Source organism: Brachybacterium sp. YJGR34 (assembly GCF_003347015.1).
Classification (GTDB): Bacteria; Actinomycetota; Actinomycetes; order Actinomycetales; family Dermabacteraceae; genus Brachybacterium.
Window position 1 is genome coordinate 110461 of sequence record NZ_PNFB01000003.1, and the last position, 53936, is coordinate 164396.

Sequence of the window (53936 nt, forward strand, 5' to 3'; positions counted from 1 at the left end):
GAGACCCTCGCCCTCAGCGCCCGCCGGCTCGGTGCCCTGGCCGCCGAGCACCCCGACCTCCGGGTCCTCACCGAGAACTGGAAGTCACTGCTGGTCGACGCGGCCTCGACCCTCTCGCTGCTCGAGCGGACCGACGGTGCCATCGGCCTCCTCGTCGACACCGGGAACTGGACCGGCGAGGACAAGTACGAGCAGCTCGCGCAGGTCGCCGGCCGCGCCGAGTGCTCCCAGGTCAAGGCCCGGGAGTCCGCCCCCGGCGTGCTCGACGCCGAGGACCTGGTGCGCGCGCTGACCGTGCTCCGCGACGAGGGGTACGCCGGGCGGATCTCCTACGTCTACGCCGGCACGGACGATGACGAATGGGGCCGGCTGGACCAGATGCACGAGATCGCGGGCGCCGTCATCCGCTGAGCCCGGTACGGGGCCGACGGGCGCGCGCCCCTCACCACTCCTCGTGCTCGCGTGAGTCCCAGGCCTTGTCCTCGCCCCGGTCCAGACTCGCCAGCAGGGTGCGGTCCTCCTCGTCGAGCCGGACGGCGGAGAGACCGAGGTTCTGACGCTGGCGATCCGGATGCGAGGACTTGGGGATCACCACGATCCCGCGATCCACGGCCCAGCGCAGCGCGACCTGCGCGACGGTGGCGCCGTGCTTCGCCGCGACCGTGCGGATCGCGAACTGCTCCGGGAGCCCGTCCCGGGTGCCCAGCGGACCCCAGGCCTGGGTGAGGATGCCGCGCTCGCGGTGGAAGGCGTCGGGCTCCTGGCGGGGCAGGGCGGGGGAGAGCTGGATCTGGTTGATCTCCGGCCATTGGCCGGTCGCGTCGTGGAGCTCCTGCAGCTGCTCGGGTCGGAAGTTCGAGACGCCCGCATGGGCGACGAGACCCTCCTCCCGGAGCTCCAGCAGGGTGCGCCAGGTGTCGATCGCGAGGCCGCGGGAGGGGTTGGGCCAGTGGATGAGTGCGATCCCCACCGAGGGGAGCCCCAGGCGGCGCAGGGACTCGAGGATCCCGGTGCGGGCGGCCCGGCGGCCGTGATCGCCACCGGCCACCTTGGTGGTCACGAGCACCTCGGCAGGGTCCACACCGCTGCGGCGCAGCCCCTCGCCGACGGCTGCCTCGTTCCCGTACTGGGCGGCGGTGTCGAGCAGCCGGTATCCCGTGCGCAGGGCGGAGGCGATGACATCCGCGCCGGCAGGGCCCTGGGAGCCGCCAGTGCCGAAGCCGATCAGCGGGATGCTGGAGCCGTCGGCGAAGGTGGTGGTGGGGGTGGTCATCGTGAGGGACCTCCTGGTCGGTGCTGTGCGGGCGTGCGACCTGCCTCACACTACGCGGCGCCGCGTCCGGTGAGCGCGGGGGCTCTCGCCCTGCCGGGCGCGGAAGCGGTGCGAGAAGTGCAGCGGGTCGGCGAAGCCCGCACGACGGGCGACCTCCGCGACGGGGTCGCCGGTCATCTCGAGCAGCCGGGCGGCGAGCTCCATCCGCTGCGCCTCGACGTACCGGGCCGGGGACGTCCCCACCTGAGCGGTGAACAGGTGCGAGAACCGTGACGGGGAGAGGTGGGCGATCTCGGCGAGAGCCGCGACCGGCAGCGCCTCGTCCAGATGGGCGTCGATGTGCTCCATCACCCGCAGCACCCGCTCATCGAGGCGGTGCCGGCGCGGGTTCTGCGCGTCGATCCACAGCAGCGCCGCCTCGACCCCGTTGAGGGCCAGCAGCTCCGGACGGCCGACGGGCAGACGCGAGGCGCGGGCCGCCTCCCGCAGGTGGCGACGCACCCGCTCGGCCACCTCGGGATCCAGCGCGATCCGGCCCAGGCCCGGCAGCGGCTGCGGCCAGTCCAGGAGCGCCAGCCAGGGCGCGGGAGGGTGGACGTGCGCGTGCAGCAGGTGCCAGTGCCCGGCGGCGGGGTCGGTCCCGTAGTCGTGGAGCGTCCCCGGTGCCAGCAGCACCGCCTCGCCCGGCGCGGTGAGCAGGTGCTGCCCGTCGGCCCCGTGGAGCAGCCCGCCCCCGGCGACCGTGAGCAGCAGCAGCCAGTCGTCGGTGCCGCGGGAGCGGCGGACGCGATAGCAGGCATCCTGTGCAAGCTCTCCGGCCAGCACCCTGCCGAACTGCGGGGCGGGCATCTCCGTGGGCGGCACCTGAGTGGGCATAGCAGGATCCTCCATGTCCGCGACGACGGGGCGCATTCCCTCCCATGATCCCCCAGACCACACTCGAGGTCATGACCACCACGCGCAGCGCTCCCACCGACCACCCCGATCCCGCCGGTGTCCCCGGGCTCGAGATCCTCGACGCCGCCGTGCTCGACGCGGACCGTCTGACCGAGGCCTACACCCGCAGCGGCGCGGTGCACCTGCGCGGCGTCCTCGATGCCGAGGAGGTCGCCGAGCTCCGCGAGACCTTCACCGCGCACATCGAGTCGGGCGGCGCCGGCGGCGCCGTCGACGAGACCCCGGAGGGCGATCCGCTGCACGCCCACCCGCGGATGATCCAGCCCCACCGCGGCGAGCACGCACCCGGCCGCCTGGCGCGTCGGTGGATGCTCGAGGACCGCATCATGGGCCGGGTGGCCGGCGCCGTGGGCCCCGTGTGGGCGGCGCAGTCGATGTTCTACTTCAAGCCGCCCGGCGCCCGCGGCCAGGCCATGCACCAGGACAATCTCTTCCTGCAGTCCCATCCGGAGACCTGCATCGCCGCCTGGATCGCGGTGGACGACTGCGACGGGGAGAACGGCGGTCTGGGCGTCGTGCCCGGCACCCACCGCTACGAGATCACCTGCCCGGAGGACGCTGATCCGGCCGAGTCGTTCACCTCGGTCGCCGTGCGGATCCCCGAGCACCTGCGGGTCGAGCAGACGAAGATGGCCGCGGGGGACATGCTGATCTTCCACGGCAGCCTGGTCCACGGCTCACAGCCCAACACCAGCACCGATCGGTTCCGGCGCTCGCTGATCTTCCACTACGTCCCCGAGGGCGGGACGGAGGTCGCCGCCCTGTACCAGCCGCTGCTGGACGCGGCGGGCCGCGAGATCCGCATCGACGTCTCCGAGGGCGGCGGCGCCTGCGGCGAGGGCTGGACCCCGAGCAACCACTGAGCCGGCGGCCTCCCGGCCCGACGGGCGGGCCGGGAGCGGGAGGTCACTTCACCGCGCCCTGGGTGAGGCCGGAGATCACCCACCGCTGGGTGAACAGGTACACGATGATCGCCGGGGCCATGGCCATGAGGTAGCTGGCGAAGGCGATGTTGTAGCTGTTGTTGAACTGCGACTGGAACATGTTCTGCAGCACCGGCAGGGTCTGGAACGTGGGGTCGGAGATGATGAGGCTGGGCATCATGAAGTCGTTCCACGACTGCAGGAACGCGAAGATGCCGACGGTCGCGGCCATCGGCCCCAGCAGCGGGAAGATGAGCCGCCAGAACACCTGCCAGGTGGAGGCGCCGTCGATCCGCATGGACTCCTCGAGCGAGATCGGGATGGAGCGCAGGAAGGCGGAGAACAGCATCGTGTTGAACGCGAGGGCGAACACGATGTGGAGGATCGCGACGCCGATGGGATTGTCCAGCCCCAGGATGCCGGTGAGCTGCACCTGCGGCAGCGCCACCACGGGGAACGGGATGAACATCGCCGCCAGCAAGTAGAAGAAGGACCAGCGGAACAGGCGACGATCCCAGTTGCGCACGATCGCGTAGGCGGCCAGCGAGGAGATGATGATCTCCCCGGTCACGGCGACGATCGTGATGAAGCTGGACATCGCGAGGCTGCGGGGGAAGGCCGTCAGCTCCCAGGCCTGGACGAAGCCGGTGACGGAGAGGGGGTCGGGCAGGGCGAAGGCCTCGCCCTCGACGGCCTGGGCGTCGGTCTTGAAGGCCATGTTGACGGTGACGAACAGGGGGATCAGCACGGCCAGGGAGCAGACGACGAGGATCACCGTGGCGGGGATGTTGGGCCGTTCTTTGCCGATCCTCGAGCGCCGGCGGCGGGTCGGGGTGGTGGGCTGCGTGGGTGTGGTCGTGGTGCTCATGATCCGAACGTCGCCTTCCCGCGCGTGAGGCGCAGCTGCACCAGCGCGATGATGATGCTGATGATGAAGAAGACCGCGGCGTTGGCCATCTGGTAGCCGTAGTCGCCGCCGTCGAAGCCCTTGAAGATCGACATGGCGACCGTGCGGGTCGCGGTGCCGGGGCCGCCGTCGGTCAGGCCCACGACGATGTCGTAGGCGTTGAGGTAGTTCTTGAAGCCGAGGATCGTGTTGATCACGATGTAGCCGCTCACTAGCGGCAGCGTGATGTGCCAGAGGCGGCCCACGGCGCTGGTGCCGTCGATCGAGGCCGCTTCGTACAGCTCCTCGGGGACGGTGACCAGGCCGGCGACGTAGATCAGCATCGCCCCGGGGATCGTCGACCAGGCGGTGACGATGACGATCCCGAGCCAGGCCAGGTTCTCGTTGGCCAGGATCGAGGTGGAGAGCACGTCGATGCCCAGCGCCTGCCCGATGACGGGCAGGGAGTTGGAGAACAGGAACTTGAAGACGAAGGCGATGATGATGCCGGAGATGACCATCGGGATCACGTAGATGGTGCGCAGCGCGGTCTGGAGCCGGATCCGGGAGGTGAGCCCGAGCGCGAGCGCGAAGGCGATGAGGTTCGCGGCGATCACCGTCACCAGCGAGAAGCCGAGCGTGAAGGTGTAGGCGCTGACGATGCCCTCGTCGCGGAACACCGCGATGTAGTTGCGCAGGCCGATGAAGTCCCAGTCGCCGAAGCCGATCGAGTTGGTCAGCGAGTAGAGGAATCCGAGGACCGCCGGGAGCGTGATGGCCAGCGAGAACAGGATGAGGGCCGGGAAGAGGAAGAGGTAGTAGATCGGGTCGGTGCGGCGCCGGGTGGACCGGACCGCGGGGGCGGTGACGGCGTCGCTGCCGGTCGCCCTGTCCAGGTCAGGGGGCGTGGTCTGTGCCATGGGAGTGGTCCTTGAGCGTTGGCGGTGAGGTCAGGAGCGGAACGCGAGGCGCGCCCAGTCGGAATCCAGGCGCGCGAGCATCGTCTCCGGGTCCGCCCCGTAGACGATCGACTGCAGGTAGTTCTCCCAGGGGATCGTCAGGGGGATGAACTGCGAGGGGCCGTGCGTGACCATCCCCTTGTCGTAGAACTCCTGCATCGGGGCGATGCGCGGGTCCTTGGCGGGCGGGGCGTCCTTCGTCGTGCCGAGGGCGAGGAGCGCCTCGTTGTACGGGTTCTGGACCTCGGGCGTCATGAAGAAGGAGAGCAGCTCCCGCGCGGCCTCGTGCTGATCGGCCGCCTCCGGGATCCACAGCGCGAGGTCGACGCCGATGCGGATCTTGCGATCGTCCGGATCCTCGGTCACGGGCAGCGGGAAGGTGGACAGCTCCTGGTCGGACTCGGCCTTCTCCGCCTCGGCGAGCGCCCACGGTCCCTGGAGGAGCATCGCCGCCTCGCCGCGGGCGATGGCGGTGTTGCCGTCGCCGTAGGCGCGGGAGGAGGCATCGGCCTGGTGGTAGGGGAGCAGCTCGAGCATCCGCTGGATCGGCTCGAGCATCGTGGTCTGGAAGGAGACCTCGGAATCGGGGCCGACGTCCTCGCCGATCTCGTTCATCCGGTCGTAGAACGACCGCACGTCGATCATGCCGCCCACCACGTAGTCGAACAGCCCCTGATTGATCGTCCAGGGATCGGCGAAGGTGCCGTAGATCGGCGTGACGTCCGCGGCCTGCAGCGTCTCGCAGACCTCGATGAACTCGCTCCAGGTCTCGGGGACCTCGAGGCCGTGCTCCTCGAAGATCCCGACGTTGTAGATGACCGCCGCACCCGCGACGGAGAACGGGATCACGGAGGTGCGGCCCTCGTAGGTGGGGTACCAGGCGGCGAGGTCCATGACGTCCGGGCGGATCATGTCCGCCTCCGGCATGTCCGCGAGGTCGGTGAGGGCGCCGCGCTCCATGAAGCGCGCCATCTCCAGGTTGTAGTTCTGGCAGGCGATGTCGGGCGGGTTCTGGCGCACGAAGCTCGCGGAGAGGTTCGTGGCGATGTCGTGGGTGACGTCGATGTCGGGATGATCGGTGCCGAAGTCCCCGAGGAGGCCGGCGAAGTACTGGATCGCCTCCCGCTTGGACTGGTAGAAGGTCACCGGCGTGGCGCCGGCGGCGCTGCAGCCGGACAGGCCCGTGGCGAGGGCACCGCCTGCGGCGAGCGCTCCACCGGCGGTGAACAGGCCGCGCCTGCTCAGCTGCAGGCCGGGCGGAGGGGATGGGGGCATCGTCGACTCCTTCGTCGTGGTCGTCTCGCGGTGAGCTCGGCGGTCAGTGGTGTGCCGCGCTGCATGGTCGATTCGTATCGATGTCTCATCGATGGCGGATGAGGATCGTGCCGGATGGCGACGGCGGGAGCGTCGGTGCTCCGTGCCGTCACCCGGGTCCTGTCCCCGGGTGGCCGCGAGAGTACAGGGCGAAGGTGACCGATGCCACTTCCGAGGACGGTCGGCGCGTCCCGGTCAGACCTCGGGGCGCAGCTCGAGGTCCCAGGCGACCACGGCGCTCTGGCCGGACCTCGCGGCATCCGCCGCCTCCCGCGCCCAGGGATGCAGCTCCCAGATGTTCGGCGGGCCCGGAGTGAGCGGCTCCGCGTCCTGATCCGGCGGTACGGTCACCTCCGGGCGCAGCACCTCCTCGCACGCCCGGACCACGTATCCCTGGACCAGCGCGGCGCGCAGATAGTCGCCGAGACCGTGGTGGTAGCCCGCGATGTGGCCCACCCGACCGTCGGGCGCCGTCTTGACCAGCGGGTACCGGGACGAGCCGAGGAAGTGGGTGCGGGTGTCGAGCACGAGGAGGTGCCCGCCGGGGCGCATCACGCGGGCGGCCTCGGCGAAGAACGGCGCGAGGTCCGGCAGGTGGGTCAGTGCCAGGCTGCACACCACGTGGTCGACCGAGCGATCCTCCAGCGGCAGCTCGGTGAGGTCCCCGTTCGCGAAGCGCACCCCGGGCACGGCGCGGCGGGCGCGGCGCAGCATCTGCTCGGAGGCGTCGACGCCGATCACCTCGTGCCCCCGCGAGAGCAGCTGTGCGGAGACGGCGCCCGTGCCGCAGGCGGCGTCGAGCACACGCCCCGGCGCCAGCCGGTCGAGCATCGGGGCCAGCAGGTCGTCGCGCAGCGGGAAGCAGCCGTTGTCCTCGCCGTCGTAGCTCCCGGCCCAGCCGTCGTAGCCGTCGGCGACCGGAAGCGGCGGGACGTCCACGCCGGGGCCCAGCTCCTCGGCCCGCTCCAGCAGGTCCCGGATCTCCGCGATCCGCGCCTCGGAGAAGGCGCGATCGTGCTCGCCGGCGAAGGCGCGCATCAGGGCGACGCCCTCGAGGCCGAGGAGGTAGGCCAGCGGGTGCTGATGGATGACGCGGTCGGTGGTCGGCTCGGACATGCCGCCATTGTTCGAGCTGGCGCCCTCCGGCGCCACCGGATATCCGGCCGGGACCCAGGGCCGGCCACCGCTGATCGATAGGCTCGTCGCACACGCGGCGCGATCCGCCGCGGCGAGAAGGAGGACGGATCATGCTGCTCGAGCGCATCTACGACGAGGATCTCTCGCAGGCCAGCTACCTGGTGGCCTGTCAGAGCTCCGGCGAGGCGCTGGTGGTCGACCCGCGGCGCGACATCCAGGTCTATCTCGACCTCGCCGCCCGCCACGGGCTGCGGATCGTCGCCGTTACCGAGACCCATCTGCATGCCGACTTCCTCTCCGGCACGCGGGAGCTGGCCGCCGCCACCGGTGCCACCGCGTACGTCTCCGGCGAGGGCGGAGAGGACTGGCAGTACGACTACGCGGCGGAGCGACTGCACGACGGGGACCGGATCGTGCTCGGGAAGGTCACCGTCACCGCCCGGCACACCCCCGGCCACACCCCCGAGCACCTCACCTTCCTGCTCACCGACGGCGCCGTCGCGGACGAGCCCGGCTACGCGCTCACCGGCGACTTCGTCTTCGCCGGCGACCTGGGCCGCCCGGACCTGCTCGACGAGGCCGTGGGCATGCAGGACACCCGCTTCGCCGGCGCGCGGCAGCTGTTCGCCTCGCTGCGCGAGGTGTTCCTCGCCCTGCCTGATCACGTGCAGGTCTTCCCCGGTCACGGCGCCGGCTCCCCGTGCGGGCGGGCCCTCGGCGCCCTGCCCTCCACCTCTGTCGGCTACGAGCGGCGCTTCGCGTGGTGGGCGCCGGCGCTCGCGGACGGCGACGAGGAGCGCTTCGTCGCCGAGCTGCTGGACGGGCAGCCCGACGCCCACGGCTACTTCGCCCGGATGAAGCAGCAGAACCAGGCCGGCCCCGTACTGCTGGGCGAGCTCCCTCCGCTGCGCGCACTCACCCCCGAGGTGCTCGCGCAGGGGCTCGAGGACGGCACGCTGGCCCTCATCGACACGCGGCCGGTGGCCGAGGTCCATGCCGGGACGGTGCCCGGAGCGCTGAGCACGCCTGCTCCCGGCGCGGTGGCCTCCCACCTCGCCTGGTGCGTGGATCCCGCGCGCGAGACCGCACAGCTCGTGATCCTCGCCGCGGACGAGGCGAGCGCCGCCGCGTACCGCGACCACGCCGTGCGCGTCGGCGTCGACGGCATCAGCGGATACCTCAGCTCCCTGGACTCCCTGCCGCTCGCACCGCCCGCCACCGTCGCCCCGGCAGAGCTCGAGCAGCTGCGCGCCGACGCCTCCACCGCGCTGCTGCTGGACGTGCGCAACCGCAGCGAGCACGCTGCGGGCACCATCCCCGGCGCCGCGCACCTCTCCGCCGGCAGGGTGCTGTTCCGCCGCGACCAGCTGCCGCCCCCCGAGGCAGGACGGATCATCGCCTTCTGCCAGTCCGGGCTGCGCAGCGGCGTCGCCGCGTCCGCGCTGCGCCGCGCCGGGTACGACGTCGTGGAGCTCGAGGGCAGCTACGCCGGCTGGTCCCGCTGGCGGGATGTGCAGGGGGAGCCCGCGCCGGCGTGAGGCGGCGGGGCGTCTCTCAGCCCTCCGGGTACCGGGGTGCAGCCGCCTGGAGCGGGAGCGCGAATCGCTCGATGATCGTGGACGCGGACTGCTCGGGCGAGCTGTGATCGGTCTCGATCTCGAGATCGACCGGGGGCTGCTCGACGGGCGCATCGGAGCCCCGCAGCCGCCGGAGCGTCTCGAGGTCCTGGAGCTTGTGGAACTCCGCTCGGTCGGGGTGCCCGATTCGGCGCTCCTGCTCCGTGGTGCCCACCGCGAGGCGGACGAAGTGCACGGTGCCGCCCTGGTCCTCGACCACCTCGCGGGCCCGCGTGGGGAAGCCCGCGCCCACGGTCGCCTCGGGGGCGAAGGTGAAGACGAGCGAGCGTCCGGAGCGTGCCGCCTCGGTGAAGACCTGCAGCCAGAACTGCTCGCGCAGGCGGATGAAGGGCTCGCTCCCGAAGGGGAACACGGTGGTGAGCGTGTCGACGACCAGGTGATTGTGGAAGACCGGATAGCCGACCCTCGAGGACAGAGCCCGTGCGGTGGTCAGCTTCCCCGCCGCCGGTGGGCCGTGCAGGAAGAGCAGTCGCATGGAGCCAGCGTGGCCGCCGCCGGGCCAGGGCGCAACGGGATATCCCTCCATCACCAGGTGCTCCTGGTGCTGGCCGGCGCTACTCTGGCAGCTCCCCCGGGTCAATCAGGAGAGGTCGACGACCAGATGGCCGAACAGACGTGGCACACCCGCCCCGAGACCACCGCGGACGCCCCGGCGATCCGCGAGATCCTGCTGGGCGCCTTCCTCACGGCCGAGGAGGCGAATCTCGTCGATGCGCTGCGTGAGGACGCCTCCTGGATCGATGGCCTCTCGCTCGTGGCCGTCGCCGAGGACGACACCGTGGCGGGGCAGGCACTGCTGACCCGCTGTCACATCGGCCAGACCCCGGCGCTGTGCCTCGCCCCGTGCGCGGTGCTGCCCTCCCACCAGCGCTCCGGTGCCGGCTCGGCGGCGATCCGCGCCGCGCTCGCGGCGGCGCAGGAGCAGGGCGAGGCATTCGTGGTGGTGCTCGGTCATCCGGAGTACTACCCGCGGTTCGGTTTCGACCGGGCCTCCGCCCACGGGATCTCGCTGAGCATCGAGGTGCCCGACGAGGCGCTCATGGCCCTGTCCCTGGATCCGGCGCGGCCGCTGCCTTCCGGCGTGGTCCGCTATGCCGCGCCGTTCGGGATCTGACCGGACGCGGCAGGTGCGGCCTCGAGGAACTTGAGGGGCCGCGGCCGTCGGCGGCCGGATCAGTGCTCGGCGGCGGGGACCGTCTCCGGCATCCACAGGAATTGCACGCGCTCCATGACCGGCTGTCGCTGGGTGTTCTGGAACGCCGCGACGGACCATCGGCCGTCCTCGTGCACGAGCGTGTAGGTCTGGATCTTCGTCGGTGTGCCGGGCTGCTCGCCCTCGTAGGTGTCGCCGCGGACGGTGAGCACGACGACATCGCTGGTCACGAACTCCATGGCGAGATAGGAGTGGTGCAGCCGGGTCTCGCCCAGGACTCCGTCGAACAGGGCGGCATGACTGTCGACGATGTCCTGGCGGCCCACGTAGTGGGTGCCGGCGAACGTCGTGTAGGTCGCCCCGGCGGTGAAGGCAGACCCGTACGCGGCGGCATCGTGCGCGGCCCAGGCGTCGACGAGCCCGTCGACGACGCCGCACACCTCCGCGACGGCGTCGGGATCGGCCGAGGCGCCGCTGACGGGAGCATCGGCGCAGCGAGCGACCCCGGCCTCCGTGACGCTGCTGGTCGCGCGCAGGAACAGGTAACCGCCCGCGCCCACCAGGACGAGTGCTGCGATGACGGCGAGCACGGCCCGTCGCAGACGGCGGCGGCGGGAAGCGCGTCTCCCGGTGGCGGACTCTCCGGTGGTGGGACGAGGCGGCGCAGAGGGGGCAGTCATGGTGTCCTCCGAGGGAGCATGAGACACTGTGTGCATGGCCGCAACTATTGCATGACTGCAACGAAGGAGCAATATGGATCTGTCGACGACCTATCGCCGGTACCTCGCGGCCGTCGTGCGCTTCCACCTGGTGGGCGCCGATGTCGCCGGGATCGGGGTCACGGACTACCAGGCCGCGAGCCTGCTCGACGCGGAGGGTCCGCTGACCTCCGGTGAGCTCGGCCGTCTGCTGCGGCTCTCGCCCAGTGCGACCACCCGTGCCGTCGACCGGCTGATCGCCGCGGGCATCGCCGAGCGCACCGCCGATCCGTCGGACCGCCGCCGAACGCTGGTCCGGCACACGGGGCATATGCCCGATGGCCTGCTCGAGTTCTTCGAGAGTGCGCGCGAGCCGATCGGGGCGGCCATCGCCGGGCTGAGCGACACGCAGCGAGAGGGCCTGGAGGCCTACCTCCTGGCGGCGACCGAGGCGTACGGGGAGGCCGTCAAGCCAGAGTGATCGGCCGCCCGCTGATCGCGGGGTCGGCGTGTGGGGCGGAATCACGGCCAGCATGTGCACACGAAGGTCCTCGATCGAGCCGTCCTGTGCACATTCTGGCTCTACTTTCTGGCGGTCGCTCAGGTCATCGCCGACGTGAGGCGGGGGTTCGGGGGTGAGGCTGTCCGGGTCGGGCCGGAACGGCCTCCCGGGTGTGTGACGAGCTGTGGCCGCCCACCCCTTGAGGAATACCCCTGGGGGGTATACGTTGACGGGGAAGGACAGCATCCCGGAGGAGAGGACCACCATGAGTCACCAGTCCCCGGCGCCCCCGCCGACCGACCACGCAGAGCATCACGGCCCGGCGGACCACGCGCGTCACGCCGACCACACCGACCACACCGGCCACACCGGCCACGGCGCGCAGGGCGAGCACGGCGGCCATGGCGAGCACAGCGGCCACGGCGATCATGTCGCCCAGTTCCGCCGCCTGTTCTGGATCATGCTGGTCCTGGCGGTGCCCGTCGTCGGCCTGAACAGCATGTTCGCCCACCTGCTGGGCTACCACCTGCCCGAAGCGCCCTGGGTCGCCTGGGTCTCCCCGCTGCTCGGCACCGTCATGTACGCCTGGGGCGGCAAGCCCTTCCTCACCGGTGCCGTCTCCGAGATCCGCGCCCGGCGGCCCGGGATGATGCTGCTCATCGGCCTCGGGATCACCGTCGCCTTCCTCGCCTCCTGGGGAGCGAGCCTCGGCGTGCTCGACGCCCAGCTCGAGGTGTGGTGGGAGCTCGCGCTGCTGGTGGTGATCATGCTGCTGGGCCACTGGATCGAGATGCGCTCCCTGGCCCGGACCTCCTCCGCCCTGGACTCCCTCGCCGCTCTGCTGCCCGATCGCGCTGAGCGGCTCGAGGGGGAGCGGATCGTCGAGGTCGACCCCTCTGAGCTCGCCGTGGGCGACCTCGTGATCGTGCGCCCCGGCGCCGCCGTCCCGGCCGACGGCGCGATCGTCGACGGCGCGGCGAGCATGGACGAATCGATGGTCACCGGGGAGTCCGCGACCGTGCGTCGCGAGCGCGGCGACCAGGTGGTCGCCGGGACCGTCGCCACCGACTCCGGCCTCCGGATCGAGGTCAGCGCGGTGGGTGAGGAGACCACGCTGGCGGGCATCGGCCGGCTCGTCGAGGAGGCGCAGAGCTCCAGCTCCCACGCCCAGCGCCTCGCGGACCGGGCCGCGGGCTGGCTGTTCTGGTTCGCCCTCGGTGCCGCGCTGCTGTCCGCGACGATCTGGCTGCTGGTCGGCGTCCCGGACCAGGCCGTCCTGCGCGCCATCTCCGTCCTGGTCATCGCCTGCCCTCACGCCCTGGGCCTCGCGATCCCGCTGGTCGTGTCGCTCGCCACCGAGCGGGCCGCGCGCGGCGGCGTGCTGATCACGGACCGCCTGGCGCTCGAGTCGATGCGCACCGTGGACACCGTCCTGTTCGACAAGACCGGCACCCTCACGGCGGGCGAGCCGGCCCTGACCGCCATCGCCCCCGCCGCGGGCCACGACGAGAAGGAGATCCTCGCCCTCGCCGCCGCGGTCGAGGCGCCCAGCGAGCACCCTCTGGCCCGTGCGATCCACGGCGCGGCCGGGGAGCGGGAGCTGCCGGTCCCCGGCGCGGAGGACTTCACCTCCTCCCCGGCCGTCGGCGTGCGCGCCGTGGTGGACGGCGCCGTGATCGAGGTGGGCGGACCCGCCCTGCTGGAGCAGCACGGCGCGTCCGAGCTGCCCGACGTCGACGCCTGGCGCGCCGAGGGCGCGATCATCCTCCACGTCCTCTCCGACGGCGAGGTGCTCGGTGCGCTGCGCCTGAGCGATGCGATCCGGCCCGAGTCCCGCGAGGCGGTCGACGCCCTGCATGCGATCGGCGCCCAGGTCGTCATGATCACCGGCGACGCGCAGGCGGTGGCCGAGTCCGTCGGCCGCGAGCTCGGCATCGACCGAGTCGTGGCCGGGGTGCGCCCCGAGGGCAAGGCCGCCGCGGTCGCGGCGCTGCAGGAGGAGGGGCGGACGGTCGCGATGGTCGGCGACGGCGTCAACGACGCTCCGGCACTCGCCCAGGCCGACGTCGGCCTCGCGATCGGCGCCGGCACCGACGTCGCCATCGGCTCCGCCGGCGTGGTCCTGGCCTCTTCCGACCCGCGCTCTGTGCTCTCGGTCCACGAGCTCTCCCGCGCCGCCTACCGCAAGATGCGCCAGAACCTCTGGTGGGCCGCCGGGTACAACCTGCTCGCGGTGCCGCTCGCGGCGGGTCTCCTCGCCCCCATCGGCTTCGTGCTCCCGATGAGCGTGGGAGCGCTGCTGATGTCCGCCTCGACCGTCGTCGTCGCGCTCAACGCGCAGCTCCTGCGCGGGCTCGACCTGCGACCGGAGGCGAGCGCCGCCCGAGTGCTGGGCCGGGACGGAGGGTCGTGAAGGACGCCGCGCCGACGTAGCCGGGAAAGCCGTGGCGCGTCGACGGGACGGCGCATACGGTCGGCTCATGACGGCGACGACGCCCGCGGGCTTCCCGACTCGCCTCCCCGAGGTGCATGTCGACCTCCTCGAGGAGTGCACCTCGCAGGTCGTGACCTGCGACGAGCTCCAATGGTGGTTCGTGATCCCCCGGGTCGGGGAGGCCACGGCGGCGGCGTGGTACGACCGAGCCACCGCCGAGCTCACCGCGGTGCGGCGGACGCGACGGCCCGCCTCCGCGGTGAAGGGCGCCGCCGGCGACGTGCTGATCGAGATCGAGGAGTCGACCTACGCCCCCGAGGACTGGCGCGGGGTGGGTCGGAGGGACATCCGGTTCACGGCCCGCCTCGGCCCGCATCGAGCTGAGTTCCTCAGCGTGGAGCAGGCCGGCATACGCACCGATGTCTCCGCACCCGACTTCGCAGCGAACTGGTGCGACTCTCTGGGACGGACGATCCGCGAGAGCGGGCGAGTGGTGACCGAGGGCCCGCGCACCGTCGTGACGGTCGCGGAGGAAGGGGCCCGTGTGGACCTCGTCGACCTCACGGTCGACGGCGTGACGCGCCGCTGTGTACGCGTCCTCGACATCGCGCCCGGCGCCATGCCGAGCGAGTTCGGTCAGGCGATCATCGACCTGGAGACCGGCAGGACCCTCGCCTACTGGCAGTACCGGCCGGAGACCTGGGACGACGACGCGCCGACCTGGCTCGCCGAGCATCCAGGCGTGGACCTGACCATTGACGGCGTCCGGTACCAGCGCAGGAACTGCACCGGCCGGGACGAGATCGCCCTGACGGACCACGCGTTGGCACTCCGCTGAGGAGGCCGCCTCCCCGGACCCGCCTCAGCCGCGCTGGAGACGGCCGCGGACCACCGTCGCGTACAGCACCGACATCCCCGCCACGAAGCCGAGACCCACCGCCAGAGCGGTGTGGTACTCGCTCTCCCACACCATGATCCCGAAGGTGAACAGGATGAAGGCGATCGCGAACAGCTGCCCGCAGGGCCACAGCGGCACCGGGAACTCCAGCGCCGCGCGCTCCTGCCGCGTCATGCCACGGCGGGAGGCGACCTGGGCCAGCAGGATCATCAGCCACACGAAGATCGTCGCGAAGGTCGCGAGCGAGGCGACGATCGTGAAGACCTCGTCCGGCAGCGCGTAGTTCAGGACCACGCCGATCACCAGGACGCCCAGCAGGGCGAGCGTGGTCACCACCGGCACGCCGCGCACGGTGTGCGCCATCGCCCTCGGCGCGAGCCGCTCCCGGGCCATGCCGGCGACCACCCGTCGGGCGCCGAAGAGGTCCGCGTTGATGGCCGACAGCGCCGCGGTGATCACCACGATGTTCAGCAGCGCCGCCGCCCAGTTCACCCCGAGGGTGGTGAAGATCTGGACGAACGGGGACTCCTCACCGGTGATGAGGTGCCAGGGGGTCAGCAGCAGGATGATGCCGATCGCGAGCACGTAGAACAGCAGGATCCGCACCGGGACCGTGTTCACGGCGCGGGGGATCGCCCGGGCGGGGTCCTCCGCCTCGGTGCCGGCCACGCCGATGATCTCGGTCCCGCCGAAGGCGAAGAGCACCAGGACGAACGCACTGATCATGCCCTCCACGCCGTGGGGGAAGAAGCCGCCGTCGGCGGTGAGGTTCGCCAGGCCCGTCGGCTCCGTGCTGTCGCCCAGGCCGAACACGAGGATCGCCGCGCCGCCGGCGATCATCGCGATCACCGCGCCCACCTTGATGATCGTGAAGACGAACTCGAGCTCGCCGAACCAGCGCACGCTGGCCAGGTTCGCCGCGCCGACGATCAGCAGCGTCACCGCCACCCAGATCCACTGGGCGGTGTCGGGGAACCAGAAGCGCATGTAGATCGCGATCGCGGTGAGGTCCGCGAGGCACACGATGAGCATCTCGAAGGCGAACATCCACCCGGTGATGTACCCGGCCCAGCGGCCCAGGAAGCGGCGGGTGTACTCGGCGAAGGAGCCCGAGATCGGCATCCGCACCGCCATCTCGCCGAGCGCTCGCAGCATGAAGTACACGACCGCACCGCCGAGCAGGTACACCAGCAGCACGGAGGGGCCCGCCGCCTGGATCGCCCCCGCCGAGCCGTAGAACAGCCCCGTCCCGATCGCGGAGCCGAGGGCGATGAAGTGGATGTGCCGTGCTGTCAGTCCGCGACGCCGCGAGGCGGTCGTGCGGGCAGGGGGCGGCGTGGTGGTGGTGCTCATCGAGGGGGAGTGCTCCGAGGTACTGAGGACGGGAGGCGCCGATCGCGCCCCGTTCACGGTACGACCGCGCCGGGGCCGACAGGACGTGTGTCCGGCCACGTCCGGCGCGAGCCGACGACCGTCAGAGCGCCGGGCGGACCGCTTCGGGAGCGGAGGAGGCCCTCGCTCCCGGGCGGGTCACGGCGCGCCAGGCGAGGATCGCGCCGACGGCGCCCAGCAGGGCGAGCCCGCCCAGGACGGCGGATGCCGTGGCCATCCCCGCCCTGGCGCCGACCAGGCCGGCGCTGAGATAGGTGAGGATGAAACAGGCGTGGGAGAGCGAGAAGTCCGCGGCGAACAGGGCGGGCCGATCGGCCGCGGGGGCATTGCGGCGGATCACCCGGCCCGAGGGCGTGAGCACCATCGAGATCGCGGTGCCGAGCAGGAACCACAGCAGCGCCACGGCCACCAGCGCGGGGGCGCGATCCAAGGATGCAAGGGCCAGCCCGCCGCCCAGCAGCAGCGCGGGGATCAGGAACGTCCCGGTGATCATGACCCCGCGGTCGGGGCGATGGTCGAGGTAGCGGGGAAGAGCGAGGGCCACGACCATCTCGCCCAGCCCGCTCGCGGCCAGGAGCAGCGGGATCGATGCCTCGTCGAGCCCCAGGCGCTCCCCGGCGAGCACGGCGGTGTTGACGATGATCATCGCCGTCGCGCAGGCCACCGCGAGATACATGCCCAGCAGCCCCCGCAGCTGCGCGATCCCGACGTACAGGCGCATCCCGCGGGTGAGGCGGTCGAGGAAGCCCGTGGTGCGGGTGTCAGCCCGCTGTGGCAGACGCGTGCTGAGCACGAGCGCCGCGGAGAGCAGGAACCCGGCCACCGTGCCGAGGAACAGGTTGCTCGCGCTGAGCACGAGCAGCAATGACGCGGCGAGCATCGGGCTGATCACGGACTCGAGGTTGTAGGCGAGGCGGGAGAGCGAGAGCGCCCGGGTGTACTCCCGCTCCTCGGTGAGCACGTCCGGGAGGATCGACTGGAAGGTGGGGGTGAAGGTCGCCGAGGCCGCCTGCAGCACGAAGATCAGCACGTAGATCTGCCAGGCCTCGGTGACGAACGGCAGGCTCAGGGCGACGCCCGCCCGCACCAGGTCCGCGGCCACGAGCACGCCGCGCCGCGACAGCCCGGCGGTCAGCGCCGCCATCACGGGGGAGACGATCACGTACGCGAGCATCTTCACCGTCAGCGCGATGCCCAGCACCCGGCCACCCTGGTCCCCGGCCAGCTCGTAGGCGAACAGCCCCAGGCCGACGGTCAGCAGACCCGTCCCCAGCAGCGCCACGATTTGCGCGGCGAACAGGTGCCGGTAGGTGGCGTTGGCGAGCACCTCACGCATGAGGGTCGCCGGGTCGGTGGTGGGCGGGGGAGCCGCCGAGGGTGTGCTGGGCCTGGAAGATCGCATCGGCCACCAGCTGACGGGCGTGCTCGTCGACGAGGCGGTAGTAGGCCTTGGTGCCCTCGTGGCGCGGGGTGACGATCCGCGCCATGCGCAGCTTCGCGAGGTGCTGGGAGACCGCGGCCTGGGAGCGCCCGGTCAGCTCGACCAGCTCCCCGACGGTCCGCTCGGTGTCGCGCAGCGCCAGGATGATCCGCACCCGCGTGGGGTCCGCGAGCATCGCGAACACCTCCACCGCCAGCTCCACGTACTCGCTGTCCGGGGTCAGCCCACAGGCCTGGGTGTTCTCGTTCATGCGCACACACTAATATAAGGGAGTGTGCATACTCAAGGAGCGGGTGGATCCTCCGGAATCGGGCCCGAGATCGTCAGGTTCCCGAGCGGTCGAACTCGATCACGGTGCCGCTCCCGACGGCCTCCATGCTCGACGTGACCAGCTGCTGCGCCAGAGGACTGAGCTGCGCGCGCCGCTGGGACCCGTCTAGCCATGCGACCTGGCGCAGTTCGTCGGGAGGGATACGGAGATCGGCCGTCGTCGAAGCCCCGAGGGATGCCTCGTAGACGAAGGCGAGTGCGCCGTGCGGGTCCTCCGCGGCCGGGCGGAGGTGCCCGACCGCCAGCAGCCTGCCCAGATGGATCGCGATCCCCAGCTCCTCGTGGCATTCGCGCACGCAGGCGTCCGACGGCGACTCGCCGGCCTCGACCGAACCACCCGGCAGATGCCATGTCTCCTTGTAGACAGGGTCGACGCAGAGGACCTGGTCGTGACCGTCGTGGAAGAGCGCGCTGGTGATCACCCGCTTGCGGGGCAGTGTCGCCAGGAACTCCGCAGGGGGCAGCTTCCGGCTCACTGCGGGTCCCCGCTCGCCCCGGTGACGGACGCGTCCGGGAGATGTCGCCGCAGGTCCTCGTCCAGGTCGTCCATGAGCTGGTGGTACGCCGCATTCAGGTCGATCTCGTACTCGTCGGCGAGCACGAGGAGTGACCACAGGCAGTCGGCGAGCTCGTGCGCGAGGGCGTCCTCGAGATCGGCGCGGGGCCGGACCTCGGCCTTACCCAGCACGAGCTTCGCCAGGTCACCGACGTCCCCGACGAAACCCAGCATCACCTCCTCGGTCGACCATGGCCGCCGTGAGCGGGACACGTCGACGTCCGCGAAGAGCGACCTGACCTGCCTGGCTCGTGCGGTCATGTCCGGGATCGACATGGTGGGACTCCTTCGTCCGGAGGCGATCGGCGCTCGCCGATGGCGTCCCGGCGAGCGTAGCGGGCCGGCGTCGTAGATGCTGGGGCCATGGACCAGGCTGTCATCGTCGACCACGACTCCGCCACCGCGCCGGCCGGGCCGCTGCTCACGCTGTTCCACGGCGCCCCGGGGTCAGGGAAGACCACGCTGGCCCGCCGGCTCGAGGCCGAGGGAGTCGGCGTCCGGCTCTGCACCGACGACTGGCAGGACGCGCTGGGCCTCGATCTCGCCGACGAGATCCTCCACGAGCGCCTGCAGGCCCTCCTGTATCGCCACGCGCTGACCCTGCTCGAGCGCGGCGTCGACGTGATCCTCGAGGACGGGCTCTGGATGGAGGTCGAGCGTCGCCGCGTCTTCGCCGACGCGCGCGAGCGCGGTGCCCGCATCCACTGGCACGTCTTCGAGGTCCCCGCCCAGGAGCTGCACCGGCGGCTGGTGGCGCGCAATGCCGCCGGGGACACCGGGGCGGTGCCGATCCCGCGGGCGGAGTTGGAGCGGATCCTCGGCCTCATCGAGCCGCCCACACTCCAGGAGCGGTCCTCCGTCGACGCCCTGACGGTGCATCGCTGAGCCTCAGTCCTCCCGCATCCGTGCCCGCAGGACGTCGAACTCGCAGCCCGGCGCATCGGGGTCGAAGCCGTGCTCGAGCAGCCAGCGCGCGACCGTGAGGCTGCGCAGCGACCACCAGCCGCGGATGATCTCGCGATCCGCGCCCTCCCCGTAGCCGGCCAGCAGATCCTCCAGGCGCTCCTCGTGCCCGAGCGTGAGGGTGGCGAGGTCGGACTGGGCATCGCCCGCGGCGCCCTCGGACCAGTCGATGATGCCGGTGACGGCGTCGTCCTCGACGAAGACGTGCGCGATCTGCAGGTCGCCGTGGACGAAGCGCGGCGCCCAGGGTCGCAGCGCGGCCTCGGCGATCTCGCGATTGCGGTGGACGATCTCCGCGGGCAGCGCCTGATTCTCCAGCAGCCAGGCGCACTCGCGGTCGAGCTCCTCCCGCACCTCGTCGAGCGCGGGGCCCGTCCACGGCGGCGGCGGTGCGTCGTGGAGTCGGCGGATCGCCGCTCCGGTCGCGGCCCACGCCGCGGGCGAGGTCGAGGCGGTCCCGCCGAGCGTCCCGAGCGGCGTGCCGGGCACGGCGGTGAGAGCCAGGACGTGCGGCTTCTGCCAGAGCACGGCCGGGGTGGGCACGGGAGCCAGGCCGATCACCTGCGCCTCGCGCTCGACGCGGCCCGCCTCGCCGTCCACCTTCAGGAACGTCTCGCCCACGCGCATCGTGGTGCGCTCGCGGTGGGCGACCACGATCTCGATCTCGTCCATGGGCTCATGCTGGCAGAGAGGTGCGGAGACGACGCCTTCATTCGGCGCCGGCGCGGGCCCGGTGACCTCCCAGCACCTGGTCGATCACGTCGGCAGCCCGGGATGCGCCACCGGCGGCGGCGCACTCCTCGCGCATCCGTGCGAGCCGGCGATACACCTCGGGGGCCGCCGCCACGGCGTCCACGGCAGTCCACAGGGACTCGGCGTCGAGGCCCTCGGGGCGGAGGGAACGGCCGAGCCCGAGCTCCTCGATCCGATCCGCGTTCGCTCGCTGCTCGGCCATCTGTGGGACGGCGACCATCGGCACCAGGTGGTCGATGCTCTCCATCGTGCTGCCCATCCCGGCGTGCGTGACGAACGCGCGGGCATGCCGGAGAACCGCGAGCTGCGGCACCCGGGAATGGACCTCCACGTTGCCCGGGACCGGTCCGATGCTCTCCGGGTCGACCTCGTCGCCGACGGCGAGCACCACGTGCCACGGGCGGTCCGCGGCCGAGGACGCCACCATCCGATAGAAGTCGGGCCGCGAGGTGTAGGCGGTCCCCAGCGAGACCAGCAGCACCGGCAGGTCGTCCTCGGGAGGTGTCCAGTCCGCCTGGAACGTTCGCTCGGTGAGGGCCGGTCCCACGAAATGCCAGCCCGTGAAGGAGTCGCCGGCGTACTGGAAGGCGCGCGGGATGGTGACCAGCCGGGCCGCGGCCAGCTCGCCCCGCATGAACCCGCCGATGTCGCGGATGCCCTGTCCACGGAGATAGCGACCGATGCGCAGCATCTGCCACAGGAACCGCGGACTCAGCGGATTGATCTTCGTGTACTCGTTCATCGACCAGTGCTCGTTGCCGACGAAGTTGGGCCACGTCTCGACCGCCGGCACCGCCCAGTGATGAGCCAGGATCCTCCCCCACCAGGCGAGCGTGCCGTCGTGCAGCACGAGGTCCGGCGGTGGGGTCCCCAGGAGCTGGGCCACCATGGCCTCCGTCTCGTCCAGCAGCAGGCCCATGGCTCGGATCAGCTCACGACCGTGCATCTGCGGCGGGCCGCCGTCGATCCGCTCCCAGGTGGAGACGACCGGTTCGAACCGGGCGCCGGTCTCGACGATGCGGTCCGCGAACATCTGCGGAGCCCAGTAGGTCACCTCGTGCCCGCGGCGGACCAGTTCCGTCACGATGCCGAGGGTCGGGTTGATGTGCCCGGCGCCCAGCGGACCGTACGCGTGGATGGTGGCCATGGCAGCGATGGTAGGCGAGTGGCCGCGAGCCGCATGCCGCCCGACGCCGCTTCAGCTGCGGCGGTCTCCGCCGTCGGCAGGACGGGCGGAGATCGACTGCACGCGCACCGTGACCTCCCAGGGCCGTTCCGGGCCCGGGGTCGCGTCGGAGTCGTCCAGCGCGTCCTGCACGGCGGTCTGGAGGGCTTCGACGATGTCGCGGACGGGGGCCACGGGCGCCAGCGCCACCTCGATGACGACGGTCCGCGCCGCGGCGTCGACGTGGAGCCCGTAGCGGTCGCGGGAGGTGCTGTCGCGGCGCAGCCGGGCGTCGAGGGCCCGGAGCGTGGTGGTGATCCCGGGTTCGACGCCCTGCACGCCGGGAACGGCGTGGACGACGGCCAGGAGGTCGGCGGCGGTGGTCTCAGTGCTCATGGATGTCCTCGATGTGGATGTCCACCACGGTGGAGTCCAGCCCCACCTGGTCGCGGCAGGCGGAGGTCACCGCGGCCCGGACGTCGTCGGCGAGCTGCAGCAGGTCGGACGAGGTGGCCGGGGCGGAGATCCGGCACCTGATCCGTGCGGGCGTGCCGCGGGTGCGCAGGCCGTTCTCGCCGGGTTCGTGCTCGACGGTGGTGCGCAGGGCGATCACCCCGGGGACGGAGTCCACGGCGCGGCGCACGAGGGTGCGCAGCGCCAGCTCGGAGAGCGTGTAGGGGCCGGCCGCGGTGGGAGGCATTTGCACCTGTGCGCCGTGGCGCACGTCCGCTCGGACGGACTCCTTGATGGTGGACAGGGCGGTCGCCGAGAGCTGCACGGAGTGGTCGCCCTGCTCTTCGAGGGACGTCCATTCGTCGTGGACGGAGCGGATCAGCTCGAGATAGCGCTGTGTGGCGGCGTCGTCGGAGTCGTGCATCGTGTTCACCTCCATTCCTTCATGCGGTCGAGGATGTGGCCCCGCGCGCGGGCGATGCGGCCGCGGACGGTGGATTCGGTGGCGTCGACGACCCGGGCGATCTCCTGGTAGCTCATGCCGTCGATCTCCCGCAGCACCCAGCAGGCGCGCTGGTCCTCGTCGATGGACTGCAGGATCGTCGCGAGCGCCTCCATCTGGGCGTTCGCGAGGGTGGACTGCTCGGGATGGCCGGCATTGCGGCCGGTGACGCCGCCGACGCTGTTCCCCGGAACGGCACGGTCGAGGTCCTCGTGCTCGGCGGCGCTGGTGCCGCGGCGGGCGGCGCGGCGCAGGACCCCGATCGCGGCGCGATGGGTGATCTGGGAGACCCAGCTGCGGAAGGCCGACGGGTCCGCCAGCAGGTGCACACGCTTCCAGGCCAGCACCAGGGATTCCTGGACGACGTCCTCGGCGTCCATGCGGTCGTGCAGCACGAGGTAGGCGATGCGGAACAGGCGTCCCTGGTGGCGGTCCACGAGCGCCTCGAAGGCGCCGACGTCCCCGTCCTGCGCGCGCAGGACGAGGGCGCGGTCCTCGTCGTCGGGGAGGCCGGGCATCAGACCAGCGCCGTCTCGGCCGGAGCGGCGGTGCTGTGCTCTCCCACCCGTGCCGTCCGCGGGGCGCGAGCGGAACTCAGACGGACCAGGAGGTCCACGCGGACGGGGGCGGTGCCCAGCACCGTGGTGACGTCGTCGATCAGGCGGCGGCGCACGGTCTCGGCGACCCAGCCCGTCTCGGACTCCTCGGACACGGACACCGTGGACTGGATCCACGGCTCCGCGGCGCCGCCGCCCAGCCGGAGGGAGGCGTCGGTGACGCCAGGGATGGCTCCGAGGGCATCGGACAGAGCCCGCTCGAGCACCCCCGGGGCGATCGATCCAAGCAGGTGATCGTCCCGGTCGGTGACCCGGACGCTCTCGCGCGGCGGTGCCGTGGGGATCTGGGCGATCAGCAGGAGGATCCCGCCGACGGTGACCAGCAGCGATGCCGCCACGGCGGTGGGCAGGAGCCAGCTGCTGTGGGCGGCTGCGATGTCCGCGGGCCGGGAGTCCCCGTGCGGGAGGACCGGGTCCCCGGCCGGCCAGAGGTCCAGCACGGGGGTCGCGGCGGAGGCGACCCAGGCGGCGGCGAGCATCATCAGCAGCCCGCTGAGGACCAGGACGGTGCGGTTGCGGCGTCCGGACACGGTGCGCATGGCAGTTCCTCTCGGATCGGAAGCGGGTCAGCGGAGGTGCGCGGTGCGCACACGGGGCCGCAGGGGCGTGGACGGGCGCAGCGAGGCGAGGGCCGCCTCGGCCTCCGCGCGGGTGCGGCGAGCGACCGTGGCGGTGTCCTCGAGCGGGGTGCGGACCAGGACGTCGACACGTCGACGCCGCACGGAGACCCGGGCGTCGCGGACGCCGTCGACGTGCTCGATGCGACGCTGCACGCGGTGCGCCAGGTCACGGCGGGACACGGCGGTCTGGCCGGGGACGTCGTCGGCCAGGATCGCGCGGCGGCCGGGATCGCCGGGGGCGATCCCGCTGAGCGCGAGCAGCAGGCCGAGCAGCCCGAGGAGCCCGGCGCCGATCAGGATGGGCGTGCTGTCGAGCCGGGTGGCGCCGACGGCCGAGACCGCCTCCGCGGCCGCGGCGGGCCATGCCCCGTCGAGCAGGAAGGAGCCGAACAGCCACAGGCCGGTCCCTCCGGCGGCGATGGCCAGGAGGGCCAGGACCGCGGCAGGGACGCTTCGCGCCGGGCGGCGCGCCAGGCGGGCGGGAGCGGTGCTCATCGCAGCACCCTCCGTCCCGTGGTGGTGGCGTGCAGCCAGGACACGGTGACCTCGAGCCGGCCCACCGTGAGGCCCGTCAGCTCCTCGACGCGGGCGGTGACGTGCTCGCGGAGTCCCGCCAGGGCGGGAGCGAGCGCCACCGGGAAGACGAGTCCCACGTCCAGGCGCAGCACCGCCGTGGCGCCGAAGACGTCGGCCTCCACGGACGGTCGGGCCTCGAAGTCCCGTCGGGCGCCGACGCCGAGGACGCCACCGGCATCGGAGCCGATGCCGGGGACCTCGAACGCCGCCTGCTCCGCGATGCGGGCGACGACCTGCGACGGGACGGAGGTGGCGCCCCGGAAGGTCGTGCCCGGGGAGGTCCGGTCATCAGTGACGGACATGCTCAGCTCCTCCAGCGGTCGGTCACGCCTCGGATCTCGATGCGGCCCTCGAGCGTCAGCCCGATGGCCAGCCCGAGGACGCCGAAGACGAGGACCAGGAAGAACTGGCCGAAGCTGCCGAACGCCAGCACGGCGCCCAGGACGAGGCCGACCAGCAGCGCGATATGGGATGTCTTCATGAGTACTCCTCGGTCGAGGGGGCCGGGGGCGAGCGCCGAGGCTCGCCCCCCGACCCGCCGGATCACTGCAGGTCCGTGTCGCGCGAGGCGGCGGCGGGGGCCTCGTCGTCCTGGGGGAGGTGGACGTCGACGACGTTGACGTTCACCTCGAGGACCTCCAGGCCGGTGGTCCCCTCGACCTGGTCGATGACGTTGCGGCGGATGGCGTTGCCGACCTCGACGATGGAGGCGCCGTACTCGACGACGACGGTCACGTCGATCGCGGTCTGGGTCTCGCCCTTCTCGACGCTGATGCCGCCGGCGACATTGGTCTGGGAGTTCGGGATCCGCTCGGTCACCGCGGAGAACGCGCGCCGGGCGGCGCTGCCCATGTCATGGACGCCCGGCACCTCACGGGCGGCCATGCCGGCGATCTTCGCGACCACGGTGTCCTCGAGGGTGGTGATGCCCTCCGTGGTCTGCAGCGGGCCGCGCAGCACCCGCTCGTTCTGCTCGTCCTGCCGCTTCTCGCGGCGACCCTCCTGCTTGGCGGCCTCGCGCTCCTGCTGGGAACCGGTCTGGGGAATCGAAGCGTTCGACATGGCAACTCCTTGATCGCTGCGCCAGCGTCGTGCTGGCGTCGACGTGCGATGGACACAGTGAGGACGCCGCGTCGGGCGGAATCCTCACTCTCTCACGGAGTGAGCTGCATCACAGCTGCATGGAGGTGTCGGCGCCTCTACGGTGGGCCGATGGACACCCCAACACCCGGACTCGTGCCGACGCTCGCGCCGGCCTCCGACGCCGATCACGACCTGCTGGCGCGCCTTCTCCAGCTGTATCTGCACGACCTCTCCCCGCACACGGGGGACGACGTCGACGAGCGCGGGGCCTTCCACTACGCCTGGCTGGAGGCGTACCGCCAGGAGGCGGGGCGTCACGCCGTCCTCCTCCGTGTGGAGGGCCGTCCGGCCGGTTTCGCCCTGATCCGGAGCGGGGAGGTGACGCAGATGGCCGAGTTCTTCGTGCTCGGGAAGTACCGCGGCGCCGGCGTGGGGTCCCGGGCCGCGCAGGAGCTGTTCGCCGCCTTCCCCGGCGCCTGGTCCGTCAGCCAGCTCGCCACGAACACCGAGGCCACGGCCTTCTGGCGACGAACGATCCCCGTCCCCTACGAGGAGCACGTCCACGCCGACGGGAGCGTCGAGCAGCGGTTCACGATCGAGGCCGGCACGGGCGCGGGGTGAGCCGGCGCCGGTGCGTGGCAACCCGCGCGCACCCGTGGCATTCGACCGCCTGACGTCGCATGATGGAGCGATGAGCGAGCAGACAGCGACGACGCCGACCATCGACCCGATCCCCGAGGGTCTCGCCGAACGCGCCGCGCTCCTGGGCGGTCCGGAGGGCACCCTCGACCAGGAGCAGATCACCGGCTTCGTCACCGAGCAGCTCGCCGGGGCGGACCTCGACGGCAAGAGCGTCTGCCTCATCATCCCCGACGGCACCCGCTCCGTCCCGCTGCCGCGGGTGCTGCCCGCGATCCACGCGGCGCTCGCCGGCCGCGCCGCCTCCGTGACCGTGCTCATCGCGCTGGGCACCCACGCGGCGATGAGCGGGGAGGCGATCGATGCGCTGCTGGGCTCCACCGAGCACGGCGCGCAGGCCACCTACCCCGGCTGGGAGATCGTCAACCACGCCTGGGACGATCCGGAACAGATCGCGGACCTCGGCGAGATCCCCGCCGAGCGGATCACCGAGCTGACCGGGGGCCTGCTGCGCGACGTGCCGATGCGCGTGCAGATCAACCGCCTGTGCGTCGAGAGCGACGTGAACCTCGTCGTCGGCCCCGTGTTCCCGCACGAGGTGGTCGGCTTCTCCGGCGGCAACAAGTACTTCTTCCCCGGCTGCTCCGTGCACGACGTCATCGACATCTCCCACTGGGTGGGCGCGCTCATCACCGCCAGCCGCATCATCGGCACCCTCGGCATCACCCCGGTGCGACAGCTCATCGACGCCGCGACCGAGCTCATCGACGCTCAGAAGCTCTGCTTCACCATGGACGTCGCCGCCGGCGGGCAGGACCTCGGCGCCATCGCCTTCGGTGATCCCCAGGCGGCGTGGGCGGCGATGGCGAAGATCTCCGCACTCACCCACATCACGTACGTCGACAAGCCCTACCAGAGGATCGTGGCGCTCGTGCCGGAGATGTACGAGGACATCTGGACCGGCGCGAAGGGCTTCTACAAGTCCGAGCCGGTCTGCGCCGACGGCGGCGAGGTCATCCTCTACGCCCCGCACATCACCGAGGTCGCCGCGATGCACCCCGGTCTGCGCGACATCGGGTACCACAACATCGAGTACTTCACGAAGCAGTGGGACCGCTTCCAGGACCACCCCTGGGGCGAGCTCGCGCATTCCACGCACGTCACGGGCCTGGGCACCTACGACCCCGAGACCGGCGAGGAGCGTCAGCGCGTGCGCCGCTCCTTCGCCACCTCGATCCCGCCCGAGGTGTGCGCGGAGTACAACGTGCCCTACGTCGATCCCGCGAGCCTCGACCTCGAGGCGCTGCGTCAGGACCCGGACACCCTGGTCATCGACCACGCGGGTGAGGTGCTCTTCCGACTCGCCGAGGAGCGTCAGGCCCTGTGAGCGCACCCTCCCGCACCGCCCCGAACCTCTTCCACCCCGCCGCGGAGGTCCCCGCGTCCGCGGCGATGACCCCGGAGCGCCTGGCGGGGGAGCCCCTCGCTCTCGCCGAGGACGTCGCCGAGCAGCTGCAGGGCGTGGGCCGGCTCGGCGTCGCCTACTCCGGGGGCGTGGACTCCGCGACCCTGCTCGCCCTCGCCGTGCGCGCCCTCGGCGCCGGGAACGTGGTGGCCCTGCTGGGCGTCTCCCCGTCGCTCGCCCGCCGCGAGCGGCGCCTCGCCCACCGGGTCGCCGCCGTGATCGGCGCGGAGGTGATCGAGGTCCGCACCCTCGAGGGCGAGAACCCCGACTACCAGAAGAACGACGCGGCCCGCTGCTTCCACTGCAAGGACGAGCTGTTCACGCGCATCGACGACGAGATCGTCGGCGAGCACTTTCTCGACGCCGTCGCCTACGGCGAGAACGCCGACGACGCCACCCGGCACGACCGCCCCGGCGCCGGCGCCGCGACCCGGCACCGGGTGCTGCGCCCCCTCTCCACCGCCGGCATCACGAAGGCGCAGGTCCGCGAGATCGCCCGCGCGCTCTCCCTGCCGGTCGCGGACAAGCCCGCCGCCCCCTGCCTCGCCTCCCGGGTGCCCTTCGGGCAGGAGGTCACCCCGGAGAAGCTGCGCCAGATCGACGACCTCGAGGACGCCGTCTTCGAGCAGGGCTTCAGCGACTGCCGGGTGCGCCACCACGGGAACGTCGGCCGCATCGAGCTACCCACCGAGGAGCTGCCCCGCGCCCTGGAGCCGGAGGTCCGCACCGCCCTGCTCACGGCCGGCAAGGAGGCGGGCTTCGCGCACGTCACCCTCGACCTCGACGGCATCCGCTCGGGGCTGTTCTCCCTGCAGGTGGTCTCCTCCGGAGTGGGCGGGCATGGCTGAGGGTCCTGCGGCCGACGGGCGGATCGACGGCTTCCTCGACCTCGACCTGGACCGCGGCCACCGCCGCGGCGCCCCCGAGGCGGTGCTGTGCGACGCGAAGACCGTCCCGCAGGTGGCCGCGATCGCCGAGGAGTACGCGCGCCTGCACGCCGCCGGCCGCGAGGACCTGGGACCGGTGCTGTTCACCCGCGCCGACGAGCAGCGGGCCCAGGCCGTCCTCGCCGCCCTGCCGGAGGCGCACCACGATCCCGACGCCCGGCTCCTGGCCTGGCCCGCCGAACCGCCGCCGGCCACGGGCGGGCTGGTGATCGTCGCCTGCGCCGGCACCAGCGACCTGCCCGTGGCCCGGGAGGCCGAGCTCACCGCCCGCTACCTGGGTCGCCCCACCGCCCTGCTCGCCGATATCGGCATCGCCGGGCTCCACCGCCTGCAGCGGCGCCTGCCCGAGCTGCGCGAGGCCGCCTGCGTGGTGGTCGCCGCCGGCATGGACGGCGCCCTGCCCACGGTGGTCGCCGGGCAGATCAGCGCACCGGTGGTGGCGCTGCCCACCTCCGTCGGCTACGGCGTCGCGAGCGGCGGCGTCACCGCAGCGCTGACCATGCTCTCCGCCTGCGCCCCGGGCATCGGCGTGGTCAACATCGACAACGGCTACGGCGCCGGCCACCTCGCCGCGCAGATCGCCCGCTGGGCGCCGCCCCGCTGAGCACCCCGATGGACTCGAGGGAGGTTCCCGCCGTGTTCGACCGCGACCGTGCCGTCGAGATCTTCACTCGCGTGCGCGCCCTGCCGTATGCGACCGATGCCGCGTACGACGCGCCGGGCCTGCGGGAGCGAGGCCGCGGCAACTGCGTGGCGAAGGCGGAGCTGCTGGCGGAGGAGCTGCGCGGCATCGGGATGACCGTGCGGCTGGTGTCCTGGGAGTAAGAGCTCCCGCGCCTGGTGGAGGCGCAGGCGCACCTGCGATTCACGACGGACGTGCACACTGCGCCCCAGGCGCTCCTCGGCGACGACTGGGTCCTGGTCGACGCCACCCACGATCCGCCCCTCGCGCGGCTCGGGCTGCCGGTGGGGACCTGGGACGGGACGCAGGGGACACGGCCGGCTTACGACGTGATCGGCGAGGTCGTCGCCCTTGACGACCCGCGCGCCGAGGAGCGCCTCGCGCAGAGCCGGTCCCGCATCGCCGGGCAGGTCGAGGCGACGGACCCCGAGGCGGTTCAGGCCTACCTCCGGGACCTCAATGCACTGCTGGAGAGCGTGCGGAGCGAAGGAGCCGCGTCCGTGTGATCGGCACGGCGGCACGCCGTCACCGCAGGGGGCGGCCTCCGCGGAGCATCCCGCGCAGCAGGTCCGTCTCGCCCTCGTCGCCGCGGCGGTCCAGCGCGGTGCGCAGCGCCTTCGTCGCCGCCTCGTGCTCGCCGAGCCGCGAGAGCATCTCGCCGCGGATCACGTGGAAGGGTCGGTGCTCGGCGAGCTCCTCCCCGAGCCCGTCGAGCTGCGCGAGGGCCTCACCCGGGCCGTGCGCCTCGCCGAGGGCGACGATCCGGCCCAGCCGCACGATGGCCGTCGGCCAGTGCGCCAGCAGCGCGTCGTAGAGCGCGACCACCTCCTCCCAGTCGACGTCCTCGTGCCGTGCGGGCGCCGCGACGGCCGCCGCGATCGCGCCCTGCAGCAGGTAGGGGCCGCGTGCGCCACGAGCCAGCGCGTCCAGCACGAGGGCGTCGGCCCGCTCGACGAGCTCGCGGTCCCAGGCGGCGCGGTCCTGCTGGGCGAGGGCGACGGGGCGGCCGTGCCGATCGCGGCGGGTGGCGGTGCGGGAACGCAGCAGCATCGCCTGCGCGAGCAGGCCCTGGGTCTCGGTGTGCGCGGGCCGCAGCGCGGCGAGCAGCTCGAGGATCCGCGAGGCGGCGCGCAGAACGTCGCCGTCGGCATCCCGTTCGCCCGTGGCCAGCAGCACGGAGACCACGTCCAGGACATCGATCAGCCGGGCGTCGATCTCATCCTCGGCCGGGACGCGGCAGGGGATGCGGCTGAGCACGATGCGCTTCTTCGCGCGGGTCAGGCGAGCGGCCATGGTCGATTCGCTGACCAGGAACGCCGCCGCGATCTGCGCCGTGCTCAGCCCGCCCACCAGTCGCAGCGTCAGGGCGATGCGGGCCTCGGGGGCGAGCGCCGGGTGCGCGGCGAGGAAGATCAGCCGCAGCTGCTCGTCGAGCACCACGGCACGCTCCTCGTCGGCGATCCGCGGCGGCGCGTGCTGCCCCTCCTCGCCGGGCGCGGGCTCCGGTGCCCCCTCGTCCCACACCAGCAGCGGGAGTTTCCGGTGCAGCGTCTCGCCGCGGCGCAGGGCGTCCAGAGCGCGGCGCCGCGCGGCCGTGGCGAGCCAGCCGCCGGGACTCGCGGGGATGCCGCCGGACCGCCAGGCGGTGAGGGCCTGGACGAAGGCGTCCTGGACGGCATCCTCCGCGAGGTCGAGGTCGCGCGTGAGCCCGACGGTCGCGGCGAGCACGGAGCCCCAGTGGGCGCGGTGCGCGGCGGCGACGGCGTCGGCGACCTCCGGGACGGTGGACGGTCTCACGCGGTGACGCGCCCCTGGGTCCCGGGGGCCTCGTCGCCGGGCATCGGCCGGACCTCGACGCCGCCGCCCTGGTGCAGGATCGGGTTGCGACGGGCGACGGCGAGGGCCGCGTCGAGATCCGGCACCTCGATCACGTAGAAGCCGACGATCACCTCGTTGACCTCCACGAACGGGCCGTCGACGAGACTGTCAGCGCGGATCGAGGTGGTGGCGTCGTGATCCTCGAGCGGGCTGCCGAAGATCATCACCCCCTCCTCGAGCAGCTCCTTGCCGTGGGCGTCATGCTCGGCGACCTGCGCCGCGAGGGTCTCGGGATCGGTGGTGGCGGCATCGAGGGGGTGGTACAGGAACACGGTGTAGCGGGCCATGGGGATCATCCTCCTGACGGGGCGGCGCCTCTCGCCGTCCTCATCATGCTGTCGCACGGGCCGCTCCAGATCGACAGCCCGCGGCCGACGGATTCTCCGCGGTCCGCTCCGGGCGGTGCCGCCCGCTCACCGCTCGCCCCCGCCGGACGCGGATCCGTGGGCGACATCATGCGTCGCCACGCTTGTGTTACTTGACCATCCGGACGGTAAAGTAACGAGAGCTCCCGCTCGTCGCCCAGGAGGTCCCATGCCCGCCGGCTCGCCCGTCCCCGCGCGCCCCGCGCACCGCCCCTCGGCCCGCGAGGCGATGCTCGGCGCCGCCGAGGCGCACCTCGGCGCCGGAGGCACCCTCACCCTCGATTCCGCCGCCCGCGCGGCGGGCGTCACCAAGCCCGGGCTGATGTACCACTTCGCCACCAAGGAGGAGCTGCTGGCCGCGGTGGTCGAGCACGTCGCCGCGCGCTGTGAGCGCCAGATCCTCGCGCGGATCGCGGCGCGGGAGGGTGGGGCGGCCCGGGACCTCACCGCCGTCCCCGCCCGCGAGCGCTTCCTGGCCTATCTCGACTGGTCCGCGACGGCGGATCTCTCCCCTGCCGAGCTGGCGATCTTCGCCGACCCCTCGCTGCGCGACAGCATGACCCGCCGCTGGCAGGAGCAGAGCGAGCGCTGGCTGGACGTTCCCGCGGGGACGCCCACCGCGCAGCGCCGCCGCCTGCTCGCCGTGCGCCTGATGGCCGACGGGCTCTGGTTCGATCGCGCGAGCGGCCTGCTCGAGACCTCCGATCAGGAGAACGCCGCCCTGACGGAACTGGCCGAGGAGATGCTGGGGGAGGAGTCATGACCGCCTGGCTGCTGCTCGTCGTCGCCATCCTCAGCGAGGTCAGCGCGACCCTCGCGCTGCGCGGGGCGTTGGACCGGCCCGCCCTCTACGCCGTGGTCCTGCTCGGCTACGCCCTCTCCTTCACCCTCCTCGCTCTGGTGCTGCGCCGCGGCATGGCGCTCGGCGTCGCCTACGGGATCTGGGGCGCGAGCGGCGTCATGCTCACCGCCATCCTCTCCGCGCTGCTGTTCGGGGAGGCGCTGACCGCGCTCGCGGGACTCGGGATCGTGCTCATCGCCGCCGGCGTGGTGGTGGTCGAGCTCGGTGCCCAGCGGGCTCGCGCCGCGGCGCAGCGTGCGGCGGCCACGGCCGGGGCGGGAGCGTCATGACCGCCTGGCTGCTGCTGGGAGCAGCGGTGCTCAGCGAGGTCAGTGGGACCCTGTCCCTGCGGCTCGCCGCGGGTGGGCGACGGGCCTGGTACGGGCTCGTCCTGCTGGGCTACGCGGTCGCCTTCGCCTTCCTGTCCTTCGCCCTCGCGGCCGGCATGCCCCTCGGTGTCGCCTACGGCGTCTGGGCCGCGGCGGGCATCGTGCTGACCGCACTGGTCTCGCGTGTGCTCTTCCGGGAGGCGCTCACCCCGGTGATGGCCGCCGGGATGGGGATGATCGTGGCGGGCGTGCTGCTCATCGAGCTCGGCGGGGTGCACTGAGGGCGGTCCGGCCGCACGCCGGGTCCGATCACGACGACCCTCGAGGGAGGCGCCACGGCCGGAACCGCCCTGCTCAGCGGGTCGCCGCGAGCAGGTCCATGATCTCGGCGGGCCCTCCCGGCCAGGAGTGGTAGACGTTCCGCCGAAACGCCCCGTCGCGCATCAGGGGCGTGCCGGCGCCGTAGTCGCCCTCGTTCAGCGCCGTGCGCGCCGCCTCCGGCAGATCCTCCCAGTCGATCAGCGGGTGCAGCGTGCCCGGGGCATCGTGCAGCCACATCGAGTGGGTGACCGTCTCGCCGTACCGGCTGTAGCCGAGCATCGGCCGGCCCTCGTGGGTGACCTCTGCCGTGGGTTCGACGGTGAACAGCCGCCCGTGCTGGGAATAGCTGAAGGAGATCATCACGGCGTCCTCCGGACCGCTCGTCTGCCCCTCGCGCAGCCAGACCACGGCCCCTTCCCAGTCGTGACGGTGCCCGCGGCCGGGGGAGGGGCAGTCCTTGGGGAAGTACCAGGCGTACACGATCGCGCGGTGCCCCGGCAGGGCGACCGAGCGCGAATAGGCCTGGCCACGGGAGTCGCGCCCGCCCTCGGCCACCGAATCCGCCGGCAGGCCGGCGCTGATGCGGCCCGCGGCGTCGACCCCGGGGTACGGGACGCAGCCGGTCAGCGGCGCCAGGTACGGCTGGAACCGCGCCGCCAGGATCTGCCGCTCCTCGACGGGCTCCACCTCCTCGAAGCCGACGATCTGATCGTGGGGGAGGGTCGGGATGCTCATGCGGTGCGCTCCTCGGTCTCCTGCAGGCGGGCGTCGAGTCGCTCCAGCAGCGGCAGCAGCTCGGACGGGGTGGCGATGGTGCGGTCCGGTGCCTCGAGGGCATCGGCCGGTACGCGCGGATAGCGCGGTGTCCAGGCCAGGTGGATGCTCGTGATCCCCAGGGCGTTGGCGCCCTTGATATCGCGGGCGAGATTGTTGCCCACCATGACGCAGCGTGACGTCTCGGCGGCCTCCAGGTCCAGCGACCCCAGGGCGGCCTTGAACATCCGGGGGCTGGGTTTGGAGTGGCGCACGGCCTCCGAGCAGGTCACCGTTTCGAAGAGATCGAAGACCCCGTGCTGCGTCAGCAGGTTCTCGAAGGAGCTCAGCAGCCCGTCGGCGACGAGTCCGAGCCGGAACCCGGCGGCGTCGAGATCGAGGAGCATCTGTCGTGCACCCGGGATCATGTCCCCGGAGATCACCACTCCGTCGTCATCGCGGATCTCGGTGCCCTCGTCGATGAGGGTGTCTCCGCAGTCGAGCAGTGCGATGAGGCGTCGTGGTCTCACGGGGATCCTGTTCTGGAGGGGGGAGGTCGGAGCGGGCTCTCGGCCCGGTCGATCACGGTAGGGCGGCGCGGTGGCTTGTTCTTGAACACGTGCGGGGCCTGCGGATGAATCCGCTCCCGGAATTTAGCGCCATCGCTCGCCGTGAACTCGGCGTGATGAACGATCGATGAACAGGACTGAAGAGATGTGCTCACGGTCGAGAACAGCCGGACTGCTGCTCTAGTATCCGAGCGGCCGCCCAGGAAAGTGGTCGCTTCATTCTCGTCGAGGAGTTCGTTCGTATGTCAGGACCATTGAGGATCGCCGTTCTCGGGGCATGGCACGTCCACGCCCGGGATCACGGACGGGCTCTGGCCGCGCACCCGGGCGTGGAGCTGCTCGGGATCTGGGACGAGGAAGCCGGCCGCGGCCGGGCGCTGGCCGGGCAGCTGGACACGGAGTTCATCGCGGATCGCGAGCACCTGCTGGGTCGCTCGGATCTGGACGGCGTGGTGGTGACCACCGCGACCCGCGACCACGATGCGATCATCGCCGCGGCGCTGACCGCGGGCCGGCACGTGTTCACCGAGAAGCTGCTCTCGCCCACGGTCGCGGGCTGCGAGGAGCTCATCCGGCTCGCCGATCAGCACGACCGAGTGCTCACCGTCTCCCTGCCCCGCCTGTCCCTGGGGTGCGTCAAGGCCGTGCGCGAGCTGCTGGAGGCCGGCACGCTGGGACGCGTGGTGTCCTCGCGGGTCCGGCTGGCCCACGGTGGTGCGCTCACGGATCAGCTGCCGGAACGGTTCTACGACCCCGCCGAGGCCCTCGGCGGCGCGTTCACCGACCTCGGGGCCCACCCGGCCTGCATCACCCAGCTGATCCTGGGGGAGGAGTTCGAGCGCGTCACCGCCAGCTACGCCCATGTCACCGCACGCGCCGTCGAGGACAGCGCCGTCGTCACGGTGACCACGGCCGACGGGGCGATCGGTGTCATCGAGACCGGCTTCGTCACCCCCTCAGGGCCCCTCACCCTCGAGGTCCACGGCACCGAGGGCTCCGTCCACGTCGGCCCCGACGCCGATCGGATGCACCTGCGCACCGCCGAGGGATGGTCCCGGATCGAGGTGCCCGAGGACGACCCGGCACCCCTGCAGCAGTGGGCCGAGGCGATCCGTCGCCATGAGCGCACCAGCGAGAACCTCGCCCGCGCCCGTGCCCTCACCGCCCTGGTCGTCGCCGCGAACGCCGCGGCACGCTGACCCCACCTCGCGAAGGAGACCCGACATGACCCCCACCGCCCCTCTCCGCGTCGGCCTCATCGGCGGCGGCAACATCGCCGATTCCCACCTGCGCGGCTATGCCGCCAACAGTGCACGCGTCCAGGTCATCGCGGTGGCCGATGCCGACCCCAGCACCCTCGCCCGTCGTGTCGAGCAGACCGGCGCCGCCGGCTATGCCGACTTCCATGCCCTGCTCGCCGAGGCGGAGGTCGACGCCGTCGACATCTGCCTGCCCCATCACCTGCACCGTGCCGCCATCGTGGCCGCTGCGGAGGCCGGCCGGCACATCCTGTGCGAGAAGCCGCTGTGCCTCACGGCGGAGGAGGCCGTCGCCGTGCGCGCCGCCGTCCAGGCCGCCGGCGTGACGTTCATGTGCGCCCACAACAAGCTCTACCTCCCGGCGGTGGCGCGGGCCAAGGAGCTCGTCGACTCCGGCGCCCTGGGCGAGGTGTACGAGGTGCGCACCACCGATGCGTTCTTCAACGACTTCGATCCCTCCACCATGGGCTGGCGTGCGACGGCGGCCACCTCGGGCGGCGGCGAGTACATGGACACCGGCTACCACCCCACCTACCTGCTGATGCACCTGGCCGGAGCGCGCCCCCGCTCGGTGTTCTCGATGATGTCCACCCACCGTCTGCGGTTCATGGAGGGCGAGGACTCCGCTCAGGTGCTGGTGCGATTCGAGGGCGGCGCCGTGGGGCAGATCGCCACCTCCTGGGCGTACCCGCGGGTGCCGGGCGCGGAACGCTTCGCCGTCATGGGGGAGAAGGGCTCGCTGAGCTCGGACGGCACGACGCTGCGCGTCGCGCTGCGGGAGCAGGAGGCCGAGCAGGTCTACGCGCTCCGGATGCGCGACCCCTTCGAGGCCGAGATCGCCGACTTCGTGGACCGGGTGCGGGACGGTCGCCGCCCGCTGCACGGTGTGCAGGAGGGGATCGACACCCTCGCGATCATCCTCGCCGCCTACGCCAGTGCCGAGTCCGGCAGCGCCGAGGAGGTTCTCGCCCTCTGAGCCGGTCGTCCCCACCCGGCCGCGTGCCGCGCGCGGGGGCGCGGGGCACGCGGTCAGGGGGCCGACGTGGCCGCCGGCTGCCCGGCGATCCCGCGCAGCGGGAGCTCCTCGGCATAGTGGCAGGCCGAGAGGTGCCCGTCGGCCGCCTCCTGCAGCGGCGGGGTGGTGATGCGGCACAGCTCGGTCGCGTAGTGGCACCGCGAGGAGAACAGGCAGCCCTCGGGCCGATCGGTGGGGCTCGGCACCTCCCCTGTGGGCACGATGCGCTCGCGCGAGGCGTCCGGATCCGGCTGGGGGACGGCGGACAGCAGCGCCTCGGTGTACGGGTGGCGGGGCCGCGAGAAGAGGCTCGCGGTCTCCGCCAGCTCGACGATCCGGCCCAGGTACATCACCGCCACCCGATCGGAGAGGTACTCGACGATCGACAGGTCGTGAGCGATGAACAGGTAGGACAGCCCCAGCTCGTCCTGCAGGTCCTTGAGCAGATTGATGATCTGGGCTCGGATGGACACGTCCAGCGCGGAGACGGCCTCGTCGGCCACGATCACCTTCGGGCCGGTGATCAGGGCCCGGGCGATCCCGATGCGCTGGCGCTGGCCGCCGGAGAAGCTGTGCGGGTAGCGACGCAGGTGCGAGGGATCCAGGCCGACCTTCTCGGCGATCTCGCGCACCCGCCGCTGCAGCTCCTGCCGGCGGGGCCGACGGGTCGCGCGCAGCGGCTCCGCGATGATGTCGAAGACCGTCATGCGCGGGTCCAGGGACGACATGGGGTCCTGGAAGATCATCTGGATGTCCGGGCGGTAGGAGCGCAGCGCACGACCCTTCAGAGCGAGGAAGTCGATCTCGCGACCGCTCCCGGCGGAGTGCCCCCCGTCGCCCTCGGGGTTGTACATCACGGCTCCGGAGGTGGCGTCGATGCCCCGCACGATCACGCGGCCCAGCGTGGACTTCCCGCAGCCGGACTCGCCGACGACGGACAGCGTCTCGCCCCGCTCCAGGGTCAGCGAGACGTCGTCGACCGCGGGGAAGGACTCCGTGCGCGAGATGCTGAACTCCTTGGTGACGTGCTCGATCCGCAGCAGGGCGCTCATGCGGGGGACTCCTCGGGGACGGCGGGGGCATCATGGCGGGACGGCTGGGGACGGGCGGCGCCCGTCGCCGTCGGCTCCGGGGCGGGAGCCTCGGGATCATGCAGGAAGCAGCGCACGTGATGGGCCTCGGTCAGCTCCAGCAGTCGCGGCTCGGCGGTCTCGCAGACCCCCTCGATGCGGTCCGTGCAGCGGCCGCGGAAGGAGCACATCGGCGGCAGGTCGATCGCCTGCGGCACGGTGCCCTCGATCGCATGCAGGCGCTCGTCGCGCCTCATCCCCAGGCGGGGGATGGAGCGCAGCAGCCCGCGGGTGTAGGGATGCTGGGGATCGGCGAACAGCTCCCGGACGGGGGCCTGCTCGACGATCCGCCCCAGGTACATCACCGCCACCTCGTCGCAGGTCCCGGCCACCACGGCGAGGTCGTGGGTGATGAGCACGATCGCCATCCCGGTCTCGGCCTGCAGGTCCTGCATCAGCTCGAGGACCTGCGCCTGGATGGTCACGTCCAGGGCGGTGGTGGGCTCGTCCGCGATCAGCACTTCCGGCTCGCACGACAGCGCCATCGCGATCATGGCGCGCTGGCGCATGCCGCCGGAGAACTGGTGGGGGTACTGGTCGATGCGCCGCGCGGCGTCGCCGATCCCGACCCGCAGCATCCACTCCAGGCAGATCTCCCGGGCCTCGGCGCGATCGGAGGTGCGGTGCAGGAGGATCGCTTCCATGATCTGCTCGCCGATCGTGTGCAGAGGGCTGAAGGCCGTCATCGGCTCCTGGAAGATCATCGCGATCCGTCGGCCGCGCACCGCGCGGATCATCGGCCCGTCGCGATCGAGCTCCATCACGTCCAGGTCGCCCGACCCGTCGGTGCCGTGCAGCCGCACGCGTCCGGACTCGCGGAACCGGCCGGGGTTCAGTCGGAGCAGCGTCTTGGCGGACATCGACTTGCCGGAGCCGGACTCGCCGACGATCCCCAGCGTGCGCCCGGCCCGCACCTGGAAGGAGACCCCGTCCACGGCGCGCAGCAGCCCGTGCTCGGTGGGCAGATGGACCGTCAGGTCCTCGACGCTCAGCACGGTCGCCGGCGTGGTGTCCTCATCGATGGTCGTCATCGCGTCCCTCACTTGTGCGGATCGGCGGCGTCACGGAGACCGTCGCCCAGGAAGTTGAAGGCGAGCACCGTGAGGATCACGAAGCCCAGCGGGATGAGCTTCCACGGATAGATCGCCACGTTGGTGACGTCCTGCGCTTCCTGCAGCAGCACGCCCCAGGAGGTCGCCGGGGCCTGCATGCCCAGCCCCAGGAAGCTCAGCGCGGTCTCGCCGATGATCATCCCCGGCACCGCCAGGGTCACGGCCACCACCAGATAGGACAGGAACCCCGGGATCAGGTGCGTGCCGATGATCCGCAGCGGCCTCACCCCGGCCACCCGGGCCGCCATCACGTAGTCCTCCTGCTTGAGCGCCACGAACTTCGAGCGCACCACACGGGCGAGCGTGGTCCACTCGATGAACGCCATGATCACCGTGATGTACAGGAACATCGTCACGACAGGGACCCGGGACGGGATCGCGGCGGCCAGCGCCATCCACAGCGGCAGCGTCGGGAACGAGCGCAGGATCTCGATGACGCGCTGGATCAGGAAGTCGACGGTGCCGCCGAAGTAGCCGGCGATCGACCCGATGAGGATGCCGAGGACGAAGCTGATCGCCACCCCGACCAGCGGGATCGTCAACGAGACCTGGGACCCCAGCAGGACGCGCGAGAACAGGTCGCGGCCCAGGCTGTCGGTGCCGAACAGGAACACCCGGCCGCCGCCCTCAGCGCCGAACAGGTGCGTCGAGGAGTGGAACAGCCCGAAGAAGGACCACTCCGAGCCCTGGGTGAAGAACTCCAGCCGATGGATCTGGTCCTGGTCGGCCACGAAGATCGGGCGCAGCGTCTCCGGGTCCCGCTCGAAGCTCAGCCCGTAGACGAAGGGGCCCACGAACCGGCCCTCGTGGAACAGGTGGATCATCGTCGGCGGGGCGTCGACGTAGTCGGAGTCGTAGCCGGCCAGAGAGTACGGAGCCAGGAATCCGGCGAAGGCCGCGCTGATGTACAGCAGCGCCAGCAGCACCATGGAGATCTGCGCCAGGCGGTGCGAGGAGAGCTTGGCCCACATCAGCCGCCACTGTCCGGCCGAGTAGTAGTTCTCGCGGCGCTCGGCGGCGGCCTCGAGGGCGGACGTCCTGCGTCCGCGGATCAACCCCAGGGTGGGGGAGACGGCGCTCATGCCCGAGCTCTCCTCTCGTCACGGATGCGGGGGTCCAGCCAGGCCAGGAGGATGTCGGAGATCAGCGTGCCGATCACCGTCAGGATCGCCATGAAGCCGAGCCAGGCCCCCGCGAGGTACATGTCCTGGGCCATCAGCGCGGAGAGCATCACGGGCCCCTGCGTGGGCAGGTTCAGCACGATCGCGGTGATCGTGGACCCGGTGAAGATCGCCGTCAGGGACCAGCCGATGGTGGAGACGATCGGGTTCAGCGCCGCGCGCATCGAGTACTTGCGGAGGTTGGTGGACTCCTTGACCCCCTTGGCGCGGGCAGTCATCACATGCTGCTTGGTCATCTCGTCGAGCATCTGCCCGCGCATGACGCGGATCAGCTCGCAGGTCGAGGCCGTGCCGATCACCACCACCGGGATCACCAGGTGACCCAGCAGGTCCACGACCCGGGCCGCGCTCCATCCGGCCCCGGAGAACTCCGGGGACTGCAGCCCCAGCATGGGGTTCCCGAACCAGGTGTACGAGAGGTACATGAGGATGATCGCCAGCAGGAAGTTGGGTGTCGCCATCCCCAGGAAGCCGACGGTGGTGAACACGTAGTCGCCCAGCGAGTACTGCTTCACCGCGGAGTACACCCCGATCGGGATCGCCACCAGGTAGGTGAAGGCCATGGCGGCGAGGGCCACGATCAGCGTGGTGGCCATGTACCGCTCCATCACCGCGAGCACGGGCTGGGAGTAGGCGAAGCTGTACCCGAGGTCTCCGCGGGAGAGGATGCCCCAGATCCACGCCAGGTACTGCACGTACCAGGGGTCGTCCAGGCCGTACCTCTCCCGCAGCGCCTCCTGTTCGACGGCGGAGAGCTGCTCGCCCTCCTGCTGCAGCTGCAGGACGCGGTGGCTGACGAAGTCCCCGGGCGGCAGCTGGATCACCCAGAAGACGATCACCGAGATGATCAGCACCACCGGGATCATCGTCAGGCACCGCCGGAGGACGTACTTCAGCACCGCGGCACCTCCTTCGCGCACGCACGGTGACTCACGCCGTCTCGACCTCCGGGTCGATGAAGGTGAACTGCGCGGGCCGGCCGTGGCCGAGGTCGCGGAACTCGTCGGCGAAGGTGGTCTCCGCCGGCACGTTGGCCATGTTGTTGCTGACCGAGAACAGGGTCGGGACGGGCCCGGTGTAGCCGAGCGCCCACAGGTTCTTCTCGTGCAGCTGGATGATCTGCTCGGCGTAGTCGTCGATCGCGGCGGAGTCCGTCTGGGCGGACATCTCGCGGTAGAGCGTGATGAGCTCCATGATGTCCCCCGTGGGCTCGACGCCCTGGGCGCCCTCGGCGGCGTACCAGGTGCCGTACTGCGTGTGCCACGGCGTGCCCGCCCGCAGGGGCACCACCGTGTCGGGGCGGAAGATCGGATGGATGCCGCCGATCACGCCCGAGGTGGTCAGCTGCAGCTGGCCCGAGTCGTTGAGATCCCCGAAGCGGCCGCGGTCGACGAGCTCGACATCGGTCTGGATGCCGACGGCCTCGAAGTGGTGCTTGAGCAGCTCCTCGAACTGGCCGGCCTGCGGGGCGTCGGACTGCTGGGTGATGACCAGGCGGAGGGCCTCGCCGTCGGGGCGCAGGCGCCAGTCCCCGTCGCGGGTCAGCCCCAGCTCGTCCAGCAGCTCGTCGGCGCGGTCGACGTCGTAGCTCGCCCACCTCTGGGCCCAGTCCTCCTGGTGGAAGGGGCGGCCCTCGGCGATGGACGACTGCTGCGGGGCCCCCAGGCCGAGCGTGAGCTGTTCGGAGAGGGCCTCGCGGTCCACCGCCACCGAGAGGGCCTCGCGGAACCTCGCGTCGTGGAAGAGCTCGCGCAGGGTCTCGTCCGGGGGCTCCATGTTGAACTGGACGCCGTTGGAGTACCAGCCGGCCGGCTCCCACTGCCGTACCTGGTAGCCGCCCTGCTCGGCGTTCTCCTGCAGCAGCGTGAAGGAGCCGAACTCGAACTGGCCGATGTCGAAGTGGCCCTCGAGGACCTGCAGCTCCACGTGGCTCGGGTCCTGGTAGGTCTCCAGCGACAGCTGATCGATGTAGGGCAGCTGATGGCCCGCGGGATCGGTCTTGAAGTAGTAGGGGTTGCGCTCCCAGGTCACCTGCTCCGCCCCGGCGTCCTCCGTGGGGATCCAGGCACGCAGCATGGGCCGGTCGGACCAGAACCAGTAGTAGTAGCAGGCGGACTCGTACCAGCCCGCGAGGTCCTCGAAGCCGCGCTCCTTCGCGATCTCCAGCGCGGCCTCCTCGCCGATGAACTCGTCGAGGATCTCCTCCATCCAGTGCGCCGGGGCGAACATCCACTTGGCGTCGATCGCGACACGCTCGAGGAACATCGGGCGCGGGTGCTGGAAGGCGACCTGGACGGTGTGGTCGTCGACCGCGGAGAACTCCGCCATCGCGCGCTCGCCGGTGCTGGGGTCGGTGGACCAGAAGGCGTCGTAGACGCTGCGACCGAAGATCTCCGGGCGCATGATGTGCTCCCACCACATCATCACGTCGGCCGAGGTGAAGTCGTGGCCGTCGGACCACTTCATGCCCTTGCGCAGGTGGATCGTGTACTCGGTGAGGTCGTCGTCGACCTCGAAGCCCTTGGCGACGTTCGGCTCGACGCCGTCGCCCTCGACGGTGAAGCGGAACAGGGCCTCCTCGGTGGGCTTGCCGATGTCCCAGGGGCCCTCCTGGGCGGAGCGGGTGGGGAAGTTCCAGGTTCCGCCATGGGTGCCGATCTGCTCATGGACGGGCTCGATCATGATGTCCTCGAGGGCGGGCATGCGCTCGGCCACGGGCGGCAGCTCGCCGGCCTCGACCCGCTCGGCGAGCATCGGCGACTCGACGAGGGAGTCGGCCGAGGTGATCTCCTCGACCTCGTTGAGAGCGGCGACCTCCTCGGAGCCCGCCCCCTCGGAGCCGTCCGCGCAGCCGGCGAGGGCGATCAGTCCCATGCCGCCGAGCGCTCCGAGCGCGGTGCGGCGACGGATGTCGGCAGTGCCATGAGTAGGGCTCGAAATGGCCATCTGAAACTCCTCCGGGTGGGCATGCTGTGTTCCCCGTCGATCTCCGGGGCGGCGTCGGAAGTCGACAGTACGGAGAGAATTCGTCCGGCCGATGAACAGGGTTCGCGGCGGGGATGAACGGGAGTCAGGAGGAGTTGTGAGATGCGCTTTATTGAGCGCGGACGATCGCTGAATTCAGTGATCGAGGGCTCCCCTCCGGTGACATCCGGGTGAACGGTGGAGGAAGGTCGCTGGTCAGCGGGGCCGGAGGCATCGAGGGGCGGTGCGGGCGGCAGTACCCTCCGAGGTCATGGCCCAGCAGACCGGCAAGCTCACACTGCAGGACGTCGCCGCCCGGGCCGGCGTCTCGAACGCCGCGGTCTCCCTGGCCCTGCGCGGCCGCCCGGGCGTCTCGGAGGCGACGCGCCGGCGGATCCTCGCCGCGGCTGACGAGATCGGCTACCGCGCGGTGCGCCGCGCCACGGGGCGCTCGGCGCCGGGGACGGTGGCGGTGCTGCTGCGGGACATCGTCAGCGTGTTCTCCCACGACGTCGTCTCCGGGATGGAGGCTGCCGCGGCCGATGCGGGACTGCGACTGATGTTCTTCGACGGCCGCGGCGATCTCGAGCACCTGCGCGCGGAGTTCGACGAGCTGCGCGTCGAGAGACTGCAGGGGATCGTCACCTTCGGGACGGCGATCCCGGGCGAGATGCTGCAGAAGGCCGCTCAGCGCACACCCGTGGTGCTCGTGGGCAAAGCGGGCGAGACCGTCTCCGGGGTGGACATCGTCAGCAACGACGACGTGCTCGGCGCGCGCCTGGCCGTGCGGCATCTCGTCGAGTGCGGCCACGTGCGGATCGCCCACCTCGCCAAGGGCGGCCTCCGTGCCGAGGGGTACACCCTGGGAATGCGGGAGGCCGGGCTGGAGCGATATCTCCAGCTCGAGGGCGGCAGCACGGAGACGCTGCGGCCGGCGATCCGCTATCTGCTGTTCTCCATCCTCCAGGAGGAGAATTCCCCGACCGCCGTGTTCGCCGAGACCGACGGGGTGGCCATCGACTTCCTCGGCGCCGCTGTGGATGCTGGGCTGCGCGTCCCCGAGGACATCAGCGTGGTCGGCTACGACAGCACCCGGCAATGCGAGATGATCCGTCCCCGGCTGACCTCGGTGCGCCAGCCCCGCCATGAGATGGGCATCGCGGCGATCCGGCTGCTGCGGGAACGGGCCGCCGGCAGGAGCGAGGACCGGGACCTGGTCCTGGAGCCCGGCTTGGACGTGCGCGATTCCTCCGTCGGTCCCCGCACCGCCAGCTCCGTGGTCGCCCCGTCCTCCCTCAGCGCCCGCTATCGGCGCCTGCGGGTGCGCTGACGGCCCCGCGCGGGGTGTCCGGGACCTGATCGGTTGCCATGGGTTGCCGAGCGCGCCGGTAGAGTTGCCGCCGAAGTGCAGGACGGGCGAGGCCGAGCAGGCGGGAACGGAGCCGAGGGCAGGTGGCGGACAAGCGCGTGACCATCTACGACGTCGCGAAGAGCGCCGGGGTGGCCCCCTCGACCGTCTCCCGGGCGTTCTCGCGGCCCGGCCGGGTCAGCGCCGCGACCCACGCGAAGGTGATGGCCGCCGCCAAGGAGCTCGACTACCGCACCACGGCCCCGCCCGCCCAGGAGCGCGCCGAGCGCCACCACCGGCTCGGCATCGAGGTCCCGGACCTCACCAACCCCTACTTCGCCGAGATCGTCTCCGGCATGCAGGAGGCCGCGCACGAGCTGGGCTACCTGCTGATCCTGCTGGACACCGTCGAGGACGAGGATCGGGAGCGCTCGAGCCTCGAGAGCGCGATCTCCGTGGTGGACGGCATCGTCCTGTCCGGCACCCGGCTCTCCGACGCCGCCCTCACCCACCTCACCAAGCGGATCCCCGTGGTGGTGCTCAACCGCCGCGTGGCCGGGCTGGACTCGGTCACCCCGGATTTCGAGCACGGCATGGAGCAGGCCATGAGCCATCTGGCCGAGAACGGGACCCGCACCGTCACGTACCTCTCCGGGCCCGTGAACTCCTGGTCCGACGGGGAGCGCTGGCGGGCTGCCCGCGCCGCCGCCCGCGTCCACGACCTGCAGGTCCAGCGCCACGGTCCCTTCCCGCCCACCACCGCCGGCGGCGAGCAGGCCTTCGAGGAGCTGCAGGATGCGCTGCCCCATGCCGTGGTCTGCTACAACGACCTCATCGCCTTCGGTTTCCTGGTCTCCGCGCTGCGGGCCGGGGTCCGGGTGCCGGGGGAGCTGTCCGTCATGGGCCACGACGACATCCTGCTCGCCCGGCACATCGGCGGCGGGCTCACCACGGTGGTCAGCCCCAAGCGGGCGCAGGGCCGCGCGGCCGTGGAGCGGTTGGTGCGGCGGATCGAGAACCCCTCCTCCCTGCGTGCCCCGGTGGAGGGGTCGCTGCCCGTGCGCCTCGTGCCCCGCGGCTCGACAGGGCCCCGTGACCAGGACTGACGCGGCATCCCCGGGATGCCGGGGCGGCAACCGGTGACAACCCTGCCTCCTCCCCGGCGAGCCCTTGCGAGGATGAGCGCATGAGCAACGACGCCTTCGTGCCGCACCCCGACCGACTGCTCCCCGCCGACCCCGCCGTCCGGGAGATCGCGCGCAGCCTCTACGCGCTCGAGAAGGATCAGCCGATCATCTCCCCCCACGGCCACGTGGATCCCCGGCTGCTGCTGGACGACGAGCCCTGGACCGACCCCACCTCGCTGTTCATCACGCCGGACCACTACGTCAACCGCCTGATGCACGCCCGCGGCGTGGACCTCGCCGATCTCGGTGTGGGCCAGGGCCCGCTGACGGAGTCCGCCTCCCGCCGCGCCTGGAGCCTGCTGGCCGAGCACTGGCACGCCTACGCCGGCACCCCCTCCCGCTACTGGATGGAGCACGAGTTCCACGAGGTCTTCGGCCTGGAGACCGTGCTCAGCCCGCGCACTGCCGAGGCGATGTACGACGAGATCGCCGAGAAGCTCACCCGCCCCGAGTTCCGGCCCCGTGCGCTCTTCGAGCAGTTCGGGATCCAGGTCATGGCCACCACCGACGATCCGGTCGACGACCTCTCCCCGCACGACGCGCTCGCCGCGGACGCCTCCTTCGCCGGCCGCGTGATCCCCACGTTCCGTCCGGACAAGTACCTCGAGCCCGCCCGGGAGGACTTCGGCGCCCTCGTCGCGGCGCTCGGCGAGGCTGCGGGCGTGGACACCTCCAGCTATGACGGCCACCTCGAGGCGATGCGGATCCGCCGCCAGTACTTCCGCGATCACGGCGCGGTCTCCTCCGACCACGCCCACATCGACCCCGGCACCGAGCGGCTCGCCCTCGAGGACGCCCGCCGTCTGTACGGCGCGGCCCTGTCCGGCGCCATCTCCGCCGACGAGGCGGTCGCCCTGCGCCGCCACCTGCTCGCCGACCAGGCGCGCCTCGCGGCCGAGGACGGCCTGGTCATGACCATCCACCCCGCGGTGCTGCGCAACCACGACACCGCCACCTTCGAGCGGTTCGGCCCCGACGTCGGCTTCGACATCCCGGTGGCCGTGGACTTCGTCCACCACATCCGCCCGATGCTCAACGACGTGGGCCACCACCCCGGCTTCCGCACCGTGCTGTTCACCATCGACGAGACCGTCTTCTCCCGGGAGATCGCGCCGCTGGCCGGCGTGTACCCCTCGGTGTACGCGGGGGCGCCGTGGTGGTTCATCGACTCGCCGGATGCGATTCTCCGCTATCGCCGGGCCGTCTCCGAGACCATCGGCTACAGCCGCACCAGCGGCTTCATCGACGACACCCGCGCCTTCTGCTCGATCCCGGCGCGCCACGACATGGCTCGCCGGCTCGACGCCACCCACCTCGCGGGGCTGGTCGCCGAGCACCGGATGCGTCTGGAGGACGCGACGGAGCTGGTGTCCACCCTGCCCACCCAGCAGCCGCGCGAGGTCTTCCGCCTCGGCGACGGAGGAGAGACCGCCTGATGACTTCCACCCCCGCCTCGCCGTCCGACGTGGGCCGCCTGGTCCACCTCGGCATCGGCAACTTCGCCCGCGCCCACACGCTGCTGGACACCCAGATCGCCGGCGGCTGGTCCGTCGTGGCCTTCACGGGGCGCTCCGCGGACATGGCCGAGACGCTCACCGCCCAGCGCGGCCGCTACGGCCTCATCGTCCGCGGGCCGGAGGCGGACGAGGTGCGCGTCGTGGACGTCCTCGACGCCGTCCATCCCGCCTCCGACGTCGACGAGCTGGTGCGCCTGCTCGCCGATCCCTTCACCGCCGTGGTCACCCTGACCATCACCGAGAAGGGCTACGCCGCGGGCTCCGACCCCGCGACCTCCGCCCCGGCCCGCATCGCGCGGGGCCTCGGCGCGCGGCGCGAGGCCGGCGTCGAGGAGCCGATCGCCCTGGTCTCCTGCGACAACCTCACCGGCAACGGCGAGGTGCTGCGCGAGGCCGTGCTCGCCGAGCTCGACGAGCCCACCCGAGCCTGGTTCGTCGACCACGTGGACGTCATCTCCACCATGGTCGACCGGATCACCCCGGCCGCCGATGACGGCGCCGTGGCGACCGTGCTCGCCCAGACCGGCTTCGACGACGCCGCCCCGGTGGTCACCGAGCCCTTCAGCGAGTGGGTCCTCGAGGACCGCTTCCGTGGCCGACGCCCCGCCTGGGAGAAGGCCGGCGCGCAGTTCACGGACGACATCGCCGTCCACGAGACCCGCAAGCTGCGCCTGCTCAACGGGGCCCATTCGCTCATGGCCTACGCCGGCCAGGTGGCGGGCGTGCAGCGCGTGGACGAGGCGATCGCCCACCGCGAGGTGCGCGCCCTGGTCGAGGAGCTGTGGGCCGAGGCCCGCTCCACGCTGCCGCTGCCGGCCGAGGAGCTCGACGCCTACACCCGCGCGCTCGAGGAGCGGTTCCGCAACCCCCGCCTCGCCGACAACCTCATCCGGATCGCCGCCGACGGCACCGCCAAGCTGCCCGTGCGCGCGCTGCCCGTCATCGCCGAGCGGGGCGGGCCGTCGGAGGCGCCCGGAGAGGTCGCCGCCGTCGCCGCCTGGACCGCGTGGGTGACCTCGCGGGTGCGGGCCGGGCACGAGGTGGCCGACCCGCGGGCCGCGGAGATCGCCGCGGCCGCCGCGATCGAGGGCGAGACCGAGCGGGTGGCCGCGCTGCTGGCACTGCTGGGCGTCGGCGCCGAGGACCCGCTGGTCGGGGCCGTGGTGGCCGCGGAGGCGCGCCTGCCGCGGAGCTGATCGGGCTGGGCCCGCGCGCCCACCTCAGACGATCGAGCTGGTCATACGGTCCGGAAAGCCGCGGCTCACCGGACCCTATGACCAGCTCGATCTGCGTCTCGGCGCCGCCCCGCTCGTTCGCACCGATCGGGCCAGTCGGAGGGGGCGATGAACCCGCGCTCACCGCGTGGTTCCACAGGCTCGATCCGGTCGTCGTGGTCCGGACGCGAGCCACCGATGTCAGATGCGCCGCTCAGCGGTCTCCGAGCGGCACATCTGACAGCAGTGACCCGCCGCTGGAGGCCCGGGTGCGGGCCACGGAGGTCAGATGCGCCGTTCTGGGGTCCCCAGGCGGCGCATCTGACGGCAGCGACCCGTCGCGCCGCTGTCCGCGATCAGGCCAGGTCGGCCAGCGCCTCGAAGCGCTCGAGCCGCTCGCGGTAGTAGTCCTGGTTCCCCGCGACCGGCTCCACGCGGGAGAGCACCGGGACCTCGGCCACATCCACGCCGGGTGCGGCCTGCTCGAGGGCGAGCACCGCGGCGCCGCGCATGGTCGAGCGGGAGATGGCGACGTGGTCGATGGGGGCGCCGAGCGCGTCGGAGAGCAGGTGCAGCCAGCCGGGGATCGCGCCGGTCATGCCGCCGGAGAGGACGATCCGCTCCGGCTCGCCGCCGGCCTCGCGCATCTGGTCGGCGATGCGCAGGAAGGACAGGGCCACGCCCTCCATCGACCCGCGCAGCATGTCCTTCCAGGTGGTGGAGGCGCCCACGTTCGCCATCAGCGCCCGCGAGCTGCCGCGCCACTTCGTGCCCCGCTCGCCGGAGAAGAAGGGGACCACCAGAGGGGTGCCGGGCGAGGGCGGGCCGGAGAACAGGGTCTCGGTGTCGGTGGCGTCGATGTCGTAGGGCATGGCCAGCTCGTTCCGGCACCAGTCCAGCACCCGACCGCAGTCGCTCATCGCGGAGCCCACCAGGGTGCGCTGCCGGTCCACGCGGTAGGCCCACAGTCCGCTGGGCAGGGTGGGGATCTCGGTGTCCAGCAGCTGGCGGATCGCCCCGGAGGTCGCGGTGGAGATCCCCCAGGTGCCGGTGCCCAGTGCGCCGATGCCCATGTTCGCGGCGAGGCCGTCGCCGATCACGGGCAGCCACACCGCCCGGCGCAGCTGCGGGAACTCGGCGGCCAGCGGGGTGCCCTCGACGGGCAGCGCCTCCGAGGGGTCCAGCGGGTCGCCCATCATCGACGCGTCGATGCCCAGGGCCTCGAGCAGCTCGGGCACGTACTCGCCGGTGCGACGGTCGATCATGCCGGACCAGGCGGCCGAGGCGGTTCCCAGCGCGGGAGTGCCCAGCAGCCGGAAGGCCGCGTACTCGCCGAGGGCCATGAAGCGCTCGGTGCGTGCGAAGAGCTCGGGATGCTCCTCGCGCAGCCACTGGATCCGCGGCGCGGTGTAGGAGGAGTGCAGGCGCGCGCCGGTGCGCTCGTGCAGCGCGGGGACGTCGAGGGTCTCGGAGAGCTCGGCGACCTGCGCATGGCAGCGGGTGTCCGCGTAGGTGATGCACGGGGTCACGGCGCGCCCCGCGGTGTCGACGCCCACCAGGGAGGAGGCGAAGGTGTCCACGCCGATGGCGAGGATCTCGCCGGGCAGCGCGCCCTTGCCCAGGACCGCGGCGAGCGAGGTGCGGATCTCCTCGACGACCTGGTCGGCGTCGATGACGCTGGTGCCGTCGTCGTCGACCGTGAAGGCGTGCACCTCCTTGTGGGTGCGCTTGCCGACCTCACGGCCCGAGACGTCGTACACGGCGGTGCGAGTGCCGCCGGAGCCGATGTCGATGCCGACGACCAGGGGTCCCTGGGCGTCGGTGGCCGGGATGCTGAAGCGGGGCATGGAGATCTCCTGCGATCGTCGGGGTCACCTGCGCGGCACCGGGCACCGGGCGGCGGCGCGGGCTGCCGAGCCAGCATACGAGCTGCCGCAGCGGGCGCAGAGGCCGCGCCGCCGGTTGCCAGCGCTCCGGCGGTCGCCCTGCGGGGGCCCCGGGGACCTGGCCGTGGGCGGGGACCGTCGCTAGGCTCGCGCCATGCGACTCGCGGTGACCGGGACATTGATCGAGTGGCGCGGGCCCGCGCCCTTCGTGTTCCTCCCGGTGCCCGCGGAGGAGGTGGACGCGATCGCCGCGATCGCCCGCGAGGTCACCTACGGCTGGGGCGCGATCCCCGCGACGGTCCGGATCGGCGCGACCGAGTACACCACCTCCCTCTTCCCGCGCGACGGCGGCTACCTGGTGCCGGTGAAGCTGGCGGTGCAGCGCGCCGAGCAGGTGGACCTGGGCGACGAGGTCCGCGCCGACCTGCGGATCGGCGAGGGGTGACCGCCGTACCGCATCGAGCTCCGCACGTTCAGCGCGGCCGGTGCGGGGACTTCCCGGTGGGCGTGCTGAGATCGGGGACCACCAGCACGGGACCCTCGGCGCGCTGCAGCAGGCCGCGGGAGACGGAGCCCAGCAGGGCGCTGGCCATGCGGCCGTGCCCGCGCGTGCCCACCACCACCAGCTGCGCCGTGCGGGAATGCTCCACCAGCTGCGCGATCGGATCGCCGACCAGGACCTCGGTGGTGACCTGCAGTGCGGGGAACTCCTGTCGCAGGTGCTCGGCGTCCTCGGCGAGGCTCTCCTCGAGCTGCTGGTGCCGCTGCTCGACCACCCGCGGGTCCAGGACCATCTCGGGATACCAGCCGCCCAGGCTCTCCATCGGGGGCAGGGCGAGCGTCAGGTGCAGCGGCGCCAGGCGGTCCATCGCCGCCTGGGCGGCGAAGCGGGTCGCCAGCGCGCCCTGCGGCGAGCGGTCGGTGCCGGCGACGACGGGCGCATCGTCGTCCACCCGCGCGAAGCGCTCCGCGCCCGTCCCCTCGCCGATCACGTACTGCGTCGGGACCACCACGGTGGGGCAGTGCGCATGGGAGGGCAGGGCCGAGGAGACGGAGCCCAGGAGCCGGCCCAGGAACCCGCCCCGGCCGCGTGCGCCGACCACCGCGAGACGGGCGTCGGCCGAGAGGCGCACCAGCACCCCGGCGGCGTCGCCCTGCTCGGCGCGCAGCTCGATCTGGCCGGGATAGCCGGCGAGGCGGTCCCTCGCCTCCTCCAGCACTTCGCGGGCGGCGGCCTCGCGGGCCACGTCCTCCGGGACCGGCGGGATCGCCGCGGCCGTCGTGTACAGCATCGTCGGCACGGTGAAGGCGGAGACCACCGTGAGCCGACTGCCGGCGCGCAGCGCCGCGCGCGCGGCGTAGTGGAGGGCGAGGACGGACTGCTCGGAGCCGTCGTAGCCGATCAGCACGCCGAGCGGCCGCGAGGCGGGGTCATAGGGGATTGCGGACATCGAGGTGCGGATGTCGTCGTTCATCACGGCCCTCCCGTCGGGGGCGTTCAGCGATCGGCGACGGTGCCCCCGTGGTCGAGATCCGTCGGCGATGGTTCCATGGTAGTGACCTGCGCCACCGGCGTCACGGCAAAGGTCCCGGTCGGACGGCGGACCGCGATCACTTGGCGGGCCGCGCGGGAAGGCCCAGCTCCTCGGCGTGGCGCGTGAGCAGCTCCTCCCACCCGTGGTCGAGCGCATCGCGGCCCACGATCCGCTCCTGGTCCTGCCCGTCGAGCCGCGCATCGAGCACGCCGAGGCAGACCTGCCAGCCGGTCACCTGCAGGGCGGCGGAGGAAGGGTCCGCGAGGTCGATCTTCAGCGTCGCGCGCGCCTCGTCGACGAGCCACTCCAGCAGGTCGTCGCCGAATCGGTGGCTCAGGGCGTGCTCGCCGGCGATGGCGACCACGTCCGCGGCGAAGGCCTCGGCGCCGGGCTCCTCCCGCGCGAGCACGGGGCCCACCTCGGTCAGCGGCCGCTCGGGCACCACCGGGGACCAGGTCGCCAGCAGCTCCGGATCGGTGAGGTGCGCCCAGATCTGCTCCGAGGTGCCGGAGAGGTCCACCTCGAGGAGGACCGCGCCCTCGGTGAGGTCCACGGCGACAGGGAGGTCGAGGATCCGCTGGTCGATGTCCGGTGCATGCACGAGAGTCTCCTTCCGGGCGCCGCCGGTCGCGGCGCGGCACACCGCCATTGTGCTCCCGGGGTGGCGCGCGTGGTGGCGAGGGAGCGGCTCAGCCGGCGGTGGTGGGGTGCGGAGGGATCGAGAGGTCCACCAGGCCCGGGATCTCCCGGGCGCGGCGGGCGGCCATGGTGTGGAGAGAGGAGACGATGTGCTGCGCGGCGGGATTGCGGGCCACGGCACGGCGCACCTGGAGGCACAGCCGGCGCCGCGGCGCGGGCGGGGCGAGCGGGATCGCGACCACGTCGGCGCGCAGGTCGCGGGAGATCACCGAGGGCTGCACCGTCACGTAGTCGCCGGTGGCGACGAATCCCAGCACGGTCGCGAAGTCGTGGGGATTGACCTCGACGCGCGGCGTGAACCCGGCGGCGCGGCACGAGGCGCCGATGCGGTCGAACCAGTGCGAGTCCAGCGGGTCGTCGGTCACCCAGGCCTCCGCCGCCAGCTCCTTGAGCGGCACGGTGGTGCGTCCTGCGAGGGGGTGCTGGGCGCCGACGATCGCGACGTACCCCTCCTCGAGCAGCTCCTGGAGCTCCCAGTCCTCGCGCGAGGCCGCCCCGGCCCCCTCGCCCACGACGATGTCCATCCCCTCGGCGACCAGGTCGTCGCTGGTGCAGTCGCGCAGGACGAGGTCCAGGCGCAGGTCGGGGAAGCGGCGGCGCACGTCATGGGCGAGCTCGGGCACCCAGCTGGAGGCGATGGAGATCGCGTAGCCCAGGCGGAGGGTGCCGGTGCGCCCGGCGCGGAGATCCTCCACGGTGCGGTCCAGGGCGCTCAGCGCGTCGAGGGCACGGCCGGCCTCGACGGCGAGGGTCCGTGCCTGCACGGTGACGGTGATCCCTCGGCCGGAGCGCTCCACCAGCTCCAGCCCGGTCTCCCGGCGCAGACTGGTCAGGTGCTGGCTGATGGCAGAGGGCGTGTAGCCGAGCGCCTCGGCGCTGGCGCGGATGCTGCCGGTCTCGACGACGGACCTCAGGACGCGGAGCTTCACGGGATCGAGCATGGACCGAGCCTACGTCTGTGCAGCGATGCTGAACAGAGGAGTGCGAATCATCGCTTGTGCTGACGGGATGGTCGGCGCAGGATCGCGGTATGACCTCCGCACTGACCGGCCTCGTCCTGATCGTCCTCCTCGCCGTCCTCGCCGTGGTGCTCGGCGGGCTCACCCGCCTGCTCGCGTCCGCGATCGCCGGCCCGGCGGGGCACGGCGCGGGTCGGGACCGCTCCTGGGCGGCCCGGATCGCGAGCGCGGACGCGCTCGTGGCCCGCGAGCTCCGGCCCGACGCCACCCAGCCGATGGCCCGCATCGCGCCCGAGGGCGGAGGTGCCGGGACGGTCCTCCGAGACCCCGAGGCGGAGTCGCCGGAGCCCGCCATGTCGGCGGCCACGCCGGCCGCGGCGGTGCTCGCGCCGTCCGAGGCGGCGCCGACGCCCGCTGCGCAGCACCGGGCGATGCCGAGCCCGGCGCGGGGCTGACCCGGACCGGGTCCGCACCGCGCTCGCGGCCGGGCCCGGCCCCGACGCCGGGCGGCTCAGCCCTCGGAGCGGCCGAAGCGCGGCGCCGGCAGCGGCGGTGCGACCGCTGCAGGGGACTGCTCGAGCAGCGCGAGCGCCTCGTCGACCCCGCGGGCCAGCTGCGGGTCCTCCCCGGCCACCCAGGCGTTCGGCGGCAGCGGCACCTCGATGTCCGGCTCCACGCCGTAGTTCTCGATCGCCCAGTCCTCGCCCCGGAACCAGCTGGCGTACTTCGGCTGGGTGACGCCGGTGCCGTCGACCAGATCGTAGCGGCCGTCGATGCCGATCACGCCGCCCCAGGTGCGGGTGCCGATGACCGGTCCGATCCGCATCGCCCGCGAGACCGCGCCCACGATGTCGCCGTCGGATCCCGCCTCCTGGTTGGTCACCAGCACCACCGCACCGCGGGGCGCGAAGGCGGGATA

At 72.2% G+C, this 53936-nt stretch carries 62 protein-coding genes (2 of these 62 only partly in view); 25 read left to right on the top strand and 37 right to left on the bottom strand.

Annotated features, from left to right (window positions below; genetic code table 11):
- Positions 1–411: the end of a sugar phosphate isomerase/epimerase gene (locus CXH06_RS04375; RefSeq protein WP_114853936.1), read on the top strand. 414 nt of this gene lie to the left of the window's left edge; the window shows 411 of its 825 coding nt (coding positions 415–825); its start codon lies beyond the left edge, outside the window; it ends in the stop codon at positions 409–411.
- Positions 412–442: 31 nt separating this feature from the next.
- Here CXH06_RS04375 and CXH06_RS04380 read toward each other — a convergent pair whose 3' ends face one another.
- The gene (locus CXH06_RS04380) at positions 443–1273 is read right to left on the bottom strand and encodes an aldo/keto reductase (RefSeq protein ID WP_114853937.1); all 831 of its coding nucleotides are present in this window, start codon (positions 1271–1273) and stop codon (positions 443–445) included.
- Positions 1274–1318: 45 nt separating this feature from the next.
- Complete coding sequence (locus CXH06_RS04385) at positions 1319–2149, bottom strand: helix-turn-helix domain-containing protein (protein ID WP_198684004.1); 831 nt, start codon at positions 2147–2149, stop codon at positions 1319–1321.
- Positions 2150–2220: 71 nt separating this feature from the next.
- Here CXH06_RS04385 and CXH06_RS04390 point away from each other — a divergent pair, with 71 nt between their 5' ends.
- Positions 2221–3093 carry a phytanoyl-CoA dioxygenase family protein gene (locus CXH06_RS04390; RefSeq protein ID WP_114854083.1) on the top strand — a complete coding sequence of 291 codons (873 nt, stop codon included), beginning with the start codon at positions 2221–2223 and terminating at the stop codon, positions 3091–3093.
- A 43-nt stretch (positions 3094–3136) separates the two neighbouring features.
- Here CXH06_RS04390 and CXH06_RS04395 read toward each other — a convergent pair whose 3' ends face one another.
- The 4 genes from CXH06_RS04395 to CXH06_RS04410 form a co-directional block, all read right to left on the bottom strand.
- Positions 3137–4021 (bottom strand): carbohydrate ABC transporter permease, encoded by an 885-nt coding sequence (locus tag CXH06_RS04395; protein WP_114853938.1) that lies wholly within the window; start codon positions 4019–4021, stop codon positions 3137–3139.
- Positions 4018–4959 carry a carbohydrate ABC transporter permease gene (locus tag CXH06_RS04400; protein WP_114853939.1) on the bottom strand — a complete coding sequence of 314 codons (942 nt, stop codon included), beginning with the start codon at positions 4957–4959 and terminating at the stop codon, positions 4018–4020. The genes CXH06_RS04395 and CXH06_RS04400 overlap by 4 nt, the downstream gene beginning before the upstream one ends.
- A gap of 30 nt (positions 4960–4989) precedes the next feature.
- The gene (locus tag CXH06_RS04405) at positions 4990–6273 is read right to left on the bottom strand and encodes an ABC transporter substrate-binding protein (protein ID WP_114853940.1); all 1284 of its coding nucleotides are present in this window, start codon (positions 6271–6273) and stop codon (positions 4990–4992) included.
- Positions 6274–6507: 234 nt separating this feature from the next.
- The gene (locus CXH06_RS04410) at positions 6508–7428 is read right to left on the bottom strand and encodes a class I SAM-dependent methyltransferase (RefSeq protein WP_114854084.1); all 921 of its coding nucleotides are present in this window, start codon (positions 7426–7428) and stop codon (positions 6508–6510) included.
- 131 nt (positions 7429–7559) lie between these two features.
- Here CXH06_RS04410 and CXH06_RS04415 point away from each other — a divergent pair, with 131 nt between their 5' ends.
- On the top strand, positions 7560–8987 hold the full coding sequence (locus CXH06_RS04415) for a rhodanese-like domain-containing protein (protein ID WP_114853941.1): 1428 nt from the start codon (positions 7560–7562) through the stop codon (positions 8985–8987).
- 16 nt (positions 8988–9003) lie between these two features.
- On the opposite strand, the gene CXH06_RS04420 is transcribed toward CXH06_RS04415, so the two are convergent.
- The gene (locus tag CXH06_RS04420) at positions 9004–9561 is read right to left on the bottom strand and encodes a shikimate kinase (RefSeq protein ID WP_114854085.1); all 558 of its coding nucleotides are present in this window, start codon (positions 9559–9561) and stop codon (positions 9004–9006) included.
- Between the two features lie 126 nt (positions 9562–9687).
- On the opposite strand from CXH06_RS04420, the gene CXH06_RS04425 reads away from it, so the two are divergent.
- A complete protein-coding gene (locus tag CXH06_RS04425) occupies positions 9688–10200 on the top strand; it encodes a GNAT family N-acetyltransferase (RefSeq protein ID WP_114853942.1) in 513 nt (170 codons plus the stop codon).
- Between the two features lie 59 nt (positions 10201–10259).
- Here CXH06_RS04425 and CXH06_RS04430 read toward each other — a convergent pair whose 3' ends face one another.
- Positions 10260–10919 (bottom strand): SgcJ/EcaC family oxidoreductase, encoded by a 660-nt coding sequence (locus CXH06_RS04430; RefSeq protein WP_114853943.1) that lies wholly within the window; start codon positions 10917–10919, stop codon positions 10260–10262.
- Positions 10920–10992: 73 nt separating this feature from the next.
- Here CXH06_RS04430 and CXH06_RS04435 point away from each other — a divergent pair, with 73 nt between their 5' ends.
- The 3 genes from CXH06_RS04435 (at position 10993) to CXH06_RS04445 (ending at position 14711) form a co-directional block, all read left to right on the top strand.
- Positions 10993–11418, top strand: a complete 426-nt coding sequence (locus CXH06_RS04435; RefSeq protein WP_114853944.1) for a MarR family winged helix-turn-helix transcriptional regulator — start codon at positions 10993–10995, stop codon at positions 11416–11418.
- Positions 11419–11704: 286 nt separating this feature from the next.
- The gene (locus CXH06_RS04440; protein ID WP_114853945.1) at positions 11705–13852 is read left to right on the top strand and encodes a heavy metal translocating P-type ATPase; all 2148 of its coding nucleotides are present in this window, start codon (positions 11705–11707) and stop codon (positions 13850–13852) included.
- A 67-nt stretch (positions 13853–13919) separates the two neighbouring features.
- Positions 13920–14711: a hypothetical protein gene (locus CXH06_RS04445; RefSeq protein ID WP_114853946.1), complete on the top strand. Its 792-nt coding sequence runs from the start codon at positions 13920–13922 to the stop codon at positions 14709–14711.
- Positions 14712–14735: 24 nt separating this feature from the next.
- Here the strand turns inward: CXH06_RS04445 and CXH06_RS04450 are convergent, their stop codons facing one another.
- The 5 genes from CXH06_RS04450 to CXH06_RS04470 all read right to left on the bottom strand — a co-directional run bounded on the left by CXH06_RS04450 (position 14736) and on the right by CXH06_RS04470 (position 18766).
- The gene (locus tag CXH06_RS04450) at positions 14736–16124 is read right to left on the bottom strand and encodes an amino acid permease (RefSeq protein WP_114853947.1); all 1389 of its coding nucleotides are present in this window, start codon (positions 16122–16124) and stop codon (positions 14736–14738) included.
- Between the two features lie 121 nt (positions 16125–16245).
- Positions 16246–17499, bottom strand: coding sequence for an MFS transporter (locus CXH06_RS04455; RefSeq protein ID WP_114853948.1), 1254 nt, complete (start codon positions 17497–17499; stop codon positions 16246–16248).
- Entirely contained in the window at positions 17492–17854 is a 363-nt protein-coding gene (locus CXH06_RS04460; RefSeq protein ID WP_114853949.1) for a metalloregulator ArsR/SmtB family transcription factor, read from the bottom strand. Before CXH06_RS04460 ends, CXH06_RS04455 begins: the two co-directional genes overlap by 8 nt.
- A 73-nt stretch (positions 17855–17927) precedes the next feature.
- A complete protein-coding gene (locus CXH06_RS04465) occupies positions 17928–18356 on the bottom strand; it encodes an NUDIX hydrolase (protein WP_157975602.1) in 429 nt (142 codons plus the stop codon).
- 50 nt (positions 18357–18406) lie between these two features.
- Positions 18407–18766, bottom strand: coding sequence for a MazG nucleotide pyrophosphohydrolase domain-containing protein (locus CXH06_RS04470; protein ID WP_198684005.1), 360 nt, complete (start codon positions 18764–18766; stop codon positions 18407–18409).
- A gap of 87 nt (positions 18767–18853) precedes the next feature.
- On the opposite strand from CXH06_RS04470, the gene CXH06_RS04475 reads away from it, so the two are divergent.
- Positions 18854–19375, top strand: coding sequence for an ATP-binding protein (locus tag CXH06_RS04475; protein ID WP_114853951.1), 522 nt, complete (start codon positions 18854–18856; stop codon positions 19373–19375).
- A 3-nt stretch (positions 19376–19378) separates the two neighbouring features.
- On the opposite strand, the gene CXH06_RS04480 is transcribed toward CXH06_RS04475, so the two are convergent.
- The 10 genes from CXH06_RS04480 to CXH06_RS04520 all read right to left on the bottom strand — a co-directional run bounded on the left by CXH06_RS04480 (position 19379) and on the right by CXH06_RS04520 (position 25201).
- Positions 19379–20125, bottom strand: a complete 747-nt coding sequence (locus CXH06_RS04480; RefSeq protein WP_114853952.1) for a phosphotransferase family protein — start codon at positions 20123–20125, stop codon at positions 19379–19381.
- A gap of 37 nt (positions 20126–20162) precedes the next feature.
- Positions 20163–21353, bottom strand: coding sequence for a macrolide family glycosyltransferase (locus CXH06_RS04485; RefSeq protein ID WP_114853953.1), 1191 nt, complete (start codon positions 21351–21353; stop codon positions 20163–20165).
- A gap of 51 nt (positions 21354–21404) precedes the next feature.
- Positions 21405–21767, bottom strand: coding sequence for a hypothetical protein (locus CXH06_RS04490; RefSeq protein WP_114853954.1), 363 nt, complete (start codon positions 21765–21767; stop codon positions 21405–21407).
- Entirely contained in the window at positions 21757–22248 is a 492-nt protein-coding gene (locus CXH06_RS04495; RefSeq protein WP_232820204.1) for a hypothetical protein, read from the bottom strand. Before CXH06_RS04495 ends, CXH06_RS04490 begins: the two co-directional genes overlap by 11 nt.
- A gap of 5 nt (positions 22249–22253) precedes the next feature.
- Positions 22254–22844 (bottom strand): RNA polymerase sigma factor, encoded by a 591-nt coding sequence (locus tag CXH06_RS04500; protein ID WP_114853956.1) that lies wholly within the window; start codon positions 22842–22844, stop codon positions 22254–22256.
- Positions 22844–23482 (bottom strand): hypothetical protein, encoded by a 639-nt coding sequence (locus tag CXH06_RS04505; RefSeq protein WP_114853957.1) that lies wholly within the window; start codon positions 23480–23482, stop codon positions 22844–22846. Before CXH06_RS04505 ends, CXH06_RS04500 begins: the two co-directional genes overlap by 1 nt.
- 27 nt (positions 23483–23509) lie before the next feature.
- Entirely contained in the window at positions 23510–24058 is a 549-nt protein-coding gene (locus tag CXH06_RS04510; protein WP_114853958.1) for a DUF6286 domain-containing protein, read from the bottom strand.
- Positions 24055–24441, bottom strand: a complete 387-nt coding sequence (locus CXH06_RS04515; RefSeq protein ID WP_114853959.1) for an Asp23/Gls24 family envelope stress response protein — start codon at positions 24439–24441, stop codon at positions 24055–24057. The genes CXH06_RS04510 and CXH06_RS04515 overlap by 4 nt, the downstream gene beginning before the upstream one ends.
- A 2-nt stretch (positions 24442–24443) precedes the next feature.
- Positions 24444–24620: a hypothetical protein gene (locus CXH06_RS18410; protein ID WP_198684006.1), complete on the bottom strand. Its 177-nt coding sequence runs from the start codon at positions 24618–24620 to the stop codon at positions 24444–24446.
- Positions 24621–24682: 62 nt separating this feature from the next.
- Complete coding sequence (locus tag CXH06_RS04520; protein ID WP_114853960.1) at positions 24683–25201, bottom strand: Asp23/Gls24 family envelope stress response protein; 519 nt, start codon at positions 25199–25201, stop codon at positions 24683–24685.
- A gap of 150 nt (positions 25202–25351) precedes the next feature.
- On the opposite strand from CXH06_RS04520, the gene CXH06_RS04525 reads away from it, so the two are divergent.
- From CXH06_RS04525 to CXH06_RS04550, 6 genes are all read left to right on the top strand, one after another.
- A complete protein-coding gene (locus tag CXH06_RS04525; RefSeq protein ID WP_157975603.1) occupies positions 25352–25843 on the top strand; it encodes a GNAT family N-acetyltransferase in 492 nt (163 codons plus the stop codon).
- A 70-nt stretch (positions 25844–25913) separates the two neighbouring features.
- Complete coding sequence (locus tag CXH06_RS04530; protein ID WP_114853962.1) at positions 25914–27248, top strand: lactate racemase domain-containing protein; 1335 nt, start codon at positions 25914–25916, stop codon at positions 27246–27248.
- A complete protein-coding gene (gene larE, locus CXH06_RS04535; RefSeq protein WP_369832970.1) occupies positions 27245–28174 on the top strand; it encodes an ATP-dependent sacrificial sulfur transferase LarE in 930 nt (309 codons plus the stop codon). The genes CXH06_RS04530 and larE overlap by 4 nt, the downstream gene beginning before the upstream one ends.
- A complete protein-coding gene (larB, locus tag CXH06_RS04540) occupies positions 28167–28877 on the top strand; it encodes a nickel pincer cofactor biosynthesis protein LarB (RefSeq protein WP_114853963.1) in 711 nt (236 codons plus the stop codon). Before larE ends, larB begins: the two co-directional genes overlap by 8 nt.
- A gap of 8 nt (positions 28878–28885) precedes the next feature.
- A complete protein-coding gene (locus CXH06_RS04545; protein WP_114853964.1) occupies positions 28886–29098 on the top strand; it encodes a hypothetical protein in 213 nt (70 codons plus the stop codon).
- A gap of 51 nt (positions 29099–29149) precedes the next feature.
- Positions 29150–29461 carry a hypothetical protein gene (locus CXH06_RS04550; RefSeq protein WP_157975604.1) on the top strand — a complete coding sequence of 104 codons (312 nt, stop codon included), beginning with the start codon at positions 29150–29152 and terminating at the stop codon, positions 29459–29461.
- Between the two features lie 19 nt (positions 29462–29480).
- Here CXH06_RS04550 and CXH06_RS04555 read toward each other — a convergent pair whose 3' ends face one another.
- A complete protein-coding gene (locus CXH06_RS04555; RefSeq protein WP_114853966.1) occupies positions 29481–30752 on the bottom strand; it encodes an RNA polymerase sigma factor in 1272 nt (423 codons plus the stop codon).
- Positions 30749–31120: a YciI family protein gene (locus tag CXH06_RS04560; RefSeq protein ID WP_114853967.1), complete on the bottom strand. Its 372-nt coding sequence runs from the start codon at positions 31118–31120 to the stop codon at positions 30749–30751. The genes CXH06_RS04555 and CXH06_RS04560 overlap by 4 nt, the downstream gene beginning before the upstream one ends.
- Positions 31121–31367: 247 nt before the next feature.
- Here CXH06_RS04560 and CXH06_RS04565 point away from each other — a divergent pair, with 247 nt between their 5' ends.
- From CXH06_RS04565 to CXH06_RS04575, 3 genes are read left to right on the top strand one after another with little or no spacing between them, the layout of a single operon-like run.
- Complete coding sequence (locus tag CXH06_RS04565; protein ID WP_232820196.1) at positions 31368–31961, top strand: TetR/AcrR family transcriptional regulator; 594 nt, start codon at positions 31368–31370, stop codon at positions 31959–31961.
- Positions 31958–32329 (top strand): multidrug efflux SMR transporter, encoded by a 372-nt coding sequence (locus CXH06_RS04570; RefSeq protein WP_114853968.1) that lies wholly within the window; start codon positions 31958–31960, stop codon positions 32327–32329. Before CXH06_RS04565 ends, CXH06_RS04570 begins: the two co-directional genes overlap by 4 nt.
- A complete protein-coding gene (locus CXH06_RS04575) occupies positions 32326–32649 on the top strand; it encodes a multidrug efflux SMR transporter (protein ID WP_114853969.1) in 324 nt (107 codons plus the stop codon). The genes CXH06_RS04570 and CXH06_RS04575 overlap by 4 nt, the downstream gene beginning before the upstream one ends.
- A 73-nt stretch (positions 32650–32722) precedes the next feature.
- Here CXH06_RS04575 and CXH06_RS04580 read toward each other — a convergent pair whose 3' ends face one another.
- Together CXH06_RS04580 and CXH06_RS04585 are read right to left on the bottom strand one after the other, a co-directional pair.
- Positions 32723–33424, bottom strand: coding sequence for an NPP1 family protein (locus tag CXH06_RS04580; RefSeq protein WP_114853970.1), 702 nt, complete (start codon positions 33422–33424; stop codon positions 32723–32725).
- On the bottom strand, positions 33421–33972 hold the full coding sequence (locus tag CXH06_RS04585) for an HAD family hydrolase (RefSeq protein WP_114853971.1): 552 nt from the start codon (positions 33970–33972) through the stop codon (positions 33421–33423). The genes CXH06_RS04580 and CXH06_RS04585 overlap by 4 nt, the downstream gene beginning before the upstream one ends.
- Before the next feature lie 281 nt (positions 33973–34253).
- Here CXH06_RS04585 and CXH06_RS04590 point away from each other — a divergent pair, with 281 nt between their 5' ends.
- Both CXH06_RS04590 and CXH06_RS04595 read left to right on the top strand, forming a co-directional pair.
- Positions 34254–35210, top strand: a complete 957-nt coding sequence (locus CXH06_RS04590; protein WP_114853972.1) for a Gfo/Idh/MocA family protein — start codon at positions 34254–34256, stop codon at positions 35208–35210.
- Positions 35211–35235: 25 nt separating this feature from the next.
- Complete coding sequence (locus CXH06_RS04595) at positions 35236–36246, top strand: Gfo/Idh/MocA family protein (protein WP_114853973.1); 1011 nt, start codon at positions 35236–35238, stop codon at positions 36244–36246.
- Between the two features lie 53 nt (positions 36247–36299).
- On the opposite strand, the gene CXH06_RS04600 is transcribed toward CXH06_RS04595, so the two are convergent.
- The 5 genes from CXH06_RS04600 to CXH06_RS04620 are packed head-to-tail and all read right to left on the bottom strand — an operon-like array spanning position 36300 to position 42654.
- A complete protein-coding gene (locus CXH06_RS04600) occupies positions 36300–37337 on the bottom strand; it encodes an ABC transporter ATP-binding protein (RefSeq protein ID WP_114853974.1) in 1038 nt (345 codons plus the stop codon).
- Complete coding sequence (locus CXH06_RS04605; protein WP_114853975.1) at positions 37334–38446, bottom strand: ABC transporter ATP-binding protein; 1113 nt, start codon at positions 38444–38446, stop codon at positions 37334–37336. The genes CXH06_RS04600 and CXH06_RS04605 overlap by 4 nt, the downstream gene beginning before the upstream one ends.
- 8 nt (positions 38447–38454) lie before the next feature.
- The gene (locus tag CXH06_RS04610) at positions 38455–39609 is read right to left on the bottom strand and encodes an ABC transporter permease (protein WP_114853976.1); all 1155 of its coding nucleotides are present in this window, start codon (positions 39607–39609) and stop codon (positions 38455–38457) included.
- The gene (locus tag CXH06_RS04615; protein ID WP_114853977.1) at positions 39606–40607 is read right to left on the bottom strand and encodes an ABC transporter permease; all 1002 of its coding nucleotides are present in this window, start codon (positions 40605–40607) and stop codon (positions 39606–39608) included. Before CXH06_RS04615 ends, CXH06_RS04610 begins: the two co-directional genes overlap by 4 nt.
- A gap of 31 nt (positions 40608–40638) precedes the next feature.
- The gene (locus tag CXH06_RS04620; RefSeq protein WP_114853978.1) at positions 40639–42654 is read right to left on the bottom strand and encodes an ABC transporter substrate-binding protein; all 2016 of its coding nucleotides are present in this window, start codon (positions 42652–42654) and stop codon (positions 40639–40641) included.
- Between the two features lie 289 nt (positions 42655–42943).
- Here CXH06_RS04620 and CXH06_RS04625 point away from each other — a divergent pair, with 289 nt between their 5' ends.
- The 4 genes from CXH06_RS04625 (at position 42944) to CXH06_RS04640 (ending at position 47920) form a co-directional block, all read left to right on the top strand.
- Positions 42944–44002, top strand: a complete 1059-nt coding sequence (locus CXH06_RS04625) for a LacI family DNA-binding transcriptional regulator (protein ID WP_114853979.1) — start codon at positions 42944–42946, stop codon at positions 44000–44002.
- 137 nt (positions 44003–44139) lie between these two features.
- Complete coding sequence (locus CXH06_RS04630) at positions 44140–45126, top strand: LacI family DNA-binding transcriptional regulator (RefSeq protein ID WP_232820197.1); 987 nt, start codon at positions 44140–44142, stop codon at positions 45124–45126.
- Positions 45127–45206: 80 nt separating this feature from the next.
- Positions 45207–46643, top strand: coding sequence for a glucuronate isomerase (gene uxaC, locus CXH06_RS04635; RefSeq protein ID WP_114853981.1), 1437 nt, complete (start codon positions 45207–45209; stop codon positions 46641–46643).
- The gene (locus CXH06_RS04640) at positions 46643–47920 is read left to right on the top strand and encodes a mannitol dehydrogenase family protein (RefSeq protein WP_114853982.1); all 1278 of its coding nucleotides are present in this window, start codon (positions 46643–46645) and stop codon (positions 47918–47920) included. Before uxaC ends, CXH06_RS04640 begins: the two co-directional genes overlap by 1 nt.
- A 374-nt stretch (positions 47921–48294) precedes the next feature.
- On the opposite strand, the gene CXH06_RS04645 is transcribed toward CXH06_RS04640, so the two are convergent.
- On the bottom strand, positions 48295–49785 hold the full coding sequence (locus CXH06_RS04645; protein WP_114853983.1) for a gluconokinase: 1491 nt from the start codon (positions 49783–49785) through the stop codon (positions 48295–48297).
- A 193-nt stretch (positions 49786–49978) separates the two neighbouring features.
- Between CXH06_RS04645 and CXH06_RS04650 the strand changes: the two genes are divergently transcribed.
- Positions 49979–50269 carry a DUF1905 domain-containing protein gene (locus CXH06_RS04650; RefSeq protein ID WP_114853984.1) on the top strand — a complete coding sequence of 97 codons (291 nt, stop codon included), beginning with the start codon at positions 49979–49981 and terminating at the stop codon, positions 50267–50269.
- Positions 50270–50297: 28 nt separating this feature from the next.
- Here the strand turns inward: CXH06_RS04650 and CXH06_RS04655 are convergent, their stop codons facing one another.
- The 3 genes from CXH06_RS04655 to CXH06_RS04665 form a co-directional block, all read right to left on the bottom strand.
- A complete protein-coding gene (locus CXH06_RS04655; protein ID WP_114853985.1) occupies positions 50298–51299 on the bottom strand; it encodes a universal stress protein in 1002 nt (333 codons plus the stop codon).
- A 136-nt stretch (positions 51300–51435) separates the two neighbouring features.
- Entirely contained in the window at positions 51436–51960 is a 525-nt protein-coding gene (locus CXH06_RS04660; protein WP_114854088.1) for a hypothetical protein, read from the bottom strand.
- Between the two features lie 88 nt (positions 51961–52048).
- Positions 52049–52999 carry a LysR family transcriptional regulator gene (locus CXH06_RS04665; RefSeq protein ID WP_114853986.1) on the bottom strand — a complete coding sequence of 317 codons (951 nt, stop codon included), beginning with the start codon at positions 52997–52999 and terminating at the stop codon, positions 52049–52051.
- A gap of 89 nt (positions 53000–53088) precedes the next feature.
- Between CXH06_RS04665 and CXH06_RS04670 the strand changes: the two genes are divergently transcribed.
- Positions 53089–53472 carry a hypothetical protein gene (locus CXH06_RS04670; RefSeq protein WP_114853987.1) on the top strand — a complete coding sequence of 128 codons (384 nt, stop codon included), beginning with the start codon at positions 53089–53091 and terminating at the stop codon, positions 53470–53472.
- A 56-nt stretch (positions 53473–53528) separates the two neighbouring features.
- Here CXH06_RS04670 and CXH06_RS04675 read toward each other — a convergent pair whose 3' ends face one another.
- Positions 53529–53936 carry the end of a S41 family peptidase gene (locus CXH06_RS04675; protein ID WP_114853988.1) on the bottom strand. Its footprint extends 3117 nt past the window's final position, so 408 of the gene's 3525 nt are visible here — the last part of the coding sequence; its start codon lies beyond the right edge, outside the window — the gene reads right to left on this strand; it ends in the stop codon at positions 53529–53531.

Coding starts and splice junctions, on each gene's coding strand:
- CXH06_RS04380 (WP_114853937.1), bottom strand. CDS start 1,273: ATGACCACCCCCACCACCACCTTCGCCGACGGCTCCAGCATCCCGCTG.
- CXH06_RS04385 (WP_198684004.1), bottom strand. CDS start 2,149: ATGCCCACTCAGGTGCCGCCCACGGAGATGCCCGCCCCGCAGTTCGGC.
- CXH06_RS04390 (WP_114854083.1), top strand. CDS start 2,221: ATGACCACCACGCGCAGCGCTCCCACCGACCACCCCGATCCCGCCGGT.
- CXH06_RS04395 (WP_114853938.1), bottom strand. CDS start 4,021: ATGAGCACCACGACCACACCCACGCAGCCCACCACCCCGACCCGCCGC.
- CXH06_RS04400 (WP_114853939.1), bottom strand. CDS start 4,959: ATGGCACAGACCACGCCCCCTGACCTGGACAGGGCGACCGGCAGCGAC.
- CXH06_RS04405 (WP_114853940.1), bottom strand. CDS start 6,273: ATGCCCCCATCCCCTCCGCCCGGCCTGCAGCTGAGCAGGCGCGGCCTG.
- CXH06_RS04410 (WP_114854084.1), bottom strand. CDS start 7,428: ATGTCCGAGCCGACCACCGACCGCGTCATCCATCAGCACCCGCTGGCC.
- CXH06_RS04415 (WP_114853941.1), top strand. CDS start 7,560: ATGCTGCTCGAGCGCATCTACGACGAGGATCTCTCGCAGGCCAGCTAC.
- CXH06_RS04420 (WP_114854085.1), bottom strand. CDS start 9,561: ATGCGACTGCTCTTCCTGCACGGCCCACCGGCGGCGGGGAAGCTGACC.
- CXH06_RS04425 (WP_114853942.1), top strand. CDS start 9,688: ATGGCCGAACAGACGTGGCACACCCGCCCCGAGACCACCGCGGACGCC.
- CXH06_RS04430 (WP_114853943.1), bottom strand. CDS start 10,919: ATGACTGCCCCCTCTGCGCCGCCTCGTCCCACCACCGGAGAGTCCGCC.
- CXH06_RS04435 (WP_114853944.1), top strand. CDS start 10,993: ATGGATCTGTCGACGACCTATCGCCGGTACCTCGCGGCCGTCGTGCGC.
- CXH06_RS04440 (WP_114853945.1), top strand. CDS start 11,705: ATGAGTCACCAGTCCCCGGCGCCCCCGCCGACCGACCACGCAGAGCAT.
- CXH06_RS04445 (WP_114853946.1), top strand. CDS start 13,920: ATGACGGCGACGACGCCCGCGGGCTTCCCGACTCGCCTCCCCGAGGTG.
- CXH06_RS04450 (WP_114853947.1), bottom strand. CDS start 16,124: ATGAGCACCACCACCACGCCGCCCCCTGCCCGCACGACCGCCTCGCGG.
- CXH06_RS04455 (WP_114853948.1), bottom strand. CDS start 17,499: ATGCGTGAGGTGCTCGCCAACGCCACCTACCGGCACCTGTTCGCCGCG.
- CXH06_RS04460 (WP_114853949.1), bottom strand. CDS start 17,854: ATGAACGAGAACACCCAGGCCTGTGGGCTGACCCCGGACAGCGAGTAC.
- CXH06_RS04470 (WP_198684005.1), bottom strand. CDS start 18,766: ATGTCGATCCCGGACATGACCGCACGAGCCAGGCAGGTCAGGTCGCTC.
- CXH06_RS04475 (WP_114853951.1), top strand. CDS start 18,854: ATGGACCAGGCTGTCATCGTCGACCACGACTCCGCCACCGCGCCGGCC.
- CXH06_RS04480 (WP_114853952.1), bottom strand. CDS start 20,125: ATGGACGAGATCGAGATCGTGGTCGCCCACCGCGAGCGCACCACGATG.
- CXH06_RS04485 (WP_114853953.1), bottom strand. CDS start 21,353: ATGGCCACCATCCACGCGTACGGTCCGCTGGGCGCCGGGCACATCAAC.
- CXH06_RS04490 (WP_114853954.1), bottom strand. CDS start 21,767: ATGAGCACTGAGACCACCGCCGCCGACCTCCTGGCCGTCGTCCACGCC.
- CXH06_RS04495 (WP_232820204.1), bottom strand. CDS start 22,248: ATGCACGACTCCGACGACGCCGCCACACAGCGCTATCTCGAGCTGATC.
- CXH06_RS04500 (WP_114853956.1), bottom strand. CDS start 22,844: ATGCCCGGCCTCCCCGACGACGAGGACCGCGCCCTCGTCCTGCGCGCG.
- CXH06_RS04505 (WP_114853957.1), bottom strand. CDS start 23,482: ATGCGCACCGTGTCCGGACGCCGCAACCGCACCGTCCTGGTCCTCAGC.
- CXH06_RS04510 (WP_114853958.1), bottom strand. CDS start 24,058: ATGAGCACCGCTCCCGCCCGCCTGGCGCGCCGCCCGGCGCGAAGCGTC.
- CXH06_RS04515 (WP_114853959.1), bottom strand. CDS start 24,441: ATGTCCGTCACTGATGACCGGACCTCCCCGGGCACGACCTTCCGGGGC.
- CXH06_RS18410 (WP_198684006.1), bottom strand. CDS start 24,620: ATGAAGACATCCCATATCGCGCTGCTGGTCGGCCTCGTCCTGGGCGCC.
- CXH06_RS04520 (WP_114853960.1), bottom strand. CDS start 25,201: ATGTCGAACGCTTCGATTCCCCAGACCGGTTCCCAGCAGGAGCGCGAG.
- CXH06_RS04525 (WP_157975603.1), top strand. CDS start 25,352: ATGGACACCCCAACACCCGGACTCGTGCCGACGCTCGCGCCGGCCTCC.
- CXH06_RS04530 (WP_114853962.1), top strand. CDS start 25,914: ATGAGCGAGCAGACAGCGACGACGCCGACCATCGACCCGATCCCCGAG.
- larB (WP_114853963.1), top strand. CDS start 28,167: ATGGCTGAGGGTCCTGCGGCCGACGGGCGGATCGACGGCTTCCTCGAC.
- CXH06_RS04545 (WP_114853964.1), top strand. CDS start 28,886: ATGGACTCGAGGGAGGTTCCCGCCGTGTTCGACCGCGACCGTGCCGTC.
- CXH06_RS04560 (WP_114853967.1), bottom strand. CDS start 31,120: ATGGCCCGCTACACCGTGTTCCTGTACCACCCCCTCGATGCCGCCACC.
- CXH06_RS04565 (WP_232820196.1), top strand. CDS start 31,368: ATGCCCGCCGGCTCGCCCGTCCCCGCGCGCCCCGCGCACCGCCCCTCG.
- CXH06_RS04570 (WP_114853968.1), top strand. CDS start 31,958: ATGACCGCCTGGCTGCTGCTCGTCGTCGCCATCCTCAGCGAGGTCAGC.
- CXH06_RS04575 (WP_114853969.1), top strand. CDS start 32,326: ATGACCGCCTGGCTGCTGCTGGGAGCAGCGGTGCTCAGCGAGGTCAGT.
- CXH06_RS04580 (WP_114853970.1), bottom strand. CDS start 33,424: ATGAGCATCCCGACCCTCCCCCACGATCAGATCGTCGGCTTCGAGGAG.
- CXH06_RS04590 (WP_114853972.1), top strand. CDS start 34,254: ATGTCAGGACCATTGAGGATCGCCGTTCTCGGGGCATGGCACGTCCAC.
- CXH06_RS04595 (WP_114853973.1), top strand. CDS start 35,236: ATGACCCCCACCGCCCCTCTCCGCGTCGGCCTCATCGGCGGCGGCAAC.
- CXH06_RS04600 (WP_114853974.1), bottom strand. CDS start 37,337: ATGAGCGCCCTGCTGCGGATCGAGCACGTCACCAAGGAGTTCAGCATC.
- CXH06_RS04605 (WP_114853975.1), bottom strand. CDS start 38,446: ATGACGACCATCGATGAGGACACCACGCCGGCGACCGTGCTGAGCGTC.
- CXH06_RS04610 (WP_114853976.1), bottom strand. CDS start 39,609: ATGAGCGCCGTCTCCCCCACCCTGGGGTTGATCCGCGGACGCAGGACG.
- CXH06_RS04620 (WP_114853978.1), bottom strand. CDS start 42,654: ATGGCCATTTCGAGCCCTACTCATGGCACTGCCGACATCCGTCGCCGC.
- CXH06_RS04625 (WP_114853979.1), top strand. CDS start 42,944: ATGGCCCAGCAGACCGGCAAGCTCACACTGCAGGACGTCGCCGCCCGG.
- uxaC (WP_114853981.1), top strand. CDS start 45,207: ATGAGCAACGACGCCTTCGTGCCGCACCCCGACCGACTGCTCCCCGCC.
- CXH06_RS04640 (WP_114853982.1), top strand. CDS start 46,643: ATGACTTCCACCCCCGCCTCGCCGTCCGACGTGGGCCGCCTGGTCCAC.
- CXH06_RS04645 (WP_114853983.1), bottom strand. CDS start 49,785: ATGCCCCGCTTCAGCATCCCGGCCACCGACGCCCAGGGACCCCTGGTC.
- CXH06_RS04650 (WP_114853984.1), top strand. CDS start 49,979: ATGCGACTCGCGGTGACCGGGACATTGATCGAGTGGCGCGGGCCCGCG.
- CXH06_RS04655 (WP_114853985.1), bottom strand. CDS start 51,299: ATGAACGACGACATCCGCACCTCGATGTCCGCAATCCCCTATGACCCC.
- CXH06_RS04665 (WP_114853986.1), bottom strand. CDS start 52,999: ATGCTCGATCCCGTGAAGCTCCGCGTCCTGAGGTCCGTCGTCGAGACC.
- CXH06_RS04670 (WP_114853987.1), top strand. CDS start 53,089: ATGACCTCCGCACTGACCGGCCTCGTCCTGATCGTCCTCCTCGCCGTC.